Origin of the sequence: Dactylosporangium aurantiacum (assembly GCF_000716715.1) — a bacterium.
Taxonomy (GTDB): Bacteria; Actinomycetota; Actinomycetes; order Mycobacteriales; family Micromonosporaceae; genus Dactylosporangium; species Dactylosporangium aurantiacum.
Genome location: NZ_JNYJ01000045.1, coordinates 1 through 57,137, shown reverse-complemented (window position 1 = coordinate 57,137; position 57,137 = coordinate 1). Strand labels below are relative to the sequence as shown.

49 protein-coding genes and 1 pseudogene (1 of these 50 running past the window's edge) are annotated in these 57,137 nt (G+C 73.5%); 29 read left to right on the top strand and 21 right to left on the bottom strand.

Going from position 1 to position 57,137, the window contains the following annotated elements; translation table 11 throughout:
- The 3 genes in view from OP18_RS39315 to OP18_RS39305 are tightly spaced (at most 27 nt apart) and all read right to left on the bottom strand, a layout consistent with a single transcriptional unit that may run on beyond the window.
- Positions 1 to 1,107 carry the 5' portion of a sugar ABC transporter ATP-binding protein gene (locus OP18_RS39315; RefSeq protein ID WP_033364273.1) on the bottom strand. It extends 399 nt beyond the left edge of the window, so 1,107 of the gene's 1,506 nt are visible here — the first part of the coding sequence; it begins with the start codon at positions 1,105 to 1,107; the stop codon falls past the left edge of the window.
- The gene (locus OP18_RS39310) at positions 1,107 to 2,150 is read right to left on the bottom strand and encodes a sugar ABC transporter substrate-binding protein (protein ID WP_033364272.1); all 1,044 of its coding nucleotides are present in this window, start codon (positions 2,148 to 2,150) and stop codon (positions 1,107 to 1,109) included. The genes OP18_RS39315 and OP18_RS39310 overlap by 1 nt, the downstream gene beginning before the upstream one ends.
- A gap of 27 nt (positions 2,151 to 2,177) precedes the next feature.
- Positions 2,178 to 3,533 carry an enolase C-terminal domain-like protein gene (locus tag OP18_RS39305; protein ID WP_033364271.1) on the bottom strand — a complete coding sequence of 452 codons (1,356 nt, stop codon included), beginning with the start codon at positions 3,531 to 3,533 and terminating at the stop codon, positions 2,178 to 2,180.
- Between the two features lie 404 nt (positions 3,534 to 3,937).
- Between OP18_RS39305 and OP18_RS39300 the strand changes: the two genes are divergently transcribed.
- Both OP18_RS39300 and OP18_RS39295 read left to right on the top strand, forming a co-directional pair.
- On the top strand, positions 3,938 to 4,426 hold the full coding sequence (locus tag OP18_RS39300; RefSeq protein ID WP_033364270.1) for a hypothetical protein: 489 nt from the start codon (positions 3,938 to 3,940) through the stop codon (positions 4,424 to 4,426).
- Positions 4,427 to 4,526: 100 nt separating this feature from the next.
- Positions 4,527 to 6,083, top strand: coding sequence for a penicillin-binding transpeptidase domain-containing protein (locus OP18_RS39295; protein ID WP_052387994.1), 1,557 nt, complete (start codon positions 4,527 to 4,529; stop codon positions 6,081 to 6,083).
- 20 nt (positions 6,084 to 6,103) lie between these two features.
- Here the strand turns inward: OP18_RS39295 and OP18_RS39290 are convergent, their stop codons facing one another.
- The 5 genes from OP18_RS39290 to OP18_RS39270 form a co-directional block, all read right to left on the bottom strand.
- Positions 6,104 to 6,715: a hypothetical protein gene (locus OP18_RS39290; RefSeq protein ID WP_156090107.1), complete on the bottom strand. Its 612-nt coding sequence runs from the start codon at positions 6,713 to 6,715 to the stop codon at positions 6,104 to 6,106.
- Positions 6,716 to 6,861: 146 nt separating this feature from the next.
- On the bottom strand, positions 6,862 to 8,280 hold the full coding sequence (locus tag OP18_RS39285) for a glycoside hydrolase family 99 protein (RefSeq protein WP_211273814.1): 1,419 nt from the start codon (positions 8,278 to 8,280) through the stop codon (positions 6,862 to 6,864).
- A 62-nt stretch (positions 8,281 to 8,342) separates the two neighbouring features.
- Positions 8,343 to 11,480 carry a fascin domain-containing protein gene (locus tag OP18_RS39280; RefSeq protein ID WP_052387993.1) on the bottom strand — a complete coding sequence of 1,046 codons (3,138 nt, stop codon included), beginning with the start codon at positions 11,478 to 11,480 and terminating at the stop codon, positions 8,343 to 8,345.
- Positions 11,481 to 11,701: 221 nt separating this feature from the next.
- Positions 11,702 to 12,184 (bottom strand): SRPBCC domain-containing protein, encoded by a 483-nt coding sequence (locus OP18_RS39275; protein ID WP_033364268.1) that lies wholly within the window; start codon positions 12,182 to 12,184, stop codon positions 11,702 to 11,704.
- Positions 12,181 to 12,504, bottom strand: coding sequence for an ArsR/SmtB family transcription factor (locus OP18_RS39270; RefSeq protein WP_033364267.1), 324 nt, complete (start codon positions 12,502 to 12,504; stop codon positions 12,181 to 12,183). Before OP18_RS39270 ends, OP18_RS39275 begins: the two co-directional genes overlap by 4 nt.
- 221 nt (positions 12,505 to 12,725) lie before the next feature.
- On the opposite strand from OP18_RS39270, the gene OP18_RS39265 reads away from it, so the two are divergent.
- Positions 12,726 to 14,192, top strand: a complete 1,467-nt coding sequence (locus OP18_RS39265; protein WP_033364266.1) for a glutamate synthase subunit beta — start codon at positions 12,726 to 12,728, stop codon at positions 14,190 to 14,192.
- An 18-nt stretch (positions 14,193 to 14,210) separates the two neighbouring features.
- On the opposite strand, the gene OP18_RS39260 is transcribed toward OP18_RS39265, so the two are convergent.
- On the bottom strand, positions 14,211 to 14,843 hold the full coding sequence (locus tag OP18_RS39260) for a response regulator (protein ID WP_033364265.1): 633 nt from the start codon (positions 14,841 to 14,843) through the stop codon (positions 14,211 to 14,213).
- Positions 14,840 to 15,964 carry a sensor histidine kinase gene (locus tag OP18_RS39255; protein WP_033364264.1) on the bottom strand — a complete coding sequence of 375 codons (1,125 nt, stop codon included), beginning with the start codon at positions 15,962 to 15,964 and terminating at the stop codon, positions 14,840 to 14,842. The genes OP18_RS39260 and OP18_RS39255 overlap by 4 nt, the downstream gene beginning before the upstream one ends.
- A 111-nt stretch (positions 15,965 to 16,075) precedes the next feature.
- Between OP18_RS39255 and OP18_RS39250 the strand changes: the two genes are divergently transcribed.
- From OP18_RS39250 to ptsP, 9 genes are read left to right on the top strand one after another with little or no spacing between them, the layout of a single operon-like run.
- On the top strand, positions 16,076 to 16,624 hold the full coding sequence (locus tag OP18_RS39250; protein WP_033364287.1) for a hypothetical protein: 549 nt from the start codon (positions 16,076 to 16,078) through the stop codon (positions 16,622 to 16,624).
- 9 nt (positions 16,625 to 16,633) lie between these two features.
- Complete coding sequence (locus OP18_RS39245; protein ID WP_033364263.1) at positions 16,634 to 17,395, top strand: DeoR/GlpR family DNA-binding transcription regulator; 762 nt, start codon at positions 16,634 to 16,636, stop codon at positions 17,393 to 17,395.
- A 55-nt stretch (positions 17,396 to 17,450) separates the two neighbouring features.
- A complete protein-coding gene (gene pfkB, locus OP18_RS39240; RefSeq protein ID WP_033364262.1) occupies positions 17,451 to 18,404 on the top strand; it encodes a 1-phosphofructokinase in 954 nt (317 codons plus the stop codon).
- Between the two features lie 11 nt (positions 18,405 to 18,415).
- A complete protein-coding gene (gene mtlA / locus OP18_RS39235; protein WP_033364261.1) occupies positions 18,416 to 19,537 on the top strand; it encodes a mannitol-specific PTS transporter subunit IIC in 1,122 nt (373 codons plus the stop codon).
- 6 nt (positions 19,538 to 19,543) lie between these two features.
- Complete coding sequence (locus OP18_RS61230; RefSeq protein WP_033364260.1) at positions 19,544 to 19,852, top strand: PTS sugar transporter subunit IIBC family protein; 309 nt, start codon at positions 19,544 to 19,546, stop codon at positions 19,850 to 19,852.
- On the top strand, positions 19,845 to 20,279 hold the full coding sequence (locus OP18_RS39225; RefSeq protein ID WP_033364259.1) for a PTS mannitol transporter subunit IIA: 435 nt from the start codon (positions 19,845 to 19,847) through the stop codon (positions 20,277 to 20,279). The genes OP18_RS61230 and OP18_RS39225 overlap by 8 nt, the downstream gene beginning before the upstream one ends.
- On the top strand, positions 20,276 to 21,316 hold the full coding sequence (locus tag OP18_RS39220; protein WP_033364258.1) for a zinc-dependent dehydrogenase: 1,041 nt from the start codon (positions 20,276 to 20,278) through the stop codon (positions 21,314 to 21,316). The genes OP18_RS39225 and OP18_RS39220 overlap by 4 nt, the downstream gene beginning before the upstream one ends.
- 9 nt (positions 21,317 to 21,325) lie before the next feature.
- Positions 21,326 to 21,601, top strand: a complete 276-nt coding sequence (locus OP18_RS39215) for an HPr family phosphocarrier protein (RefSeq protein WP_033364257.1) — start codon at positions 21,326 to 21,328, stop codon at positions 21,599 to 21,601.
- Complete coding sequence (gene ptsP / locus OP18_RS39210; RefSeq protein WP_033364256.1) at positions 21,594 to 23,231, top strand: phosphoenolpyruvate--protein phosphotransferase; 1,638 nt, start codon at positions 21,594 to 21,596, stop codon at positions 23,229 to 23,231. The genes OP18_RS39215 and ptsP overlap by 8 nt, the downstream gene beginning before the upstream one ends.
- Before the next feature lie 76 nt (positions 23,232 to 23,307).
- On the opposite strand, the gene OP18_RS39205 is transcribed toward ptsP, so the two are convergent.
- Entirely contained in the window at positions 23,308 to 24,270 is a 963-nt protein-coding gene (locus OP18_RS39205; RefSeq protein ID WP_033364255.1) for a CHASE3 domain-containing protein, read from the bottom strand.
- 247 nt (positions 24,271 to 24,517) lie between these two features.
- Here OP18_RS39205 and OP18_RS39200 point away from each other — a divergent pair, with 247 nt between their 5' ends.
- Both OP18_RS39200 and OP18_RS39195 read left to right on the top strand, forming a co-directional pair.
- Positions 24,518 to 24,904 carry a hypothetical protein gene (locus tag OP18_RS39200; protein WP_156090106.1) on the top strand — a complete coding sequence of 129 codons (387 nt, stop codon included), beginning with the start codon at positions 24,518 to 24,520 and terminating at the stop codon, positions 24,902 to 24,904.
- Between the two features lie 38 nt (positions 24,905 to 24,942).
- Positions 24,943 to 28,272, top strand: coding sequence for an ATP-binding protein (locus OP18_RS39195; protein ID WP_281179561.1), 3,330 nt, complete (start codon positions 24,943 to 24,945; stop codon positions 28,270 to 28,272).
- Between the two features lie 43 nt (positions 28,273 to 28,315).
- Here OP18_RS39195 and OP18_RS39190 read toward each other — a convergent pair whose 3' ends face one another.
- Entirely contained in the window at positions 28,316 to 31,243 is a 2,928-nt protein-coding gene (locus OP18_RS39190; RefSeq protein ID WP_033364252.1) for a glycoside hydrolase family 48 protein, read from the bottom strand.
- 350 nt (positions 31,244 to 31,593) lie between these two features.
- Here OP18_RS39190 and OP18_RS39185 point away from each other — a divergent pair, with 350 nt between their 5' ends.
- Both OP18_RS39185 and OP18_RS61225 read left to right on the top strand, forming a co-directional pair.
- On the top strand, positions 31,594 to 32,049 hold the full coding sequence (locus tag OP18_RS39185) for an SPW repeat protein (RefSeq protein ID WP_033364251.1): 456 nt from the start codon (positions 31,594 to 31,596) through the stop codon (positions 32,047 to 32,049).
- A 94-nt stretch (positions 32,050 to 32,143) separates the two neighbouring features.
- Positions 32,144 to 33,133: pseudogene (locus OP18_RS61225) on the top strand (acyltransferase family protein); the annotation flags it as partial.
- Between the two features lie 105 nt (positions 33,134 to 33,238).
- Here OP18_RS61225 and OP18_RS56000 read toward each other — a convergent pair.
- Positions 33,239 to 33,754 (bottom strand): DinB family protein, encoded by a 516-nt coding sequence (locus OP18_RS56000; protein ID WP_033364250.1) that lies wholly within the window; start codon positions 33,752 to 33,754, stop codon positions 33,239 to 33,241.
- Between the two features lie 42 nt (positions 33,755 to 33,796).
- A complete protein-coding gene (locus tag OP18_RS39170) occupies positions 33,797 to 34,159 on the bottom strand; it encodes a group I truncated hemoglobin (RefSeq protein ID WP_245635681.1) in 363 nt (120 codons plus the stop codon).
- Positions 34,160 to 34,275: 116 nt separating this feature from the next.
- Here OP18_RS39170 and pgm point away from each other — a divergent pair, with 116 nt between their 5' ends.
- The gene (gene pgm, locus OP18_RS39165; protein WP_033364249.1) at positions 34,276 to 35,907 is read left to right on the top strand and encodes a phosphoglucomutase (alpha-D-glucose-1,6-bisphosphate-dependent); all 1,632 of its coding nucleotides are present in this window, start codon (positions 34,276 to 34,278) and stop codon (positions 35,905 to 35,907) included.
- Positions 35,908 to 35,973: 66 nt separating this feature from the next.
- On the opposite strand, the gene OP18_RS39160 is transcribed toward pgm, so the two are convergent.
- Both OP18_RS39160 and OP18_RS39155 read right to left on the bottom strand, forming a co-directional pair.
- A complete protein-coding gene (locus OP18_RS39160; RefSeq protein ID WP_211273813.1) occupies positions 35,974 to 36,618 on the bottom strand; it encodes an adenylate kinase in 645 nt (214 codons plus the stop codon).
- Positions 36,619 to 36,787: 169 nt separating this feature from the next.
- Positions 36,788 to 37,165 carry an FKBP-type peptidyl-prolyl cis-trans isomerase gene (locus tag OP18_RS39155; RefSeq protein ID WP_033364248.1) on the bottom strand — a complete coding sequence of 126 codons (378 nt, stop codon included), beginning with the start codon at positions 37,163 to 37,165 and terminating at the stop codon, positions 36,788 to 36,790.
- 137 nt (positions 37,166 to 37,302) lie between these two features.
- Here OP18_RS39155 and OP18_RS39150 point away from each other — a divergent pair, with 137 nt between their 5' ends.
- Genes OP18_RS39150 through OP18_RS39140 form a run of 3 tightly spaced genes read left to right on the top strand, consistent with a single transcriptional unit; the run spans position 37,303 to position 39,140 of the window.
- A complete protein-coding gene (locus OP18_RS39150) occupies positions 37,303 to 37,875 on the top strand; it encodes a hypothetical protein (RefSeq protein WP_033364247.1) in 573 nt (190 codons plus the stop codon).
- A gap of 56 nt (positions 37,876 to 37,931) precedes the next feature.
- Positions 37,932 to 38,525 carry a hypothetical protein gene (locus tag OP18_RS39145; protein ID WP_033364246.1) on the top strand — a complete coding sequence of 198 codons (594 nt, stop codon included), beginning with the start codon at positions 37,932 to 37,934 and terminating at the stop codon, positions 38,523 to 38,525.
- A gap of 33 nt (positions 38,526 to 38,558) precedes the next feature.
- Positions 38,559 to 39,140 (top strand): hypothetical protein, encoded by a 582-nt coding sequence (locus tag OP18_RS39140; RefSeq protein ID WP_156090105.1) that lies wholly within the window; start codon positions 38,559 to 38,561, stop codon positions 39,138 to 39,140.
- On the opposite strand, the gene OP18_RS39135 is transcribed toward OP18_RS39140, so the two are convergent.
- Entirely contained in the window at positions 39,141 to 39,788 is a 648-nt protein-coding gene (locus OP18_RS39135; RefSeq protein ID WP_033364244.1) for a type 1 glutamine amidotransferase domain-containing protein, read from the bottom strand.
- A 71-nt stretch (positions 39,789 to 39,859) separates the two neighbouring features.
- On the opposite strand from OP18_RS39135, the gene OP18_RS39130 reads away from it, so the two are divergent.
- The 7 genes from OP18_RS39130 (at position 39,860) to OP18_RS39110 (ending at position 47,879) form a co-directional block, all read left to right on the top strand.
- Complete coding sequence (locus OP18_RS39130; protein ID WP_063745711.1) at positions 39,860 to 40,780, top strand: LysR family transcriptional regulator; 921 nt, start codon at positions 39,860 to 39,862, stop codon at positions 40,778 to 40,780.
- Positions 40,781 to 40,798: 18 nt separating this feature from the next.
- Positions 40,799 to 42,196 carry a sigma 54-interacting transcriptional regulator gene (locus OP18_RS39125; RefSeq protein WP_033364243.1) on the top strand — a complete coding sequence of 466 codons (1,398 nt, stop codon included), beginning with the start codon at positions 40,799 to 40,801 and terminating at the stop codon, positions 42,194 to 42,196.
- A 4-nt stretch (positions 42,197 to 42,200) separates the two neighbouring features.
- Positions 42,201 to 44,153: a vWA domain-containing protein gene (locus OP18_RS39120; protein WP_033364242.1), complete on the top strand. Its 1,953-nt coding sequence runs from the start codon at positions 42,201 to 42,203 to the stop codon at positions 44,151 to 44,153.
- 76 nt (positions 44,154 to 44,229) lie between these two features.
- On the top strand, positions 44,230 to 44,385 hold the full coding sequence (locus OP18_RS59265; protein WP_169788986.1) for a DUF6131 family protein: 156 nt from the start codon (positions 44,230 to 44,232) through the stop codon (positions 44,383 to 44,385).
- A gap of 351 nt (positions 44,386 to 44,736) precedes the next feature.
- Complete coding sequence (locus tag OP18_RS58035) at positions 44,737 to 45,243, top strand: hypothetical protein (protein WP_156090104.1); 507 nt, start codon at positions 44,737 to 44,739, stop codon at positions 45,241 to 45,243.
- 269 nt (positions 45,244 to 45,512) lie between these two features.
- Positions 45,513 to 47,045, top strand: a complete 1,533-nt coding sequence (locus tag OP18_RS39115) for a hypothetical protein (RefSeq protein WP_033364241.1) — start codon at positions 45,513 to 45,515, stop codon at positions 47,043 to 47,045.
- 357 nt (positions 47,046 to 47,402) lie between these two features.
- Positions 47,403 to 47,879, top strand: coding sequence for a peptidase inhibitor family I36 protein (locus OP18_RS39110; protein WP_033364240.1), 477 nt, complete (start codon positions 47,403 to 47,405; stop codon positions 47,877 to 47,879).
- Between the two features lie 13 nt (positions 47,880 to 47,892).
- On the opposite strand, the gene OP18_RS39105 is transcribed toward OP18_RS39110, so the two are convergent.
- A complete protein-coding gene (locus tag OP18_RS39105; RefSeq protein WP_033364239.1) occupies positions 47,893 to 49,716 on the bottom strand; it encodes a tetratricopeptide repeat protein in 1,824 nt (607 codons plus the stop codon).
- A gap of 85 nt (positions 49,717 to 49,801) precedes the next feature.
- Here OP18_RS39105 and OP18_RS53685 point away from each other — a divergent pair, with 85 nt between their 5' ends.
- Entirely contained in the window at positions 49,802 to 51,217 is a 1,416-nt protein-coding gene (locus tag OP18_RS53685; protein ID WP_156090103.1) for a hypothetical protein, read from the top strand.
- A gap of 10 nt (positions 51,218 to 51,227) precedes the next feature.
- Here OP18_RS53685 and OP18_RS39095 read toward each other — a convergent pair whose 3' ends face one another.
- Genes OP18_RS39095 through OP18_RS39085 form a run of 3 tightly spaced genes read right to left on the bottom strand, consistent with a single transcriptional unit; the run spans position 51,228 to position 53,744 of the window.
- Positions 51,228 to 51,734 carry an NUDIX hydrolase gene (locus tag OP18_RS39095; protein ID WP_033364238.1) on the bottom strand — a complete coding sequence of 169 codons (507 nt, stop codon included), beginning with the start codon at positions 51,732 to 51,734 and terminating at the stop codon, positions 51,228 to 51,230.
- Positions 51,721 to 52,122: a pyridoxamine 5'-phosphate oxidase family protein gene (locus tag OP18_RS39090; RefSeq protein WP_033364237.1), complete on the bottom strand. Its 402-nt coding sequence runs from the start codon at positions 52,120 to 52,122 to the stop codon at positions 51,721 to 51,723. The genes OP18_RS39095 and OP18_RS39090 overlap by 14 nt, the downstream gene beginning before the upstream one ends.
- Entirely contained in the window at positions 52,119 to 53,744 is a 1,626-nt protein-coding gene (locus OP18_RS39085) for an ABC-F family ATP-binding cassette domain-containing protein (protein ID WP_033364236.1), read from the bottom strand. The genes OP18_RS39090 and OP18_RS39085 overlap by 4 nt, the downstream gene beginning before the upstream one ends.
- A gap of 117 nt (positions 53,745 to 53,861) precedes the next feature.
- Here OP18_RS39085 and OP18_RS39080 point away from each other — a divergent pair, with 117 nt between their 5' ends.
- Positions 53,862 to 56,063: an MDR family MFS transporter gene (locus OP18_RS39080; protein WP_211273812.1), complete on the top strand. Its 2,202-nt coding sequence runs from the start codon at positions 53,862 to 53,864 to the stop codon at positions 56,061 to 56,063.
- Positions 56,064 to 57,137: the final 1,074 nt, after the last annotated feature.

Genomic DNA, 57,137 nt, shown 5'->3' with positions numbered 1-57,137 from the left:
CGGGCCGAACGACGCGGCGATCGGCAGGGTGGCGTTCTCGGCCACCGACAGCAGCGGGACGAGCCCTTCGCGGTGCCGGTCCTGCGGCACCAGGCCGATCCCCGCGGCGAGCGCGGCCGGCACGCTGCCCGGCGGCACCGGCCTGCCGGCCACCGTGACCGTCCCGGCGGTGGCCCGCCGCAGCCCGCCGACCGTCTCGGCCAGGGCGACCTTGCCGCTGCTGCCGGAGCCGGTGACCCCGACGATCTCGCCGGCGCGCACGTCGACGTCGATCGAGGTGTACGAGTCCCGCAGCGTCAACCCGGACAGCCGCAGCGCGACCGGGGTGCCCGCGGCGACCGGTGGCCGCGGCTCGACGGCGGTGAGGCCCACCGCCTCGCCCGTCATCGCGGCGACCAGCGCGTCGTGGTCGACGTCGGCGACCGGCGCGGTCAGCACGTGCCGCGCGTCGCGCAGCACGGTCACCGTGTCGCAGACCGCGTACACCTCCTGCAGGTGGTGCGAGATGAACAGCATCGTCACCCCGGTCGCGGACAGCGCCCGCAGCCGGCCGAAGAGCCGGTCGATCGCGGTCGCGTCGAGCCGGGCGGTCGGCTCGTCGAGGATGATGAAGCGGGCGCCCTGCGACAGCGCCCGCGCGATCTCCACCAGCTGCCGCTGCTCGACGCCGAGGTCACCGGCGCGGGCCGCCGGGTCGACGTCGACGGCGTACTCCTCCAGCAGCCGCGCCGCCCGCCGGCGCAGCGCGCCCCAGCGCACCAGGTCGCCCTGGCGGTTGAGGAACAGGTTCTCCGCCACCGACAGGTCCGGGATGATGGTGGACCGCTGGAACACACACGCGACGCGGCTGCGCCACGCGGCCCGGTCCGACACCGGCGGCGCCGGGCGGCCGTCGAAGGCCACCGCGCCGGAGTCCGGGCCCTGCAACCCGGTCAGCAGCGACACCAGCGTCGACTTGCCGGCGCCGTTGCGGCCCACGAGGGCGTGGGTGCTGCCGGGCGCGATCGCCAGCGACACGTCGTGCAGCGCCGTGGTGGCGCCGAAGCGTTTGCTCGTGTGGACGGCCTCCACCGCCGGGGCGGTGGAGGCGCCGGTCGCGTCGGTCATCACTTGCCGATCTGGTTGCCCCACAACGTCGAGTCGTCGACGTTGTCCTTGGTGACGAGCGGGGCGGGCAGCTGGTCCTCGAGGAGCCCGTCGCGGACCTGGACGATGGTGCTGCCGTGGTCGGTCTTGCCGGGCTGGAACGTCCTGCCGTCCACCGCGGCCTTGGCGTAGAACAGCGCGTACTTGGCGTACAAATCGGCCGGCTGCGACACGGTGGCGTCGATCTCGCCCTTGCGGATCGCGTCGAACTCCTGCGGGATGCCGTCGTTGGACACGACGAAGATGTGCTTCGGGTCGCTCGGCGGGACCAGCAGGTTCTTGGTGCGCAGCAGCTGCAGCGTCGGGGCCAGGAACACGCCGCCGGCCTGCATGTAGATGCCGTTGATGTCGGGGTGCTGGGCGAGGCGGGTCTGCAGCGCGGCCGAGGCCTTGGCACCCTCCCAGTCCGTCGGCTCGGCGAAGACGGTGATGCCGGGGAACTTGCTGCTCATGCACTCGGCGAAGGCCTCGGAGCGGTCCCGGCCGTTCACGCTGGACAGGGCGCCCTGGAACTCGATCACCTTGCCCTTGCCGCCGAGCTTCGCGCCGAGGAACTCGCACGCCTTCTGCCCGTACGCGCGGTTGTCGGCGCGGACCACCATGTACACGTTGCCCTTGTCTGGGCGGGTGTCGACGGCGACGACGGGGATCTTCCTCTGCTCCAGCTGCGCCAGCGTGGTCGCGATCGCGCCGGTGTCCTGCGGCGCCATCACGATCGCCTTCGCGCCCTGGCTGGTCAGCGCCTGCGTGTTCGCCACCAGCTTCGCGATGTCGTTCTGCGAGTTCGTCGGCGTCATCAGGTTCAGCCCGCTGTCCTTGGCGAACCGCGGGATGTACTTCGCGTAGGAGTTCCAGAAGTCGGAGTCGGCGCGGGGCAGGTCGACCGCGATCGGGGCACCCTGCGCGCCGCCGGACGCGGCGGTGCCCGGGGCGGTGCCGGAGTCGCAGGCGGCGAGGGACACGACCAGGGCGGTGGCCAGCAGGGCCGGTCGTAACAGGTTCATGGCGGGATCCTCAAGGGGTGTGGGTGTTCAGCGGCTCGGGGACGCGCCGGCGGCGTCGGCGCCGGCACGCCAGACGGGGCCGTCCGGAAACGCGTAGCGCGCCCGGCTCTCCGCCCGCATGGTGGAGCTGAACCCTGGTGCGAGCGGCGCCAGGTAGTGCCCCCGGTGCATGCGCACCGGGTCGGTGAAGTGCTCGTGCAGATGGTCGACGTACTCGATGGCCCGGTCGTGCATCGAACCGGACACCGCGACGTAGTCGAACATCGACAGGTGCTGCACGAGCTCGCACAGCCCGACGCCACCGGCGTGCGGGCAGACGGGGACGCCGAACTTCGCCGCCAGCAGCAGGATCGCGACGTTCTCGTTGACCCCGGCGACGCGGGCGGCGTCGAGCTGGACGAACGAGACGGCGTTGAGCTGCAGCAGCTGCTTGAACACGACCCGGTTCTGGACGTGCTCACCGGTGGCGACCGGGATCGGCGCGATCCGCCGGGCGATCGCCGCGTGCCCGACCACGTCGTCGGGCGAGGTGGGCTCCTCCACCCACCACGGGTCGAACGGCGCGAGCGCCTCGACCCACTCGACCGCGGTGCCGACGTCCCACCGCTGGTTGGCGTCGATCGCGATCCGTACGCCCGGGCCGCACACCTGCCGGGCGATCCGCATGCGGCGCAGGTCGTCGTCGAGATCGGCGCCGACCTTGAGCTTGATGTGCGTGAACCCGGCCGCCAGGGCCTCCCGGCAGAGCCGTTCGAGCTTGGCGTCGTCGTAGCCGAGCCAGCCGGGTGACGTGGCGTACGCGGGGTAGCCGCCGGCCAGCAGCGCCTGCACCCGCTCCTGCCGCCCCCGCTCGCCGCGGCGCAGCAGCCGCAGCGCCTCCTGCGGCGTCAGGGCGTCGCTGAGGTAGCGGAAGTCGACCAGGTCGACCAGCTCCTCCGGCGACATGGCCGACAGCAGCTGCCACAGGGGCAGGCCGGCCCGCTTGGCCTTGAGGTCCCACAGCGCGTTGACGACCGCCGAGATCGCCATGTGCATGACACCCTTCTCCGGCCCGAGCCAGCGCAGCTGCGAGTCGTAGACCAGCTCCCGGTACAGCCCGCCGAGGTCGTCGAGCACCTCCTTCATCAGACGTCCGACGAGATACGGCCGAAGCGCCTCGATCGCCGCGGTCTGCACGTCGTTGCCCCGGCCGATGGTGAACGCGAACCCGTGCCCCTCGGTGGACTCGCCGCCCGCCTCGCCGCCGCCGACGGCGTCGGTTCGTAGGACCACATAGGCGGCCGAGTAGTCGGGGTCGGCGTTCATCGCGTCGGAGCCGTCGAACTCCCGTGAGGTCGGGAACCGCACGTCGTAGGTGTCCAGCGACACGAAGCGGTGGGTCACGGCCCCTCCCTCGATCGGTACCACTGCCGGCTGAGACATCCGATGTTTAGCAGGCGTGGGCGGCGGGAGGCAAGGGGCAAAATCTTGGACGCTGTCGCTTTTGTTCGAAGCGACAGAAGTTCGGAACCCTTCTTGACGAAGAGATACCTCCGATGTTCACTCGGTGTCGAGGGTTGTCCATGGTTCGATGAGCGGACCCACCGCTCGCAGACCTGCGGACGACACCCTGTGACGCGACGCCGACGCGGAGCAGGGTAGGCATCAGCCCTGGAGGGGCCCCTCCAGGGCTGATGCTGTGCTGACCCGAACGCCACGCCTCCCACCCGGCGCGGCGGCCGTTCGTTACCCGGGGTGTGCCGCCTGGACGGACAGCGGCCGCCGGCGCCGTGGCGGACAATGCGGGCATGGTGCGTGCGTACGTCGCTCCGCCGTCCAACCGGGGCCTGATCGCGGCGGTGGCCGCGACGACCGTGGCCGGCGCCGCGTCGCTGCTGGTCGCCTGGCGCAGCGACGTGGAGGACCGGCGAATGCGTGACGCCCCGCCCTGCGCGCAGGGGCAGGAGCTCACCAGGGCGCGGTGCCGGGCCGTGCTCGACGCGACGCTCACCGAGCTCACGAGCGACCATGCGACCTTGGATCTCGCCGGGCGGCAGCTGACCATGAGCACCGTCATCTCCCGCGACGTCCCGCCGGCCGGTGGCCGTGCGGTGCGGGTGACCCTGTATCGCGGCGAACCGGTCCGGATCGAGGCGGCCGGCCTCACGGTGACCTCCGACGACACGCCGAAGGACAACACGCTCGTCTTCGGCTTCCTGGGACTGTTCTTCCTCGTCGCCGGCCCCGTCGGCGCCGGCGTCACCCTCGCGCGCCGCCCCCGCGCCGCGGCGGCCTGAGGCGCCGCATGGCGGGCTGCCGGGCGCGCCTACGGGTCAGCGGGCGGTGACGGCAGTCGATAGCATCCAACCCCTGTCGGGCAGCTGCAACGGGGGGATCATGACGGGCGCGTCGACGAGCGAATCGATCATCGAGTCGGCACGCGGGCCGGCCACCGGCGGGCGGCGCACACTGGTGGTGGCGGCGGTCGTTGTGCTGGCCGCCGCGGCGGGCGTCGTGCCGTGGCGGTCCAGGGGCGAGGACCCGCCCAGGCGGCCCGCGCCGGCCACGGCACTGCCGTCGGAGCTGTACGCGGCCGACGGCACGACCCTGATCGCCCGGTTCGACACCGACGAGCCACAGGACAGCTGCCTGCGCGCATCGGTCAACGACTGGGGCTACTTCTGCGACTACTTCGTCACCTGGTGGCGGGGGCAGGAAGCCTTCGGGACCGACCCGGCCCAGCGGCTCGAGCGGCTGCGGCACGGCGGGTACCGCGTCAACGGCTCGCTCGACCCGCGGCTGCAGGCCGGCGCCAAGCAGCGGGTCGACGCGACCGTGCCGGTCAGCGACCCGAACGTGTTCAGCCTCGCGGCGATCGAACCAGGCACCGGCCTGGTCAGGACGATGGCCGCCAACCGCAACTTCCGCCGCCCCGCGGCCGCGAGCCGGGCGACAGGCCCGACCGGGGACCAGGGCGACGTCCTGCCGGCGTGGCGGCCCGCCGGACCCGACGTGGTGGACCCGCTCGTCTCCGGCAGCGCGGAGACGCCCGGCGGCGCGGCCGGCGCGCCGTTCATGATGTTCACCCTGGCCGCGGCGCTTGACGGCGGCCTCACGCTGGACCACGAGATCGACACGAAGCGGGTGTACCAGTCGAAGTACCGCATCGACCCGCAGAACCCGGTGGCGTGCGACGGCGGGTACTGGTGCCCGGCCAACACCGGCGACCCGGCGTACCTGTCCGGGCGCCGAACGATGTGGGACGCGTTCGGCCACTCGGTGGTGACCTACTTCGTGGCCCTGCAGGAGCGCCTCGGCGCGGAGCGGTCGGTCGCCATGGCGCAGCGCCTGGGCATCGTCTTCCGCAGCCCGCAGGACCAGAGGCTGAGCGAACCGGCGGACAGCCGGTCATGGGGCGCGTTCACGGTCGGCGTGTCGGCGACCACCGCCCTGGACCTGGCCAACGCGTACGCCACGCTGGCCGCCGACGGCACCCGCTGCGACCCGCTGCCCGTCACCCGCGTCACCGACGCCGCCGGCCGGCCGATCGACGGCGTCGGGCCGCGTTGCGAGCAGGCGCTCCGCACGCAGGTTGCCCGCGCCGCGATCGACGCCGCTCGGTGCCCGGTCGGCGACCGCTCCGCGTTCGGCGACCGCTGCGGCGCCGGCACCGTCGCGACCACGACGGTCCACGACACCGTCGGCCGCCCGGTGGCCGGGCAGTCCGGCCTGACGAGCGACCGACGCGGCTTCTCGGTGGTGGTCGCCGCCCCGCAGCTGGCCACCGCGGGCCTGATCGCCTCCCCGCCGGCGTTCGACCCCGGCGCGGCCCAGCTCGACGCCGGCGTGCCCGAGCACGCCGTCGGGGTGGTCGCCGGGGTCGCGCACGACGGCCTTGCCCCGCTGCCGGCCCGCGACTTCACCGCCCCGCCGCGCGAGCTCGCCTTCGCCTGACGCCGCCCGCTACGACCCGGTCACCGGTCGTCGCCGGGGCCGGACGGCTCGCGCAGCAGCGGGTGGGCGGCGGTCGCGGCGGCGACCAGGTACACCACCAGGGCGGCGGTCGTCCAGCCGGCCAGCGCGGACCCGTGCACCTCGAACGTCGACGCCACGTTCGGGGCGAACGCGGCGAGCGCCGCGAGCGTCTCGAAGCGCAGCACCGCGACCGCGGTCAGCGCGCCCATGGCGACCGCGCACGCGACCGTCCACAGGTACGGCGGCAGGCGCCGCACGACGCCGGCGACCGCCAGCAGACCGATCGCGACGACGCAGGCGTTGGCGAAGCCGTCCAGCAGGCCCGGGACGGCGTGGGACAGCGCCTCGCGCGCCGAGGTCAGCTCGCCGCCCTCGTACAGCTGCCGCATGGACGCCTCGCCGCGGGCCGCGAGCCGGCCGTCGGGGTGGAGGTCCACGTCCAGCCGCCGCGCCGGGTCGGCGGTGTAGTCGCCGCGCGCGGTGCTCAGCCCGCTGATCGTGACGGTCGCCCAGGCGCCGGTGGTCAGGCCCACGAGCGCCACCGCCGCGCCCGCCGCCGCCACCGCGGCCAGCACCCGGCCCGCCCGGGCACGCCACACCGAATCGGCCACGATACCCCCATATACGTGGAGCGGACCCGGCCTGCGCCGGGTCCAGATCGATACACGATCCCCGATGGGACCCGGTCGGTCAAGCGACCGGCAGCACGCCGGAACCGGCGCGCCAGGGCGACCCCGGCGCGCCGGATCCGACGGCGTCACGGGGTGACGAGGTCGAACTTCTCCCACTGGCCGACGGCGGTGCGGTTGGCGATGAGCGGCGCGGCGCCCGCGTTCTCCGCGCACACGTAGCGGCCGTTGACGTCCGCCCGCAGGCTGAACGAGCCGTCGCCGTTGTCGAGCAGCTGGAAACTCTCCCACGCGCCCGCGGCGGCCCGGTTGGCGACCAGCGCCGCGGCACCCGCGTTCTCCGCGCACACGAACATGCCGTTGGCGGCGGCCCGCAGCGCGACGGCGCCGCCGCCGAGCGGCACCTGCTCGAAGCGTTCCGCGGTGCCCCAGGCGGTGGCGCTCGCGACGAGGGTGCCGGTGGCGGCGCTGACGAACCGGCCGTTGGCGCGCGAACGCAGGCCGATGCCGGCGGGCGGGGTGGGCACGAACCGGTCGACCCAGTACCTGGTGCGGGTCAGGTACGCCGTCTCCGCGGCCGCGCCGGTGAGCCCGTACGCGCCGGAGTAGGTCAGGTACCCCTGGCCGGCCGGTGGCGTGGAGGAGGCGGGTTCGATGGAGGAACCTTCGTGCCACTCGTTGAACGACGTGATCGACACCCAGGTGGGCAGGCCGCCCTGGGTGAGGGCGTTGTTCCAGGCGCGGTCGTAGGCGGCGCCGTTGTCGCGGCCGAGCGTCGGGGTGGTGTTGCCCGGCACGGCCCGGTCGTCGATGTAGCCGGGCGCCACCGACGGCGCCCAGACCAGGCCGTTGGCGCGGCAGTAGGCGTTGGCGTCCGCCCAGCCGGGGGCGGTGGCCGCGGCGATGCCGTCGTAGGTGTACATGCCGCCGAAGTTCGCGACCTTGCTGGTGTCGGTGGTCTGCGCCAGCACGATCGACGTGGCGCGCACCTGCGCCAGGGCGGACCAGTCGGCGATGCGCAGGCTCTCGAACACGTAGTACGCGCCGCGGTTGCCGTGCTGGGCGTCGCGGTAGAAGGCGGCGTGCGGGCCGTACCGGGCGATGAGGTAGTTGATGTCGGCGACGGTCGAGGCGGCGGTGCGGCCCGGGTACGGCTCCAGGTGCCAGGCGACCTTGAGGCCGTGCCGGGCGGCGGCGTCGAGGATCCCGGGGACCAGGGTGTCCTCGTAGGAGCCCTGCCCCCACCAGCTGGTGACGACGACGCCGGCGCCGGCCTGCGCGATCCACGTCATGTGCTGCTCGAGCACGGCCGGGTCGCCGGAGTTGTACGCGCCGCGGACCGGGTAGTAGTTGGCGCCGATGTCGGTCGGCGGGGTGTGCCCGCCCTGGTCCCAGTGCCGGTACGTGCCGTACCAGGGGTAGTAGAAGACGTGGACGTTCGATGCGGGGCCGGCGGCCGCGGCCGCGTCGCGCAGCGCGAACGGCACGACGGACAGGCCCAGCGCCGTGGCGGAGGCGCCGAGCAACCCGCGTCGGGTGAGTCTCATGCGGTGAGATGTCCTTCCGGAAGGCGCCGGGTGGGGCTGGCGGGCCCCACCCGGCGGGGAACCTACGCCGTGGTGAGGATGAACTTCTCCCACGGGCCGATCGCGTCGCGGTTGGCGATGAGGGCGGCGGCACCGGCGCTCTCCGCGACGACGTACCTGCTGTTGACGGTGGCCTGCAGGCTGACGGTGCCGTCCGGGTTGCGGATCAGCTTGAACGTCTCCCAGCCGCCGATCGCGGCGCGGTTGGCCACGAGCGGGTTGGCGCCGGCGTTCTCCGCGCACACGTACTGGCCGTTGAACCTGGCTTTCAGCGCGACGTTGCCGCCGCCGAGGTCGACGACCTCGAACTGCTCGGCGGTGCCGGCGGCGGTCTGGTTCGCGATGAGCGGGCCGGCGCCGGCGGTCACGTACCGGCTGTTGACCTGCGCCATGAGCGTCGAGCCGCCGGCCGGGGGTGTGCCGCCGGTGATGACGCGCAGCGCGTCGACCATGCCGACCGACGTCGTCTTGTTCACGATGCGGATCGTGTGGCTGCCGTTGGCCAGGCCGGTCTTGGTGTACACCACCTGCTGCACCTGGCGGGCGCCGGCGACGTTGAGGTTCACGTTGGCCTGGAAGGCGTTGTCGATGTACACGTCGACGTTGCCCATGTCGCTGAAGCGCTCGGACAGCAGCTCCACGCCGGTGCCGGTGAAGGTGTAGCTGGCGGCGGCGTTGACGGTGGTGGAGTGGTGGGTGTCGTCGTTGTAGTCGCCGTAGCCGCGGCCGGTGGTGTGGAACCAGTTCGCGTCGTAGGTGAGCGCGGTGTCGTTGACCAGTCCCGGGGTGCCGGGTCCGCCGGTGCCGAGCGTGGAGGCGGTGCCGGACAGCGACTTCACGCCGGTGTTGGCGGTGCCGGACAGCGAGGTCGACGTGTACGACGTCAGCGGCTTGGCGGTGCGCTCGACGACGTACACGGTGTTGGCGGCGGTGGCGAAGGTGACCTCGCCGGCGGTCGTGGTGGTGAGGGTCGCGTTGTCGGAGGCGCGGCGGACCCGGATCTCGGCGGTGCCCCACGGGTTCACCACCCGGGCCTGCTTGCCGTAGAGGCTCTTGAGGCCCACGTACTTGGTCTCGTTGCCCTCCCGCTCGGAGCTGACCAGGAAGCCGTCCTTGGCCAGCAGCGTGAACCGGCCGACGAAGTTCGTGTCGTTGGGCGCGGCAGGGAAGACCCGGATCTTGTCGTTGTAGGACTGCAGCAGCGTCTCGTTCATCGCGGCGAGGTGCACGCCGAGGTACTCGAAGACGCCGTTGGTGTTGTTGGTCATGCCGTTGGGGTAGTTCTGGTAGCGCTGCAGCATCAGCTTCATGCCCTGCAGCGCCTGGTCGCCGAGGCCGAGCCGGGCGGCCTGCACCGCGTCGTTGGCCCACACGTTGCTGTACGGGTTGGGCCGGGTGTTCCAGCTGTTCAGCGCGGTCTGGTAGTCGGCGGCGCCGATGCCGGTCAGGTCGTAGGGCCAGATCAGCTCCGCGGTGACGTTCTCACCGTTGCGCTGCTGGGCCGGCGCCGGCGGGTCGTGCGGCAGCCACGCGCCGTTGCTGGTCTTGTACGGCTCGATGCGGTCCAGCACGTTCTGCCATCCGGCGCGCAGGCCGGCGTCGAGGCCGAGCTGGTTGCTGACCTGGATGGTGAGCGGGAACAGCAGCCGCACCGCGGCCAGGTCGGTGATGGCGTTCTTGACGTCCCAGTACGTCTCGTGCGCGTTGGACGTCGCCATGGAGTAGCGGCCAGTGCCGGCGTCGTAGCTGAGCTTCGACTGGTAGAACTTCACCGCCTCGCGCATGTACGGGTACGCGGTGTTCTGCAGGTAGGCCAGGTCGTTCGTGTACCGGTACTGCAGGTACATGTTGTACGCGGCCTCGGTGCCGGTGGAGTAGATGTCGTTGACGTAGTCGCTGTTGACGGTGCCGCGGGCGTTGCCGTCCCAGCCCATCGTCTCCGGCACCCACAGCCCGTCGATGCCGTACCTGGTCTGCGTGTAGGCCTTCAACGCGGTGAGGTTGCGGCTGTAGAGGCGGTTCTCGGTGGCGAACAGGTCGGCGTGGTTGGACGCGAGGAACGAGTTGTACACGTCGCGCTGGTTCCAGTACCAGTAGCCGTTGCTCCACTTGGTGCGGTCCTCGGTCGCCCGGAACACGCCGTTGATGAAGTGGAACGGGTAGTTGCCGTAGCCGCCGGCGGCGATCATGTACGTCGCCAGGTAGTAGACGTTCTCGAGATAGTCACCGGTACCGGCGGCGCCGCTGTACTGCACGAACGACTTCGCCCAGAACGCGTGCCACCAGTCGCGGTAGGCGTTGAGGTTGTTCAGGTAGCCGGTGCTCTTCGCCGCGCTGAGCTGGTTGCGGGCCTGGGTGACGGAGTTGGCGCCGGGGGAGTTGACCCGGCTCGCGGCGGTGAACCAGATCGTGTAGCCGGCGCTCGGGGTGATGCTCAAGCGGACCCGTGTGCCGTTGACGACCTGCGTGCTGTACGCGGCGCCCTCGACGGTGGCGGCCAGGGTGTAGCCGAAGTTGTTCGGGTCGCTCTGGCCGCGGCTGAGCCCGGCGGCGCTCGCGTCGGCGAACGTGCTCACCTGCTTCCAGGTGTCCAGGTTGGGCACGTCGGCGCTGTTGGTGACCGTCGCCGGGTCCCACATGCTCAGGTCCAGCGTGGTGGTGCCCAGGCCGGTGCGGGAGTCCTCGACGTGCACGCCCATGACCTCGGAGCCGGGCACCCCCATGATCGTGACCGTGCGGTTGGTGTCGTACCGGGTGGTCAGCGTGCCGTCGTACAGCGACAGCCGCTGCTGGTAGCTGCTCACGCCGGTGTCCAGACCAGGGCTGGTGTTGAGGTTCACCAGGCCCGCCGCGAACGCGGACTGCGGCGACAGGTCGACGCCGGAGACCTGCATGGTGAGGCCGTTGGCGTTCCAGACCATCGCGCCGGTCTTGCCGTTGCCGACGGTGAGCCCGTGCAGCGGGTTGGTCTGCGGGCTGTTGGCGACGATGTCGTGCCTGCCCAGGTAGCCGGCGTAGTTGACGTCGAGCGCGCCGGTGCCGGGATTGAACACCTCGTCGGTCGTCGACGCGGTGGCGTTCGGGCCGTGGATCAGGGTGACGAACGTGCCCAACAGGACGGTGGCGGCCGCCAGGAGGGCGAGTCGGCGGGGCTTGCCCACGGAAACTCTCCTTCGATCCGGGTGCGGGGAGCCTCGCGCCGTCGAGACCCTTCCATGTGACAAGCAGTTAACATTGGACGTCTGCCTTCGTCAATGCCTGCAGTGTCCGAGAGTACCCGTGATCATGTGTGCCTCGCTGGCAGATACATGGGATGTCTCGTGGATCGCCGGATGTCCGACGTGGGCGGGTGCCGGCCCGTGGGCCGGCACCCGCCCACCGTTCAGCCCGCCATCGCGCTGCCGGTCTCCAGCAGCGACTTGAGGTCGCTGAGGATCCACGGCCAGCCGCCGCCGGCGCCCATGTCCTCCAGCTCCCCGGACAGCAGCTGCGCCAGGCCGGCCTCGTCGCCGATCTCGTGGGTCACGGTCAGCGCGGTGATGCCGTCCTTGCCCTCCTTCAGCTCGTACGTGAGCCGGGTGAAGCCCTCGGGCACGTGGTCGGGGTCCATCAGCATCCGCCAGGTCTGCACCAGCCGGAACGGCGGGGCGACCTCGACGATCTCGCCGTCGACGCCGAGCTCCGGGGCGCCGGCGGCGATCATGCCGGCGTTCGACATGCCGCGGAACGCGCCGCCCGGGCGCAGCTCCATGTGGTTCTCGCCGCGGTAGCCGTAGCGCGACGTCCACTCCGGGGTGGTGATCGCGTCCCAGATCCGCTGCGGGCTCGCCTTGATGTGAATCCTGTAGACCTGCGTACTGCTCATTGCTCGTCCCCTTCGAGTTCGGCCTTCAGTTCCAGCAGTGCGGTGGCGTGGTGCTCGGTGTACTTGTCGATCCACCGGTCGTGCACCTGGCGGATCGGGATCGGGTTGAGGAAGTGCAATTTCTCCCGCCCCATCCGGCGGGTCACGACCAGTCCGGCCTCTTCGAGGACCTTCAGGTGCTTCATGACTCCGAAGCGCGACATCTCCAGCTCCGACTCCAGCTCCGTCAGCGTGCGGCCGTCACGCGAGAAGAGCAGGTCGAGCAGGAACCGGCGGGTGGGATCGGCCAGGGCCTTGAAGACGCGGTCGTCGTCATCCACTACTCGAAGTTATGTGACCAATAGGTCACATGTCAAGCCCGCCAGGGCCCGGCCATAGCAGGGTGTGGCGCATTGGGCAGCGCCGACCCCTTGTGGCGGGTACGGGCGTAACGGCTAAGGTGCCTTCCGCGGCCGTGCGCGGTCGCACGCACCAACCGGGCCAATGCTGTCCCACCGAATGTTTTCCGTTCGCACCGCCAGGCAACGGTGGAGGGACAGCTGTGCCAGACCCGACTGGCTTTCTGAAGTACGGTCGTCAACTCCCGCTGCTGCGGCCGGTGCCCGAGCGGGTCACCGACTGGCGCGACGTGTACCAGCGCGCCGACCCGCAGCTGATCCACGAGCAGGCCAGTCGCTGCATGAACTGCGGCGTGCCGTACTGCCACAACGGCTGCCCGCTGGGCAACCTCATCCCGGACTGGAACGACCTGGTCCGCACCGGGGAGTGGGCGCGCGCCGCCGACACGCTGCACGCGACCAACAACTTCCCCGAGGTCACGGGCCGGCTCTGCCCAGCACCGTGCGAGGCGGCCTGCGTCCTGGGCATCGGCGACGACCCGGTCACGATCAAGCAGGTCGAGGTCGAGATCATCAACCACGTCACCGACGACGGGCCGCTGCCGCCCTTCCCGGTGGCGCCGCCGTCGGGCCACAGCGTGGGCGTCGTCGGCTCCGGCCCGGCCGGTCTCGCGGCGGCGCAGCAGCTGGCCCGCGCCGGGCACGCGGTCACCGTGTACGAACGCGGTGACGCCCCCGGCGGCCTGCTGCGCTACGGCATCCCGGACTTCAAGTTCGAGAAGCACCACATCGACCGGCGGCTCGCGCAGATGTCGGCGGAGGGCGTGACCTTCGTCACCGGCTGCGAGGTCGGCGTGGACGTCTCGCTGGCCGACCTGCGCCAGCGGCACGACGCCGTGGTGCTCGCCTGCGGTGCGCTGGACCCGCGCGACGTGCCGGACACCCCCGGCCGCGAGCTCAGCGGCATCCACCAGGCGATGGAGTACCTCGAGGGCGCCAACAAGGTCGTCGCCGGCACGCTGGACGCCCCGCCGATCACCGCCGCCGGACGGCACGTCATCGTGGTCGGCGGCGGTGACACGGCCGCGGACTGCCTCGGCACCGCGCACCGGCAGGGTGCCGTCAGCGTGCAGCTGGTCGAGGTCGCCCCGCTGCCGCCGCCGCAGCGCGACGCGTCCCGCAACCCGTGGCCGACCTGGCCGATCATGCTGCGCAGCGGCTCGGCCCACGAGGAGGGCGGGGAGCGCAACTACGGCTGCGCGATCCGCCGGTTCATCGGCGACGAGCAGGGGCGGCTGCGCGCCGTCGAGCTGGTGGACGTCGTGCTGGGCCCCGGGTTCACGCTGACCGAGGTCGAGGGCACCGACCGCGAGATCCCGGCCGACCTGGCCCTGCTGGCGATCGGCTTCGCCGGCACCCAGCCCGGCCCGCACCTGGAGCAGGCCGAGCTGACCCGCAACCGGCGCGGCACGCTGGACACCGACGCCGGGTGGCAGACGTCGGCCCCGGGGGTCTTCGTGGCCGGCGACGCCCGCCGCGGCCCGTCGCTCATCGTCTGGGCGATCGCCGAGGGCCGCTCCGCGGCCGCGGCGGTCCACCAGTACCTGGGCGGCGGCGGCCGGCTCCCGGCCCCGATCACCCCGTCGTCGGCGCCGCTGACCGCGCACTGACGGCCGCCGCCCAGGGCCTCAGCCTCCGCCGAGGCCCTGGGCGGCGATGGCGGCCTGGACCCGGCTGCGCAGGCCGAGCTTCGCGAGGACCCGGCTCACGTGCGTCTTCGTGGTGGCCTCGGCGATGCCGAGCCGGGCGGCGATCTCGGCGTTGGACAGCCCGTCGCCGAGGCAGCGCAGCACCTCGCGCTCGCGGTCGGTGAGGCCGTCCAGGTCGACCGGCGGGACCGGCGGCCCGGCGAACGTGGCGATGACCCGCCGGGTCACCGCGGGCGCCATGACGCCGTCGCCGCGGGCCACCGCGCGCACCGCGGCGAGCAGGTCGGCGGCCTCGGCGTCCTTGAGCAGGAACCCGGCCGCGCCGGCGCGCAGCGCGCCGAACACGTACTCGTCCAGGTCGAACGTGGTCAGGATCAGCACCCCGGGCACGCCCAGGGCGACGAGCTCGCGGGTGGCCGCGATGCCGTCGAGGCGGGGCATGCGCACGTCCAGCACGACGACGTCGGGGCGCAGCTCGCGGGCCAGCTCGAGGGCCCGCAGCCCGTCCGCGGCCTCGCCCACCACCTCGACGTCGGGCGCGGCGCCCAGGATGAGCACCAGGCCGGCGCGCACCGCGTCCTGGTCGTCCACCACCAGCACCCGCACGGTCATACGCGCACCTCGCGGGGGAGGCGGGCGGTGACCAGCCAGTCGCCGCCGCGCGGGCCGGCGTCGAGCGAGCCGCCGAGCAGCTCGGCCCGCTCCCGCATGCCGATGACGCCGGCGCCGGCCCCGTCGGCCCGCGGCGGCCGGCCGGCGAGCGGGGAGGCGACGCTGATGTCCACCGCCGCCGGCTGGTACGCGACGGACACCGTGACCGGGCCGCCGTCGCCGTGTTTCAGGGCGTTCGTCAGCGACTCCTGCACGATGCGGTAGGCGGCCAGGTCCACCGACGTCGGCAGGTCGGCGGGCTCACCGCGTACCGACACCGCCACGGCGAGACCGGAGCGCCGGGCGCGCCCAGCGAGGTCCTCGAGGTCGGCCAGCCCGGCGGTGACGTCCTCGGCGGCCGACCCGCCGCCAGGGTCGCGCAGGAACCTGACGAGCTGGCGCATCTCGGCCAGGCCGCGCACGCTGTTCTCGCGGATGACCCGCAGCGCGTCGCGGGTGCCGTCGGGGCCGAGGTCGGCGCTGAGCGCCGCGGTGGCGTGGATGGCCACGGCGCTGAGGTGGTTGGCGATGACGTCGTGCAGCTCGCGGGCCATCCGGGCGCGCTCGCCGGCGACGGCGTTGGCCCGGTCGAGCTCGGCGAGGCGGACCAGCTGCCGGGCGACCCGCGCCTGTTCCCGGTGGTGGCGCACGTGCGTGCCGGTGAGCACCGGCACGACGGTGACCAGCGCGAGCAGGATCGCCAGCCCGAGGGCCTGCACGTCGCGGTACACGACGAGGGCCACGACCGCGGTCACCACCGAGCCGACGACGGAGCACGCCAGCAGCGCCCGGGCGAGGGACTGCCGGCCGTGCACGCAGGCGTCGTAGAGCACCTGCGTGTAGACCAGCGGCGTGGCCAGGGACGGCCCGACCACCACGTCGGCGGTGACGGCGGCGGTGCCGATCAGCACCGAGGCGAGGGGCGCGGTACGGCGCAGCAGCAGCGCCGCGCAGCACACGACCAGCGGCGGCACCAGCCACCCGACGCCGGCCCTGGCGTGGTACTGCCCGGCGGCGAACATGAGCAGCCCCAGGCCGAGCCCGGCCCCGGCGAGCGCGAGGTCGACGGCGCGTCCCTTCATGCCGCCGATTCCACCATCCCGGACGCGGCGGGCGGTATGCGACGAAGGATGTACGCGCGGGCCGTCGCCACGGCCGACGCGGCCGGCCGGGTCGCACGCGACGCTCTGGACATGGTCATCGGATTCATCATCGGTTGTGAGATCGCGTTCTGGGTCGTGCTCGCCGTGGGGCTGCTGCTGCGGTACCCGCTGCGCCGCCCGCGGGCCGGTGCGGTGGTGCTCGCCGCGGTGCCCGTGGTCGACCTGGTGCTGCTCGTCGCCTGCGCGGCGGACCTGGCCGGCGGCGCCACGGCCGGGTCGCGGCACGCCCTCGCCGCGCTGTACCTGGGGTTCTCCGTCGCGTTCGGGCCGTCCATGGTGCGCTGGGCCGACGCGCGGTTCGCGTACCGCTTCGCCGGTGGCCCGAAACCGGAGAAGCCCGCAGACAAACGGGCACACGAGTGGCGGCTGTTCCGGCTGGCGGCGGTCGCGTGGGCGATCACCTGCGCGCTGCTCGGCGCCGGGATCTGGTGGATCGGGGACCCGGCGCGCACCCTCGCGCTCAAGGCCGGCGCCGGCCAGGTCACGTTCGTGCTGGTCGTCTGGTTCGTGGTGGGGCCACTCTTGACTTCCAACAAAAGCGGGCGTAAACAAAGCACAAGCAAAACGAAACGGCGGTGAAACCACACGATGTACGCCGAAGAACGGCAGCAGGAGATCCTCCGGATCGCCCGCGCGCAGGGCCGGGTCGAGGTCGCCGGCCTCGCCGACGAGCTCAACGTGACGTCGGAGACCATCCGCCGGGACCTCACCATGCTGGAACGGGCCGGGGTCCTGCGCCGGGTGCACGGCGGGGCGATCCCGGTCGAGCGGATCGGGTTCGAGCCCGCCCTGGCGGCCCGCGACGCGGTCCTCATCGAGGAGAAGGAGCGCATCGCCAAGGTCGCGCTCGCCGAGGTGCCCGACGAGGGCGCGATCATCCTCGACGCCGGCACCACCACCGCCCGCCTGGCGCAGCTGCTGCCCGCCGACCGCGAGCTGACCGTCGTGGTCAACTCCCCGGTCATCGCCACCACCCTCGGGATCCGCGCCAACCTCAACGTGCTGCTGCTCGGCGGCCGGGTCCGCGGCAAGACCCTCGCCACCGTCGACGACTGGTCGCTGCGCCCGCTGGCCGACCTGTACGTCGACGTGGCGTTCGTTGGCACCAACGGCATCTCCGTCGAGCGCGGCCTGACCACCCCCGACCCGGCCGAGGCCGCCGTCAAGCGGGCGATGATCCGCGCCGCCCGGCGCACGGTCCTGCTCGCCGACCACACCAAGCTCGGCAACGACTACCTGGCCCGCTTCGGCGAGCTCGCCGACCTGGACCTGCTCATCACCGACACGGTCGCCGACAGCGACCTCGTCGGCGACCTGGAGGCCGCCGGCGTGCGGGTGACCCGCGCATGACCCGCCCGGCGGCCCGCCGTGCGGGCACGGCCACGGGCGCGGGGGTGACCCGCGCATGATCGTCACCGTCACCTTGAACCCGAGCCTCGACCGCGCCGTCGAGGTCGAGGCGCTGACCAGGGGCGAGGTCATCCGCGCCACCGCCGCCCACCTCGACCCGGGCGGCAAGGGCGTCAACGTCTCCCGGGCGCTGCTGGCCAACGGGGTGCCGTCCGTGGCGGTCCTGCCGTGCGGCGGCGACGAGGGCGGCCAGCTCGTCCGCCTGCTCAAGGCCGAAGGGGTCGAGGTCCTCGCGGTCCCGATCACCGGCCGGACCCGCTCCAACATCACCCTCGCCGAGCCCGACGGCACCGTCACCAAGGTCAACGAGCCCGGCCCGGCCATGTTCCGGGCCGAGTTCGACGAGATCACCGACCGGGTCCTGACCCGCGCCGGCAGCGCCGACTGGGTCGTGCTGTGCGGCAGTGTCCCGCCGGGGCTGCCCGACGACGCGTACGCCCAGCTGTGCCGGCGCCTGCGCGCCGCCGGCATCCGGGTCGCCGTCGACACCAGCGGCCCCGCCCTGCGCGAGGCCGCCCTGGCCGGGGCGACCCTGCTCAAGCCCAACCGGGACGAGCTCGCCGAGGTCGTCGGCGTGCCCCTGACCGCCCTCGGCGACGTCGTCGACGCCTGCCAGCAGCTGCGGTCGTGGGGTGCCGGCACGGTGGTGGCGAGCCTCGGCGCCGACGGCGCGGTCCTCGTCGACGCCGACGGGGTCGTCACCGGCACCTGCCCGGTGGCCCGCCCGCGCAGCACCGTCGGCGCCGGCGACGCCCTGCTCGCCGGGTTCCTCGCCGCCGGTGCCCGCGGCGCGGCGGCGCTCGCCGAGGGCCTCGCCTGGGGCGCCGCCGCGGTCAGCCTGCCCGGCAGCCGCATGCCCGGCCCCGCCGACCTGATCCGTCACCACGTCGCCATCCACCCCCGACCGGACCAGCTCCGCCCCCTGCTGCGCTCCGGCCCGCCCTCCTGAAGGAGAACCCCGTGTCGACCTACACCCCGCAGGTCCAAGGCGGTGGCCTCAAGGCCTCCGTGCAACGCGTGGGCGGCTACCTGGCCGCCATGGTCATGCCCAACATCGGCGCCTTCATCGCCTGGGGGCTGATCACCGCCCTGTTCATCCCGACCGGCTGGCTGCCCAACGAGAAGCTCGCCGGGCTGGTCGGCCCGATGATCAGCGTGCTGCTGCCCGTCCTCATCGGGTACACCGGCGGCCGGCTCGTGCACGGCCAGCGCGGCGCGGTCGTCGGCGCCGTCGCCACCATGGGCCTCGTCATCGGCGCCGACGTGCCGATGTTCCTCGGCGCCATGCTCATCGGCCCGCTCACCGCGTACCTCCTCAAGCTCTTCGACGGCCTGGTGGAGAACCGGATCCGTCCCGGCTTCGAGATGCTGGTCGACAACTTCAGCGCCGGCATCGTCGGCGGCGCCATGGCCATCGGCGGCGTCTACGGCATCGGCCCGGTCGTGGAGTGGCTCACCAAGCGGGCCGGCTCCGGCGTCGACTGGCTGGTCGACAAGGACCTGCTGCCGCTGACCTCGGTGCTGGTCGAGCCGGCGAAGGTGCTGTTCCTCAACAACGCCATCAACCACGGCGTGCTCGGCCCGCTCGGCGTCGCCGAGGCCGCCGAAAAGGGCAAGTCCATCCTGTTCATGATCGAGTCGAACCCCGGCCCCGGCCTCGGCCTGCTGCTGGCGTTCATGCTCTTCGGCCCCCGCGCGCTGCGCCCCAGCGTCCCGGCCGCGATCATCGTGCAGTTCCTCGGCGGCATCCACGAGATCTACTTCCCGTACGTGCTGATGAAGCCCAAGCTGATCCTCGCCATGATCGCCGGTGGCGCGGCCGGCGTCGGCACCTTCATGATCACCGGCGCCGGGCTCGTCGCGACCCCGGCACCCGGCAGCATCTTCGCCTACATGGCGGTCACCCCGAAGGGCGGCTACTTCGTCGTGCTGCTCGGCATCGCCATCTCCGCGGCGGTCACCTTCGCCGTCGCCTCGGTGCTGCTGGGCTTCGGCCGCGGCGAGCCACCGGCCACCGAGGACGCCGACGGGGACACCGCCGAGGCCGACACCGCACCCACCCCGGCCCGCCAGGAGGTCTGAGCGCTCATGCCCACCATCAACGGCACCGAGATCAAGAAGGTCGTCGTCGCGTGCGACGCCGGCATGGGCAGCAGCGTCATGCTCGCCAGCACCCTGCGGCGGCAGCTGTCGAAGAGCGCCGTCACCGTCGAGCACACCCCGGTGAACCAGATCCCGTCCGACGCGGACGTCGTCATCTGCCACCAGGGCCTCGCCGCCCGGGCCCGGGTCAGCGCCCCCGACAAGGTGATCGTGCCCATCCAGGTGTTCATCGGCGACCCCGCGGTGACGAAGGTGGTCAACGCCGTCCAGCGCGGCGGTGAGCTCAGTGGCTGACCTGCTGACCGGCGACGCGATCCGGCTCCACGAGCGGGCCGGATCGCGGGACGAGGCGATCCGCCGCTGCGGCGAGGTGCTCGTCGAGGTCGGCGCCGTCGCCCCGGCGTACGTGGACGCGATGCTCGCCCGCGAGCGGAGCATCTCCACCTACGTCGGGGAGGGCGTCGCCATCCCGCACGGCACCCTCAACAGCAAGGAGTCCGTGCGCCGCGACGCCCTCGCGGTGCTGCGCTTCCCCGACGGCGTCGACTGGGACGGCTCCGACGTGCGCGTCTGCGTCGCCATCGCCGCCGCCGGGGACGGCCACGTCGACATCCTCGCCTCCCTCGCCGAGATCCTGATGGACCCCGACCAGGCGGCGCGGCTGCGAGCCGCCACCGACCCCGCCGACGTGCTGGACCTGCTCATCCTGGAGAAGACGTGAAAGTACTGACGTTCCACGCCCCCGGCGACGTGCGCATCGAGGACGCCCCGGAGCCGGCGCCGGGCCCCGCCGACGTGAAGATCCGCGTCCGGGCCTGCTCCACCTGCGGCACCGACGTGAAGATCTTCAACCACGGTCACCACCACATCGTGCCGCCCCGGGTCATGGGCCACGAGATCGCCGGCGAGATCGTCGAGGTCGGCACCGACGTCGCCGGCTGGGCCGCCGGCGACCGGGTCCAGGTGATCGCCGCGATCCCGTGCGGGCGCTGCGGCGAGTGCACCCGCGGCCGGATGACCGTCTGCCCCAACCAGGTGTCGATGGGGTACCACTTCGACGGCGGCTTCGCCGAGTACATGATCGTGCCGCACAACGTGCTGGACGTCGACGGCCTCAACCGCATCCCCGACGGCGTCAGCTACGCCGAGGCGTCCGTCGCCGAGCCCCTCGCCTGCGTCCTCAACGGCCAGAACCTGGCCCGCGTCGGCGACGGCGACGACGTGGTCGTAATCGGCTCCGGCCCGATCGGCTGCCTGCACGTGCGGCTCGCCCGGGCCCGCGGCGCCGCCCGCGTGTTCCTCGTCGACCTCAACCGCGAGCGCCTCGACCTCGCCGCCGGCCTGGTCAACCCCGACGCCGCGATCTGCGGCGCGGAGACCGACGTCGTCGACGCCGTCATGAAGCTCACCGAGGGCCGCGGCGCCGACGTCGTCATCACCGCCGCCGCGTCCGGCGCGGCGCAGGAGCAGGCGCTGCAGATGACCGCCCGGCAGGGCAGAATCAGCTTCTTCGGCGGCCTGCCGAAGGACAAGCCGGTGGTGTCCGTCGACGCCAACGTCGTGCACTACCGGGAGCTCACCATCGTCGGCGCCAACGGCTCCAGCCCGGCCCACAACAAGGAGGCGCTGCGGCTGATCGCATCCGGCGCCGTCCCCGTCGCGGACCTCATCACCCACCGCCTGCCCCTCGCCGACGTCCGCGACGCCTTCGGCATCGTGGCCCGCGGCGAGGCGATCAAGGTCACCATCGAACCGTAGGAGGTCGCGATGCCCACCCGGACCGTCGCCGTCGGCTCCGCCAGCGGCCTGCACGCGCGCCCCGCCGCGCTGTTCGTCGCCGCGGCCGCCGAGCAGCCGGTGCAGGTCACCATCCGTACCGGCGAGAAGAAGCCGGTGCCGGCCCGCAGCATGCTGTCCGTGCTGTCGCTCGGCGCGAAGAAGGGCACCGAGGTGACCCTGGAGGCCGACGGCGACGGTGCCCAGGACGCCGTCGACACCCTCGCCGCGCTCCTGGAGCGGGACCTGGACGCCGAAGATGCCTGAGTCCGAGCTGCGGGGGATCGGGGTCAGCCCGGGACGGGCCGCCGGGCCGGTGTACCGGCTGGCCCCGCCGCCCCCGCTGCCGCCCGCGCCGCCGGTCATCGACATCGCCGCGGAGCGCTCCCGCGCCCGGGCGGCCGTCACCACCGTCACCGCCGAGCTGACCCGCCGCGCCGACGCGGCCGCGGACGCCACCGCCGCGGAGGTCCTGCGCGCCCAGGTGCTCATGGCCGCCGACGAGACGCTCCTGGAGGCCGTCGACACGGCGGTCGACGGCGGCGCCGACGCGCCGCACGCGATCACCGCCGCCCTCGCCGAGCACCGTGCGGCGTTCGAGGCGGCCGGGGGATACCTCGCCGAGCGGGTCAGCGACCTCGACGACCTGCGCGACCGGCTGGTCGCGGCGTGCCTGGGCCTGCCGATGCCCGGGGTGCCGTCGCCCGGCCACCCGTTCGTCCTCGTCGCCCGGGACCTGGCCCCGGCCGACACGGCCGGCCTCGACCCCGCCGTCGTGCTGGGCCTGATCACCGAGGAGGGCGGGCCGACCAGCCACACCGCCATCCTGGCCCGGACCCTCGGCATCCCCGCCGTGGTGCGCTGCGCCGCCGTCATGGACGTCGCGGACGGCGTACGGGTGAGCCTCGACGGCTCGTCCGGCACGGTGCGCACCGGCATCTCCGACGCGTCGGTGCAATCGGTCAACGAGGCGCAGCGGGCGTTGCTGGACCGCCGCGCCGCCTCCTCCGGCCCCGGCGCCACCGCCGACGGCCACCCGGTGGCGCTGCTGGCCAACATCGGCTCGGCCCGCGACCTGCCGGCCGACGTCGAGGGCGTCGGCCTGTTCCGCACCGAGCTGCTGTACCTCGACCGCACCGAGCCGCCGTCGTTCGAGGAGCAGGTGACCGCGTACGGGCAGGTCTTCGCCGCCCTGCCCGGCCGCAAGGTCGTCGTGCGCACCCTCGACGCCGGCGCCGACAAGCCACTGCCGTTCCTGCGCCTGGCCGGCGAGCCGAACCCCGCCCTCGGCATCCGCGGCCTGCGCGTCGCCCGCGCCATGCCGTCGGTCCTGGACACCCAGCTGTCGGCGATCGCCGCCGCGGCCGCCTCCGCCGAGGCCGACGTGTGGGTGATGGCACCCATGGTGGCGACCGCCGCCGAGGCCGCCGCGTTCGCCGCCGCCTGCCGCGAGCACGGCCTGCGCACCGCCGGCGTCATGATCGAGGTCCCGGCCGCCGCGCTGCGCGCCCCGACCGTCCTGCGCGACGTCGACTTCCTCAGCATCGGCACCAACGACCTGAGCCAGTACACCTTCGCCGCCGACCGCATGTGCGGTGACCTCGCCGAGCTGCTCGACCCCTGGCAGCCCGCCCTCATCTCGCTGATCGCCGCGTGCGCGGCCGCGGGCCGCGAGGCCGGCAAGCCGGTCGGCGCCTGCGGCGAGGCGGCCGCCGACCCCGACTTCGCCCTCGTGCTCGTCGGGCTGGGGATCAGCAGCCTGTCGATGGCGGCCCGCAGCATCCCGGCCGTCCGCGAGGCGCTGTCGGCGCACACGTACGACGAGTGCGTCCAGTTCGCCAAGGCCGCCCTTGCCGCCGACACCCCGACGACCGCCAGGGCCGCCGTGCGCCCGTGACCTGGCCGCTCCGGCCCGCCGCCCGGCCACCCCGCCCGCCGTCACGCCGTCCGCGGCCCGGCCACCCCGCCCGCCGTCACGCCACCCGCGGCCCGGACGCCGGGCCGGCGACGGCGGTGGCCACCGCCCCGGCGACCCTGCCGGAGCCGTCGGTCAGCGGGCGCGCGTCGACCAGCACCCGCGCGTCCACCGGCACCGGCGGGCCGGCGCCCGCCCGCGCCGGGGCGAGCGGCACCTCCTGACCGACGACGACCTCGCCGCCCAGCGCCCGCTCGACCGGATGCCCGCCGGCGTCGCCGAACGGGTCCAGGCCCGCGAACCGCACCCCGTTGCGGTGCACGACGCGCCCGCCGGCGTCGCACACGAGCACGGCACACCCGAGGCCGTCGATGATCTGCTCGACCGCCCGCGCCTCCGCCGCCAGCAGCCGGGCCGCGGACCGGTACACCCGCACCGCCACCAGCACCGAGAGCAGCGCCAGCAGGGCCAGGGCGGCCTCGAGGACGGTGCCGGCGGTGCGGTGGGCCGCGGTCGCCGCCGTCTGCGCCCGGTCGACCGCGCCGGCCACGGCGGCGTTCGCGGCGCGCACCTCGTCGAACAGCTCCCGGCCGCGGGCGCTGCGGTCCGCCTCGAGGCCCGGGTGCCCCGGCGGCAGGGCGCTGATCGGCAGTGCCACCTGCGCCAGCCACCGCTGCGCCGCCTGGTCCTGGTCGCGGACGAGGACCCTGGTGTGGTCGTCGGGGGCCGCGCGCAGCGCCGCGTCACGGGCGGCGGGGTAGTCCGACGCGCCGGCGTGGAACGGCCCCAGGAACGCCGGGTCGCCCGTCAGCTGGTAGCCGCGTACGCCGGTCTCGACGTCGGTGAGGTCCTGCAGCAGCCGCTGGTTTGCGCGCTGCGTGTCGGCGATGCGGCGCAGCTGACCGTCGTGCGCGTCGGCGAGGGAGTGGCCGGCGAGGAAGCGGGCCGCGGCCACGCCCAGCAGCACGACGACGAGCCAGGCGAACTGCCGGCGCAGTGCGGCCGCGATCGGTTTCGGCACGCGTGTCACCCCTGCCGCGTCGCCCCCAGGCCCGTTCCACGCTATCGCCCGGGCCGCCGCGGCGCCGGGAAAGCGGCGATTACCGCGGACGGCCCTTCCAGACCGGCGGCTTGCCCAGGCAGTGTGACCAACTCGTCACGCGTCACGCCGGCGACCGTCCCAAGCGACACGTGGCGTACCGCACAGTCGCGGTGCGGCCGGGCGGCGCGGCAAGTCGTTTGCAAGTCGGGCCGGGTTTGCTGGGGCGGTGGCAGAAGACATGCGGCTGGTACGGCGGGTGCCGGCCGGGCGGCGCGCCGTGACCCGGCACGCGCTCGGCGTCTCCGTCGTCGACGAGTTCCTGTTCGACGGGCTCGAGTGGTGGGAGCTCATCGACCCGGCGGACGGGGACGAACAGCCGGCGGCCGCGCTCGCTGCCGTCCGACCGGGGGAAACCATCGTCCGACTGGTCGGACTCGTGGCACCGGGCGGACGCACCGACCTCGCCGTTCAGGTGCTGATCTCGTTGGTGGACGCCCTGCGGGCCGGTCCGGCACGTACGCTCGTCGCGGCGCCTCTGGCGCACGGCGCGGAACTGCTGGAGAAGGCGGGCTTCGGGCCGTTCGGCGACGGGTCGTACGCCGTGGAGCTGTAGCGCGCTCCGCGGCCGAAGGGGAGTTCCGGGAGTTTCGCATCCTGCAGATTCGGATCCTGGGCCCGCTCGAAGTCGTCGGGGAGGGCGGCCCGGTCGACACCGGCACCCCGAAGCAGCGCGCCGTGCTGGCGATGCTGACGATGCAGCCCGGCCGGACCGTGTCGGTGCAGCGGCTGATCGACGAGCTGTGGGCCGACGAGCCGCCGGAGCGGGCGATCGCCTCCCTGCAGGCGTACGTCTCCCGCCTCCGCCGCGCCCTGGAGCCCGGCCGCACGGCCCGCGACCGCTCGACCGTGCTCGTCAGCCGCGCGCCCGGGTACCAGCTGATGGTGCCGGCCGGCGCGGTCGACGCCGCCCGGTTCGCCGCGGCGGTCGAGCAGGCGCGCACCGGCACCGACCCGGCCGAGGCGCTGCGGGTGCTCACCGACGCGCTGCAGCTGTGGCGCGCCGACCCGCTGCCCGAGCTGGGCGACTCGGCCCTCGCCCGCGCCGAGCGGGGCCGCCTGCAGGAGCTGCGGCTCATCGCCGTCGAGGAGCGGTCCGAGGCCCTGCTGCGCCTGGGCCGGGCCGCCGAGGTGGCGTACCTGAGCGAGAGCGCGCTCGCCGAGGCCCCGTACCGGGAGCGGCTGTGGGGGCAGCTGATGCTCGCCCTGTACCGCTCGGGACGGCAGGCCGAGGCCCTGGCGGCGTACGGCCGGGCCCGCGCGGGACTCGTCGACGAGCTGGGCATCGAGCCCGGCCCGGCGCTGCAGCAGCTGGAGCAGGACATCCTGCGCCAGGCCCCGCACCTGACGGCCCCCGGCGGGCCGGGACCGGGTCACGGACCGGCGGGTGGGCAGCCACCGGGCGCGACGATCCGCCCCGCCGTCACCGACATTTCCGAAATGTCCGGCGAAGGAGCGGCAGCGCGGGGAACCGGCGGCGGAACGGTCGGCGGCGCAGTCAACGGAGGGGTCACCGGCGGCGCGGTCAGCGGAGGGGCCGGCGGCGCGGTCAGCGGAGGGGCCGGCGGCGCGGTCAGCGGCGGGGGCGCCCAGGACCACGAAGACAGCGGCCTCGTCGGCCGGGACCGTGAGCTGCGCACCGTCGATGAGCTCCTCCAGGCCACCAGCACCGGCCGCGGCCGGCTGCTGCTCGTCTCCGGCAGCCCTGGCATCGGCAAGTCGGCCCTGCTCACCGAGCTCGCCGCGCGGGCCGCCGCCAGGAACACCCTCGTCGGCACCGGCACCGGGGTCGACGGGGAGGCGCCGCCGGTGTTCCTGCCCTGGGCGCAGATCCTGCGGGCCATCGCCGGCACCCCCGACGCGGCGGAGGCCCTCGCGGTCGCGTTCGCGCCGTACGGCAACCTGCCCGCCGTGCTGGACCCGACGCTGTCGGAGGCGCTGCCCCTGCCGGCCGCCGAGCGCCTCGCCGACCCGGAGCTGGCCAGGTCACGGCTCTACCAGGGCATCGTCGACGGGCTGTCCCGGCTCGCCACCCAGCGGCCGCTGGTGCTCGTCGTCGACGACGCGCACTGGCTGGACGCGCCGTCCACGGTGCTGCTCACCATGTTCGCCAAGGCGGTGCGGCGCGGCAGGGTGCTGCTCGCGGTCGGGTACCGGGAGGCCGAGCTGGCCCCGGACGCGCCCCTCGCGGGCGCGCTCGGCGAACTGCTCGCCGACCCGTCGGCGGTGCGGCTGCCGCTGCAGGGCCTCGGCGCGGACGGGATCGCCGCCCTCGCCCGCGAGGTGACCGGCGACGACGTGCCGGAGCAGACGGTGGCGATGCTGCTGGACCGCACCGGCGGCAACCCGTTCTTCGTGGTGGAGCTGCTGCGGGTCCTGGTCGCCGAGCACACCCTGGCGCCGGAGCACGTGCCGGTGCGGGTGCAGGAAGTGGTCCGCCGCCGGCTGGCGAAGCTGCCCGGCCAGGTCAACGCAGTCATCGCCGTCGCGTCGGTGCTGGGGCGCGACGTGTCGGTGCCGGTGCTGCGCGAGGTCGTGCAGATCGACGAGCTGGCGCTGTTCGACACGCTCGACACCGCCGTGGTCAGCGGGATCCTGACCGCGACCGACGACCCGGGGCTGCTGCGGTTCTCCCACGACCTGGTGCGGCAGACCGCGTACCTGGACCAGGGGCCGCTGCGGCGGGCCAGGCTGCACGCCAGGGCGGCGCAGGCGCTGCGGGACACCGGGCTGGCCACGGTGCCGGAGCTGGCCGCGCACCTGCGGGCCGCGCTGCCGGTGCTGTCGCCGTTCGACGTGGTGCCGGCGCTGGTCGAGGCGGCCGGCGAGGCGTACGAGCAGACCGCCCACGAGCAGGCCTCGGCGCTGCTGGAGGAGGCGGTCGGCGTGCTGCACCGCGCGCCGGCGGGCGAGCGGCGCGACGTCGCGGAGCTGGACCTGCGGATCCGGCTGGCGTACATGCACCAGGCGACCGACGGCTACCTGGCGCCGTTCGTGGCCGCCCAGTACGCGGCGATGGAGCCGCTGCTGGTCCGGCTGCGTGGCCGGCCGGTGCTGGACATCCTGCCGGCGCTGTGGGGGTACGCGTCGTTCCACACCGCGTCGGGTGACGTGGCGCGGGCGGTCGCGATGGCCCGCTCGGCGAGCGAGCACGGCAGCACCGACCCGTGGGCGTCGATCGTCGCGGAGGTGCACGAGGGCGCGGCCGCGCTCGCGGTGCTGGACCTGCTCAAGGCCCGCGACTGCTTCGTCACGGCGCTGGCCGCGCTGCCCGGCGGTGACCTGCCGGACTTCCCGATCGCGAACTGGGACCCGGTGATCGGCGCACAGGCGCCCGCGGCGATGGTGTGCGGCATGCTCGGCGACCACGACACGGCCGCCCGGCACCTGCGGGCGGCGCGGGAGCGGGCGACGCGGGTCGGCGAGCCGTTCCTGGAGATGTACGTCAGCCACTACGCCGCGTCGGTGGCCGCCGACCGGTACGACGCGCCGGCGACCGCGACGGCGGCCCGGGCCACGCTGCGGTTCGCTGAGCGGGGCGGGCACCTGGAGTACCAGGCGATGTCGGCGATCCTGCTCGGCTGGGCCGAGGTGCGCGCCGGCGACGAGCGCGGGCTGGACCGCATCGTGCGGGGGCGCACCCACCTGGGCGAGGCGATGCGCCGGTTCGGCCGGCTGGAGGCGCTGCACGCCGACGCCTGCCTCACGCTGGGCCGGGTCGAGGAGGCGGCGGCGATCGCCACGAAGGCGCTCGACGGTGGCCTGCCGGGGCAGACCGGGTTCGCCGAGCCGGACCTGCGCCGGGTCCACGCCCTGGCGACCGGTGCGGTGGACGAGGCCGAGGAGGCCGTGCGGGTCGCCCGGAAGCTGCACTACGCCGGCGCGGAGGCCCGCGCCGAGGCGGCGGTCGAAACGCTGGCGTAGCGGCCGCCGCCCAGGCGGCGGCCGCTACCACTCACTTACTCGATCAACCGCCGATCAGCAGGCCGTAGTCGGCCATCGCCATGGCGATGTCGGACTGCGCCCAGAACCGGTGGAAGGTGAACGTCGGCGCGGGGCCGGTCCCGTTCAGGTAGGCCTGCACGGCCGGCCAGTTCGGGTCGTTCTTGTAGAAGGAACGGGTGTCCAGGAAGGACTTGCCGGCGGCGATCACGTCACCGTTGGGCATGACGCCGTTGAACGTGGCCGGGATGTACAGCCCCTGCTGGTTGGTCGAGGACCAGATGTCGTCGAAGCGGTTGTAGTCGTTGCGGGTCTCCGGGATGCCGACGCCCTTGCTGTCGGTGTGCAGCCAGATGCCGTCGAGCAGCTTCTTCGCCGTGGTCTTCGCCGCCGCGTTGTCGGCCTTCGCGCCGTAGTACGTCAGCAGGCGGGCGTAGGCGGCGGCGATGCCGACGTCGGTGCCGGAGCTGACGACCGAGACGTGCAGGTTGGTGTTGGCGGCCGGGCTGGCCGGGTTCCAGGTGGCCGGGGCGCCGGTCCACTGCAGGGTGTCCGGGATCTTGAAATCGCCGTTCGCGGTGAACGTCGTGTTCGCGATGGCCCAGGCGACCCACTTGTCGAGCATGGTCTTGGCCTTGGCGTCACCGGTCGCGTAGTAGTACTCCGCGACCCGCTCCACCGACCACGCCTGGAAGCCGAACCACTGGTTGGACGGCGGGTCGTGGTAGACCGGCTTCTCGTCGTAGAACATGCCGTAGAAGGTCGGCGTGCCGGCCGGCGGCGCCGAGTAGTTGCCGTTGTAGCTGTTCGTCGCACCACCGGCGAACGCGCCCTCGGCGGACTGCAGCCACTGGTAGAACTCGAGCTGCCGGCCGAGGCTGGTCTGCCAGTCGCCCTTCGCCGTGGGGGAGCGCGGCGCGAAGCCGCTGACGTTGGACAGCACGTAGGCCGCGAGCGGGTTCTGGTAGCCCTGGTGGTTGTGGCTGGAGCCGATGCGCCACGACCACTGGCCGCCCGCGTCGCCGCCCCACGCGTAGTACCAGTTCAGCAGGTACGCCGCGGAGTCCTTGCCGGTGCCGGCCGCGCAGGCCGTCGAGGTGCAGCCCGGCTTCTTGAAGTACTTGTCGTACATCGCGTAGCGCAGGTAGTCACCCATCTTCGCGGCCTTCGCCACGACCGCCGCCACGTCGGCGGCCTTGCCCTGCGCGGTCGCCCACTGGTTCGCCCAGTACGCGGCCTGGATGGCGCGCGCGTCGGCGTCGGGGGCGTTGGTGTAGCGCCACTGCTTGGCCGGGGTGCCGTCGATGAACAGCGGCAGGAAGCCGCCGTTGGCCTTGGCACCGAAGCGGAAGTCCTCACAGGACGGGTGGGCGACGGTCTCCCACACCGACTCCTGCGGGCCGCGCTGGTAGGTGTTGATGTACGACACCGTCGAGCCGGCCTGCGGGGTGCACGAGCTGAAGCCGTACGTGTTGTCCACGTCCAGCAGCCAGTGCATGCCGTAGACGTCGGTGTTGCCGTAGGTGGAGGTCAGCTCCTGGTACAGCGGGTCGACACCCACCTTCACCGACGAGTCGAGGTGGCCGCCCTGCTGCGGGTACAGGCTGGGCTGCCCGGCCTCGGGCGCGTAGTCGGCCGGGTCGTTGGCGTTGTAGCCACCGGTCGGCTGGTTCGCGTGGGTCGGGATGATGTACTTCTCCATCGTGTCCCAGGCCTTGTTGAACGGGGCCCAGTCCTGCTTCACGCGGCCGTACTGCGCCTCCAGCCACAGCCAGAAGCTGAACGCCTCGGACGTCGTCTCGTGACCCCAGTCCGGTGCCTCGACGACGAGCGTCTCGACCGAGTGGTAGGGCACGCCCTCCGGGGAGAAGTACCCGTTGCTGTGCAGCTTCTGGTACTGCTCGAGGAAGCGCTGCACGTAGACGCCGCCGGCGACGTCGTCATCGCTCTCGTTCGCCGGCACCGCCGCCGAGGCCCAGCCGCTGGCGGTCAGGTTGATCGTGGCGGCGCCGTTGGTGGTGTCCGTGTCCTGGGCGGCGGCGACGGTCACGACCTGCGCCACGTTCCAGTTCGAGGCGGTGAACGTCAGCGAGGCGGGGCTCGCCGTGATGTCGGTGTCGCCGGTACGGGCGACCGCCACCGTCACGTTCGCCGTGGGTGCCTGGTTGAGCTTGACCGACAGCGCGGTCGAGCCGCCCTCCGGCACCGTCAGCGGCGACGGCGTGGCCACGATCGACGGCCCGACGAACGGGTCGACGAAGACCGGCACCGCCGTGGACGTGGTCACCGCGCCCTTGCTGTCGTAGGCCTTGGCCTGCAGCTGGTACGCGGCGGTCTGGCTCGGCACGCCCGTCCACGTGTAGTTGTACGGGGAGGTCGTGTCGGTGCCCAGCAGCAGGCCGTCGTGGTAGAACTCGACCTTGGCGATCGAGTCACCGGCGTCGGGGTCCGAGGCGGTGGCGGTGATCGGGATCGACGCCGGCGCCGTGTAGCGGGTGTTGGCGGCCGGCGCGGTGATGGCCACCGACGGCGACTGGTTCGGCCCGGTGCAGGCGACGCCGTTGAGCGAGAAGCTCGTCGGGTCCACGTTCGTGCCGCTGTAGCTGGCGTTGAAGCCCGGGTTGACGGTCCCGTTGCTCGGCAGGCTGCCGTTCCAGGGCGCGTTGCGGATCGTGACCTGGCTGCCGGACTGGGTGAAGTCGCCGTTCCAGCTCTGCTGCAGCCGCTGGTTGCCGGCGAACGTCCAGCTGACGTTCCAGCTGGACAGCGGGTCGCCGAGGTTCTTCACGATCAGGTCGCCGGTGAAACCGTTCGACCATTGGCTGCGGACTGAATAGGTGACCGAACAGCCGGTGGCGGCGTGTGCGATCCCGGCCGGCAGGGCGAACAGCGAGCCGGCGGCCAGCAGGCCGACGGACGCCGTTCGTAGCCAGCGGTGTTTCCGGGTGGTCATGGTGTGGGGTGCTCCTCGTGAAAGTTTCTGGGCGGGGAAAGGGCACGCCACAGCGCGACGGCGTTGGTGCTCAAGCCAGTCGCTGCGTGTGCCCCGTCGGCTCCCAGACGCGAGGTGGCGCTGATTCTGGCATGGGAGCGCTCCCGGGACAAGCGCCCGAATTTGACCTATGGTCGCGACGGCTATCGATCCACCTGGAGGTGATGCCCACCCTTTTCGCGGCTCCCATCGCGAACCAAGGGTGCGGCGGACGGCGTCTGCAGCGCCGCCGCCGCGCCCACCCGTTTTGTGTTAGTTCTCCGTCATACGGGTTAGAGGATCTTTCTCCGACGAAGGGAAAGGGGATCGTCATGACCCGTCCGATCGCGGACCTCGACCAGCACCCGGACATCCTCGAGCTGCGAGCCCGCTACGACCGCGCGGCGGAGACGCCGACCGCGCACGTCACCGACGGCGGGCTGATGCTCGCCGGGCTCTACCTCGCGCTGTCACCGTGGATCATCGGGTTCGCAGGCATCGAGAGCGACCTCGCGGTCAACAACTTCATCTGCGGGGCGGTCGTCGTCGCGCTCGCCGCCGGGTTCACCGTCGCCTACGGCCGCACGCACGGCCTGACCTGGGTGCCGGTGGTGATCGGCGTGTGGACGTTCGTCGCGCCATGGGTGATCGAGGGTGCGCGCCCGAGCGGTGGCGCCATCGCCAACAACATCGTCATCAGTCTGGTCGTCATCGCGTTGGGCCTGCTGACGATGCGCCTGCTGGGGATGCGCGACGCCCGCGGTGGTGAGCGTCGCGACAACCGGTAACCACCCGGATTCCCAACGTCACCACTGGTCACATCGGGGTGAATTCTTCCCGGGGAGCCATGCGCCGCACCGGAAGACTGGCTAGACATCAGACGTGAACCGTGACAGCCGGCTGCCGGCCCTCACCGGCCTGCGCTGGGCGGCGGCGCTCATCGTGTTCGGCCAGCACACCCTGGAGCTGTTCTACGACCCGGATCTGGTCGCGCCGCGACCGGTCCGGGCCGTGGTGTGGGGCCTGCTGGTCAACGGCGGCGCGATCGGGGTGTCGTTCTTCTTCGTGCTGTCCGGCTTCGTGCTGACCTGGTCGACGCGGGACCCCGCCCGTCCCGGGCCGGCCCGGGCCTTCTGGTGGCGGCGGTTCAGCAAGATCTACCCGGCGACGCTGGTCACCACGCTCGCCGCCCTGCTCGTCGTGGGCGGCGCCGGCCCGGTCCAGCTCGCGGCGCACCTCACCCTCACCCAGACCTGGTTCCCGCACGCGACGGTGTTCGGCGCCCTCAACCCGGTCAGCTGGTCGCTGTCCTGCGAGGCGTTCTTCTACCTGTGCTTCCCGCTGCTGCTGCGGGCGCTGCACCGGCTGCGCCCCGGCGGCCTGTGGGCCGTCGCCGCCGCCCTGACCGGTTCCGTCCTGGCGACCGGGGTCCTGCTCACCCTGGCCGGGCGGCCGCTGGCGCTGTGGCTCGGGTACATGTTCCCGCCGGTCCGCATGGCCGAGTTCACTCTCGGTGTCGTGCTCGCGCTGCTCGTGCGCGCCGGCGCGTGGCGCGGCCCCGGCCTGCGCTGGTCGTTCGTCCTCGTCGGCACCGGCGCCGCCGCCGCGCTCACGGTGCCCTACCCGCTCAACCAGCACGCCCTGACCCTCGTGCCGGTCGCGTTCGTCGTCGCCGCGGCCGCCCGGGCCGACCTGGACGGCGTGCCGACCGTGTGGACCCGGCCGCTGCTGCGCTACCTCGGCGAGGTATCCTTCGCCTTCTACCTCGTGCACTACCTGACGTACCTGAGCTACGAACGGCTCGGGCTGCTGCCGCACCACGCCGACCCGCTGGTCGCCGCGCTGACCACGGTCTCGGTGTTCTCGATCAGCCTGCTGGCGGCGATGGCCGTCTACCACCTCGTCGAGCTGCCCGCCCTGCGGGCGCTGCGCCGCCGGCCCGCCGGTGACCCGCCGGGCTCGGCCGGTCTGCCCGGCTCAGCCGGTCTGCCCGTCGATGGCCTGCCGAAGCAGGTCGGCGTGGCCGTTGTGCCGGGCGTACTCCTGGATGAGGTGCAGGTGGACGGCCCGCAGCGACATCGGCCCCCGCTGGGGGTCGTCGAACGCGTCGTCCAGCTGCGCGGCGGCGACCACGAGCCGTGAGGACTGCCACTGCGCCAGCAGCGCGGCATGGTCGGCCTCCGCGGTGGCCGGGTCGGCCTCGTCGAAGGCGGCGTCCTTCGCGTCGTCCCGCCGGTACAGCCACGGCACCGCCGTGCCGCGGAAGCGGTGGTGGAACCACTCCCGCTCCACGTCGGTGACGTGCCGCAGCAGACCCAGCAGCGACAGCGTCGACGGGGGACAGGCCCGCAGGGCGAGCTGCTCGCCGGTCAGGCCGGTGCACTTGCCGACGAGCACGGCCCGCTGCCAGTCGAGGAACCCGGCCAGCAGGGTCCGCTCGTCGGCGACCAGCGAACCTCCGAACGGTGGCGCCGCCGGCGCGATCCACGTCATGTGTGGATCATGCCACGCGCCGCCGGACCGCGGTGCGGCGCCTCAGGCGACGATGTCGGCCCGGACGGCGGCGAGGGTGTCCTCGACGGCGGCGATCACGTCGCGCGGCGCGTGCGCCAGGAACAGCGCGGCGAGGGCCAGGTCGACCACGCGGGTGTAGTGGGCGTCGGTGATGCCGAGGCCGCGGTGCGACTCGCCGAGCTCCCGGCCGGTGTACTCCTGGGGGCCGCCCAGCACCTGCGCCAGCAGCGCGGCCATGTGCCGCTTCAGCGACTCGACGGTGACCGTGGCGAAGTACGGCGACAGTTCCTCGTCGAGCAGGATCCAGGTGTACAGCTGGTCGACCACGAGCTTGATGGCCGGGCCGCCACCGACCCGGGAGTACATGGACACCGCGGTGGTCATCATCGCCTCGCTGGGGTGAGGGGGACATCGACGCGCGGCAGTGTAATGGCGGATTGTTTCCGGTGATGACGACAGTCGTGTCGCAGCGCCCACGCGGACATGGCAACGTATGCGGTATGTCCGTCCATCCCCGTGCAGGGCAACCGGCGCAGCGCGCCGACCTCGTCGATGTCCCGCGACTCATCACCAGCTACTACGCCGAGCACCCGGACGTGAGCGACCCCGCCCAGCAGGTCGCGTTCGGCACGTCCGGGCACCGCGGGTCCAGCCTGCGCCGCTCGTTCAACGAGGACCACATCGTCGCGGTGAGCCAGGCCATCTGCGAGTACCGGGCGCGGCAGGGGTACACCGGACCGCTCTTCGTCGGCAGGGACACCCACGCCCTGTCGGAACCGGCGACGGTCAGCGCCCTGGAGGTGTTCGCCGCCAACGGCGTCCAGGTGCTCATCGACAGCCGCGACGGCTACACGCCGACCCCGGCGCTGTCCCACGCCATCCTCACCCACCGGCACCTCGGCGCCGACGGGGTCGTGGTCACCCCGTCGCACAACCCGCCGGAGGACGGCGGCTTCAAGTACAACCCGCCGCACGGCGGGCCCGCCGACACCGACGTGACGAAGTGGATCCAGGACCGCGCCAACGCGCTGCTGGCCGGCGGGCTCAAGGAGGTCCGCCGCATCCCGTACGCGCGGGCCCGCACGGCCGACACCACGGGCCGCTACGACTTCCTCGCCGCCTACGTCGACGACCTGCCGTCCGCGATCGACCTGCCCGCCATCGCCGCCGCCGGGGTCCGCATCGGCGCCGACCCGCTCGGCGGTGCCAGCGTCGCCTACTGGGGCGCCATCGCCGAGCGGCACCGCCTGGACCTGGCGGTGGTCAACCCCGACGTCGACCCGACGTTCGGGTTCATGACCCTCGACTGGGACGGCAAGATCCGCATGGACTGCTCGTCGCCGAACGCGATGGCGTCGCTCATCGGCAAGCGCGGCGACTACCAGGTGGCGACGGGCAACGACGCCGACGCCGACCGGCACGGCATCGTCACCCCCGACGCCGGGCTGATGAACCCCAACCACTTCCTGGCCGTGGCGATCCAGTACCTGTTCACGGCCCGCGACGGCTGGCCGCAGGGCGCCGCGATCGGCAAGACGCTGGTCTCCTCGTCGATGATCGACCGGGTCGCCGCCGACCTCGGCCGCACCCTCGTCGAGGTCCCGGTCGGCTTCAAGTGGTTCGTGCCCGGCCTGCTGGACGGCTCGGTCGGCTTCGGCGGCGAGGAGAGCGCCGGCGCGTCGTTCCTGCGCCGCGACGGCAAGGTGTGGACCACGGACAAGGACGGCCTGCTGCTGTGCCTGCTGGCCGCGGAGATCATCGCCACGACCGGCCGCTCACCCAGCGAGCACTACGCCGACCTGGTCGCCCGGCACGGCGCCCCGGCGTACGCGCGCGTCGACGTCGCCTCGACCCGCGAGGAGAAGGCGGTGCTGGGCAAGCTCTCGCCGGAGCAGGTGACCGCCACCGAGCTGGCCGGCGAGCCGATCACCGCGAAGCTCACCGCGGCCCCGGGCAACGGCGCCGCCATCGGCGGGCTGAAGGTGGTCACCGCGTCGGGCTGGTTCGCCGCCCGGCCGTCCGGCACCGAGGACGTGTACAAGGTCTACGCCGAGTCGTTCCAGGGCCCGGAGCACCTCGAGCGCATCCAGCAGGAAGCGCGCGGCGTGGTCTCGGCGGCGCTGGCCGGCTGAGCGGACGACGAAGGCCCGGCCGGAACCCGGCCGGGCCTTCGTCGTGGCAGCTGTCGGGCAGGGTGGTCAGGCGACCGCGCGGTCCGGCGCGGTGGCGGTGCGGGCCGCGGCCGGGCGCTGCTTGAACGCGCGCTGCAGCTGCACCACGATCGACCAGGTCACCTCGCCGACCGGCCGGGCGCCGTTGACCTGGATGAGCAGCTCCCGCTGCTGGTAGTACTCCAGCAGCGGGCGGGTCTTCTCCTCGTACACCTTGATCCGGTGCTTGATCACGTCGACGGTGTCGTCGGCGCCGCGGGCCCGCGCCAGCATGCGGCGGATCAGCTCGTCCTCCGGTACGTCCAGGTGGACCGCGATCTGCACGCCGACGCCGAGGTTCCCGGCGGTGCGGTAGGCCGCTTCGGCCTGCTCGACCGTGCGGGGGAAGCCGTCCAGCACGTAGCCGCCGGCGGCGTTCGCCGCGAGGACCGGCTTGCGGAGCATGTCCATGATGATCGCGTCGGGGACCAGCTCACCCTTGTTGACCAGCTGCTCGACCGTGCGGCCGATCGTCGTGCCCTCGGCGATGTTCCTGCGCAGCAGGTCGCCGCTGGCGATGTGGGTGATGCCGAACTGCTGCGCGATGAGCTGCGCCTGGGTGCCCTTGCCGGCACCGGGTGCGCCGATCATGAGGATCCGCTTCGCGCGCGGTGCCGCCGACTGCATTGTCATCTGCACACCCCTTTATGGCGTTGTGACATGTGAAAAAGAGTGCCGGCCGACGCCGATGGTCCAGCATCCCATCTCGATGTCCGAGGTGGGCTGCGTGTCAGCTGTGAATTACCGCATTGCCGTCCATGGGTCCGGTAGGGAATACCGGCCCCGTGGACGGTGAACGGGTCTACCGGGTGCCGAGCAGGTCCACCACGAAGACGAGGGTCTCGTTGGGCTTGATGAGCCCGCCGCCGGCGCCCCGGCTGCCGTAGCCCAGGTGCGGCGGGATGACCAGCTTGCGCCGGCCGCCGACCTTCATGCCCGCCACGCCCTGGTCCCAGCCGGCGATGACCTGGCCCTGGCCGAGACCGAAGTCGAAGGTGCCGCCACGGTTCCACGAGGCGTCGAACTCCTTGCCCGTCGACAGCGACACACCCACGTAGTGGACGCTGACCTGCTGACCGGGGCGCGCCTCGGCGCCGTCACCGACGGTGATGTCCTCGATCACGAGGTCGGCCGGCGGCGGGCCGTCGGGCAGGGTGACGTCGGGCTTGCTGAGCGCCATGCGAAAACTCCTCGGCGGATGGGACCTGCTGAACGGACGTGTCGCGTCCATCCTGCCGTACGCCCCGACGCGTGGCGCGCGACCACCCCGCAAACAGCCCTTGGATGAGGCGGCGGGCGCGTCGTACATTGAAGTCGATGACGGACGGCAAGCGCCCCTGCGCGCCGGTGCGGCAAGCGTACTGGCTGGTCATCGGCGCACTCGCGCTGGCCGCGACGCAGGCGGTCGCGGCCGTGGTCCTGCTCGTCCGGTTCGGCGCCGTCCACCGGGCGCACGGGCCGTGGTCAGTCGCCGAGCAGGCCCAGGTCGACAGCGTCCACGCCCGGCTGGCCATCGCCGCGGTCCTCGGCGCCGGGATCGCCCTGCTGCTCGCCGGCGCGGCGCTCGCCGTCCCGCGCCGCACCACCCGGACCCGCACCGCCGTCGCCGGCGCCGCCGGGTTCGCCGCGACCGCGCTGCTGCTCGGCGTCACCCTCGCCGCCGACAACGCGGTCCTCGCCGCCGGCGCCGCGGAGCTCGCCGACCTCGAGCGGCTGCTGCCCGTGTGGTTCGCGGCGCTGTCGTCGAGCGTCGTCACCGGCGTCGTCGTGCTGCTCGGCGCCGCGCTGCTGCGGATGGGCCGCGACCCCGCCGTCGAGTACTACCAGCACCAGCGCCAGCCCGCCGGCTGGCGCGGGTTCACCTCCTGGGACGACATCGTCAACCGATGATCACGGTTCGGTGACCGGGCCCACCCGGCCCGGCTGCGGTGCCTATCCTCACGGCGATGAACGACGTCACGCGGCTCGACCCGCCACCCGCCGCCGTCCGCCAGGCGTTCTGGCTGGCCGCCGTCGCGTGTCTGCTCGTCCTCGCCAAGACCGTCGCCGGCGCGACGCTCCTGGCCGGCTTCGACGCCACCTACCAGGCCATCAAGCCGTCGAACCCGTTCGACGTCGGCGACGAGGTCGCCGCGAGCATCGAGCTGCGGCTCACCGTGGCCGTGCTGGTCGGCACCCTCCTGACGGTCATGCTCGGCCTCGCCGCGGCCGCCGTCGCCCGGCGCGCCGACACCAGCCGCACCCTCGTCGGAGCCCTGGCCCTCCTCACCGGTGTCGCGCTCGTCCTAGGCGTGGTGTTCAGCCCCGAGAACGCGGTCACCCCGGATGACGCCGCCTCCCTCGCCTGGCTCGAGACGCTGATCCCGGCCTGGTTCCAGACGCTGTCCGCCGTCGCGGTGTTCGGGGTGGTGGCGCTGTTCGGCATCGCGTTCGTCCGGATGGGCCGGCCGGCGGCGGCCGGGTACTACCAGGACTACGACCCGGGCGCCCGGTGGGGTGGCTACGGGTCCTGGCTGGAACTCCTGCGCCGCGGCCGATGAGCGCTCACCCCGGCGCCGCTTATGCTGAACGGGATGGCCGCCGACCGCGTCTCGCGCCGCCGCCCCGCCGCCCCGGTGCGGCGGGCGTTCTGGCTGGTCGTGGCCGCGATCGCCCTGCTCGCCGCGCAGACGCTCGCCGCGGCGGTGCTGCTCGCCCGGTTCGGCGGGGCCTACGCGGCGCACGGGCCGTGGAGCGTCCGCGAGCAGGAGCAGATCGACAGCATGCACATCCGGCTGGCGCTCACCGTCGTGCTGAGCGCCGGGATGGCCGTGCTGCTGGTCGGGGTCGCGACGGCCGTCCCGCGCCGGCACATCGGCACCCGGCTGCTCGTCGGGTCCGCGGCCCTGCTCACCGGGGTGGTGCTGCTGCTCGGCGTGGTCGTCAACCCCGACAACGCGCTGCTCGCCTACGGCGCGGCCGAGGAGGCCCACCTCTACCAGGTGCTGCCGCTGTGGTTCAGCGTGCTGTCCTCGACCGCGGTCACCGGCGTGCTGGCCGCGCTGATCGCAGCGTTCGTGCTGCTCGGCCGGGACGCCGCGCACGACTACTACCACTACCAGGACCCCGACAACGCCTGGACCGGCTTCAGCGACTGGTCGGCCAGCACCCGCTGACTACCGGCCGAGGGCGTCCAGCATCGCCTCCGCCACGCCGGTGGCGCTGGCCGGGTTCTGGCCGGTGACCAGGCGGCCGTCGCGGACCACCCACGGCTGCCACGGGGCGGCGCCGGTGTGCCGGGCCCCGAGCGCCACCAGGCGCTGCTGCAGCGAGAACGGCACGACCCCGCTCAGGCCGACCGCGGCCTCCTCCTCGTCGGTGAAGCCGGCGACGTCCCGGCCCGCCACGAGGTGCCCGCCGTCGCCGAGCGTGACGCCGACCAGTCCGGCGGGGCCGTGGCAGACCGCGCCGATGACGCCGCCGTGCTCGTACACCTGCCGCACCAGCGACCGCAAGGCCACGCTGGCCGGGAAGTCCCACATGGTGCCGTGGCCGCCGGCCAGGAACACCGCGTCGAAGCGGGCCGGGTCGACGTCGGCGACGGCCGGCGTGTCGTGGCCGAGGAACGCCAGGAACTCCTCGTGGCCGGCGGTGTCACCGTCGCGGGGCGGGTCCCCGCCGAGGACCGACGCCACCGTCACGGTGTGCCCGGCCTTGGTGAACACCTCCCACGGGTGGGCGGCCTCCGACACGTAGAAGCCGGTGCTGCGGCCGGTGTCGCCGAGGGCCGCGTGGCTGGTCAGGACGATCAGGATGCTGGTCATGCCGGCCAGCCTGGCGCACCGGGTGCCATCGGCACCAATAGGCATGCGATGGCCGTACCATAGAAGATCCTATGGCGATCCCGCTCGACCTGCTGCGGACCTTCCTCGCCGTGCACCGCGAGGGCTCCGTCACCGGCGCGGCCCGCCGGCTCGCCCTGTCACAGCCCACCGTCACCGCCCAGCTGCAGGCGCTCGAGGCGGCGCTCGGCCGGCCGCTGTTCGTGCGGCAGCCGCGCGGCGTCACGCCCACCCCGGCCGCGGACCTGCTCGCCCGGCAGGTCGCCGGGCCGCTGGACGACCTCGCCGGCGTCGCCGAGCGGCCCGAGGAGGGCACCGTGCGCCTCGGCGGGGCCGTCGAGTTCCTCACCGACCTGGCCCTGCCGGCCCTCGCCGGGCTGGTCGCGGCCGGCCTGAAGCTGCGGGTCACGCTCGGGCTCTCCGACGACCTCGCCGACGCGCTCAGCGCCGGCACGCTGGACCTCGCCGTGCTCACCAGCCGCCCCCGCCGCCGGCAGCTCGGCGCGGAGCCGCTCTACGACGAGGAGTTCGTGCTCGTCGCCGCCCGGCGCTGCGACCCGGCCGGCACGCCGCTGATCAGCTACGCCGAGGAGCTGCCCATCATCCGCCGGTACTGGCGCAGCGTCTTCGACCAGCGGCAGCAGCGCACCGCCGACGTCGTGGTGCCGAACCTGCACGCGGTCCGCGCGCTGGTGCTCGCCGGTGCCGGGTGCAGCGTCCTGCCCGAGTACCTGGTGCGCGCCGATCTCGACGCCGGCCGGCTGGTCCTGCTGCACGACCCGCCGGTGCCGCCGCTCAACACGTTGTTCCTCGCCCACCGGGCCGGTCCGGTGGCGCCGGCCGTGGCCGCGGTCCGCGCCGCGCTGCTGGCCAGGTTCCGCGGCGGTGGGCCCGCGGATCCGGGCGTCCGCGGCGGCGGCCACCCGGATCCGGGCGGGCATCCGGATCCGGAGGTTTCGCCACTGGAAACGTAGGCGCGCTAGGTTCGAGCGGTGACCCAGCCTTTGGACCTGCCCCGCACCGTGGGCGAGCTGCGATCGAGCGGCCACCGGTTCCGCACCGTCAAACAGGAGCTGCGCGACAACCTCCTGGCCAAGCTGCGCTCCGGCGAGCCGCGCTTCCCCGGCATCGTCGGCTACGAAGACACCGTCCTGCCCGAGCTCGAGCGGGCCATCCTGGCCGGCCACGACCTGGTCCTGCTCGGCGAGCGCGGCCAGGGCAAGACCCGCGTCATCCGCGGTCTCGTGTCGCTGCTGGACGAATGGACGCCGGTGATCGCCGGTTCCGAGCTCAACGAGCACCCGTACGAGCCGATCACCCCCGCGTCGCGGCGGCAGGCGGCCGAGGCCGGCGACGCGCTGCCGGTGGACTGGCTGCACCGTTCCCAGCGGTACGGCGAGAAGCTCGCCACCCCGGACACCTCCGTCGGCGACCTCATCGGCGACGTCGACCCGATCCGGGTCGCGCAGGGCCGCACCCTCGGCGACCCGGAGACGATCCACTTCGGACTCGTCCCGCGTACCAACCGCGGCATCTTCGCCGTCAACGAGCTGCCCGACCTCGCCGAGCGCATCCAGGTGTCGCTGCTCAACGTCCTGGAGGAGCGCGACATCCAGGTCCGCGGCTACCAGCTGCGCCTGCCGCTGGACGTGCTGCTGGTGGCCAGCGCCAACCCCGAGGACTACACCAACCGCGGCCGGATCATCACGCCGCTCAAGGACCGCTTCGGCGCCGAGATCCGCACCCACTACCCGCTGGACCTGGAGCTGGAGACGGACCTGATCCAGCAGGAGGCGCAGCTCGTCGCGCAGGTCCCCGGCCACGTCCTGGAGATCCTCGCCCGGTTCACCCGCGCGGTGCGCGAGTCGCCGGCCGTCGACGCCCGCTCCGGCGTGTCCGCCCGCTTCGCCATCGCCGCCGCCGAGACCGTGGCCGCGTCCGCGCTGCGCCGCGGCGGGCTGCTCGGCGACGACAACCCGGTCGCCCGGGTCGGCGACACCGTCTCGGTCACCAGCACCCTGCGCGGCAAGGTCGAGTTCGACAGCGGCGAGGAGGGCCGGGAGATCGAGATCCTCGCCCACCTGCTGCGCACCGCGACCGCCGACACGTTCCGGGCCCGGCTCGCCGGGCTGGACCTGTCCGGCTTCACCGACCTCGTCGCCGAGGGCCAGGTCATCGAGACCGGCGAGCTGGCCGGCGCCGACGACATCCTGCGCCAGGTCGGCACCGTGCCCGGCCTGGCCAAGGTGCTGGAGCGCCTCGGCCTGGGCGACGCGCCGAGCCGCGGCGAGGCCGCCGCCGGCATCGAATTCGTGCTGGAGGGCCTGCACCTCACCAGAAGGCTGTCCAAGGATCTCACCGAGGACGGCCGCACCGTCTACGGAGGCTGAGCACGTGCGCCACAACAGGTTCCGCTACGGGGCGTGGCGGGGCGGGCCCGACCCGCTCGCCCCGCCGTACGACGTGCGCGCCGCCGTCGACCAGGTCGGCGCCGAGGTCCTCGACGGCGGCAGCCTCCGCGAGGCGCTGCGCAACCTGCTGCGCAACGGCCCCGACGGTGGCCGCGGCCTCGACGACCTGCTGGCCAGGGCCCGCCGGCTGCGGCGCGAGGCGATGCGCCGCGGCGATCTCGACGGTGCCGTGACCCGCGCGCAGCAGCTGCTCGACCAAGCCGTCGCGACCGAGCGCGACGCCCTCGCGCAGGTCGACTCCGACGACGCCCGCTTCGCCGAGGCGCAGCTGGCCAACCTGCCCCGCTCGACCTCGCGGGCGGTGTCGGAGCTGTCCTCGTACGAGTGGACCTCGGCGGAGGCCCGCGCGCTGTACGAGCAGATCCTCGACCAGCTGCGCAACGACGTGCTCGGCCAGCGGTTCCAGGGGATGAAGGAGGCCCTGCAGGACCCGGCGACGCAGGAACGCATGCGCGAGATGCTGCAGGACCTCAACGCCCTGCTCGGCAAGCACGCCCGCGGCGAGAACACCGACGACGCGTTCGCGCAGTTCATGGCCCGGCACGGCGAGTTCTTCCCCGAGCAGCCCGGCTCCGTAGACGAGCTCGTCGACGCGCTCGCCCGCCGGGCCGCGGCCGGGGAGCGGCTGCTGCGCTCGCTGAGCCCGCAGCAGCGCGCGGAGCTGCAGTCGCTGATGGAGCAGTCCCTCGGCAGCCTCGCCGGGGAGATGGCCGCGCTCACCGACAACCTGCGCGCGCTGCGCCCCGACCTCAACTGGGGCCGCGGCGAGCGGGTGCGCGGCGAGCGCGACCTGGGCTACGGCGAGGCGGCCGGCGCCCTGGAGGAGATCGGCGACCTCGACGACCTGCTCGACCAGCTCGGCCAGGAGCACCCCGGCGCCACCCTCGACGACGTGGACGTCGAGGCGGTCGAGCGGCAGCTCGGCCGGTCCGCCGCGGACGACCTGCGCCGGCTGCGGGAGCTGGAGCGGCAGCTGCGCCGGCAGGGGTGGGTCACCCGCGGCGCCGACGGGCTCACGCTCAGCCCGAAGGCGCTGCGCCGGCTGGGCGGCACCGCCCTGCGCACCGTCTTCGCCGACCTGTCCGCCGGCCGCAAAGGCCAGCACGACCTGCGCGACGCCGGCGCCGCGGGTGAGCTGACCGGCGCGTCCCGGCGCTGGCAGTACGGCGACGAACAGCCGATCGACGTGGTGCGCACCATCGGCAACGCGGTGCGTCGCCAGGCCACCGGCGGCACCGCGGTGCTGCCCATCCGGCTGGACGTCGAGGACTTCGAGATCGCCGAGACCGAACGGCGGGTGTCCGCCGCCGTGGCGCTCTGCGTCGACCTGTCCTTCTCGATGATGGCGGACGGCCGCTGGGGCCCGATGAAGCAGGCCGCGCTGGCGCTGTCACATCTCGTGGCGACCCGGTTCCCGCAGGACGCCCTGCAGATCATCGGGTTCGGCCGGTACGCGACGAAACTGTCCGTCGAGGAGCTGGCCGCCGTCGAGCCGGACTACGTGCAGGGCACGAACCTGCAGCACGCCCTGATGCTCGCGGGCCGGCACCTGCGCCGGCACCCGGGCTCCGACCCCGTGGTCCTCGTCGTCACCGATGGCGAGCCGACCGCGCACCTGCTCGACGACGGCACCTCGTACTTCCACTGGCCGTCCACCCGCGAGACGGTGACCTCGACCGTGCACGAGGTCGACCAGCTCACCCGGTACGGCGCCGTGCTCAACCTGTTCATGCTCGGGGAGGACCCGGGCCTGCGCCGGTTCGTGGACGCGGTGGCCCGCCGCAGCGGTGGGCGCGTCTTCACGCCCGACGCCGACGACCTTGGCCGATACGTGGTGTCCGACTACATCCGGGCGCGCCGGGGGCGCCGGGGGTGACCCGTGTTTCAGAAGCGGCGGGGGAGGGGTACCTGAAGAACGTCCAAGCAACGCCCCTCCTCCCCGGGAGCTGAACATGATCATCCTTGGCCTGATCCTCTTCCTGCTCGGGCTTTTCCTGCACGTCGGCATCCTGGAGACGATCGGCATCGTGCTGCTGATCGTGGGCGCGGTGCTGTGGATCCTGGGCGCCGTCGGCCGCCCGCTCGCCGGGCGCCGTCATTACTGGTAGCTCGTCCCGCGCTTCTCGCACTGGCCGGCGGTTCTCCCGCCGGCCAGCGGCGTTTCCGGGCCATGACGCTATGCGCTGTGGCCATAAGCCGCTATGATGGCATGAGCGCCCAGGGTGCTCGTATTTATAAATCGCGTCGATCGCGCGATACTCCGGAATGCCTGCCGCGATGCGGCCCGGACCTGCGCATCCGTCAATGTTTCGTTCGGGCGCAAAAGGCCCGGGCGGCGGCGGATGATATGCGGAATTCTTTGACATTCGATCGCTTGCGGCCTACGGACCGTCACCTCGATCATCGCTGGGTCAATCGTGCGGCACACCGCACGGACCAGCTGATCGAGGAGTGTTTGGATGGACGATCGCAATGACGCGACGCCAGCGGGCGATCACCCGGATGACGGCGATACCGGGTCGCGCCGGTGGCACGCCGCCGCCGACGCGGTGACCGTGCTCGCCGTGCTCGCCGCGGTCTTCGGACTGGCGGCGATGGCCCTCGCGCGGGGCGTCGGCCCCGCACAGATCGGCGCAATGGTGCTGGTCGTGGCCACCGCCGCCGGGCGCCTGGTCCACCGGATCCGGTCCCGCCGGGCGGCGAGGCAGTGGGGGCCTCCCGCTGCAACGGAAGGCCCCCGTCCCCAGACCGCTGAACCCTTGAGAAGGCCGGACCGGGAGCACGTCGGCCCGCGTGACCACAGCGTTACCGAATGCGGCGACGTTACCGCATCGTTGTCTGCCCGACCAAGGCCCTCAGGCGCGGTTCCGCCAGAGGGGAAGCCAGTGACACACGCCGATGCGGCAGGTGTCGATGGGCCGGTCGGCGCCGGTCACTCCGCCGCCCGGTCACCCGCCGGAGAATGACCGGTCCGGACCGCCGGACGGCGGGCCTCGCCGATCTGTCAACATTGCGGCCCGCACATGACTGGCGGACTTCTGGACCCTGGTGGCAATATGCCGCCTGTCGGAATGCACAGCAGACGGCTGCAACCGTCCGTTCCGGCGTGTATCACCACCGCACAGACCGCTGAACCCGGTGAGGAGGCGCCCTGCGGCAGCCACGAGCAGGGCGCCTCCTCGAACCACGTCACCACCCTGGCCGCCAGCACCGGACCTGAAAGCGAGCCGGAACGATGCCAGACCAGCGCCCGCCGGTCCCACCGCGGCGGCCGGGCCGGCCGGTCGACCCTGTCCTCGGGTACGGCCCCGCCGCCGAGGTCGCCCGGCGGCTGCGCACGGTGCGCGCCGCCGCCGGCGACCCCAGCTACCAGAAGATGGCGACCCGCGTCCGCAGCAACGCCACGACCATGTCGCAGACCGACCGGGGCGACCGGCTGCCGCTGCTGGTCAACCTCGTGAACTACCTCGTGGCCTGCGACGCGGACACCGCGACCGTCGAAGCGTGGCGCCGCGACCACCCCGAATACGAGCGCCGGGCCGCCGCGTTCCGGCCCGACCTCACCGACGTCCACAGCCGCTGCGACCTGTACGGCGCTCTCGCGGACCTGCTCCGCGACGCGGGGGTGACCGCGGCCGAGCTGAGCCGGCGCAAGGTCCATGCCGAGCAGCACGGCGCGCCCGATGCGCTGCCCGTGCCGGTGCCGGGCGACGCGGCACTGTCGGCCGACCCGCGCACCACCCCGCCGACCGATCACGGCCTGCTCTGGTCGGTCTACCTCGCCGGTGGCACCGGCCCGGACGTGCGGCACTGGGCGCAGTGCCTCGAACGGCTCGGCCCGCCGGAGACGCCGGAGCCCGGGCCGGCGCCCGGCCCGCACGCGATGCCACCCGAGCCTCCGGCCGTCGTCCCGGCACCGGCTGCCGCCCCGCAGCGCCGCGGTCCACGGTGGCGCACCGCCCGCGTCGCCGTCGCGGCGGGGCTGCTGGTGCTGCTGCTCACCGGCGTCGCCTACGCGGCGGGTGCCGTCGCCGAGCGGGCCGGCGACCGCGCCGCGCACCCGTCGCCGGGGCGGTCCGGCGACGGCGGCGTCCCGACCTCGTCGCCGCCGGTCAACGCGACGGGCGGCGCCCCCGCCGTCGCCGAGCTCGACGCCATCATCGAGGCGACCGCCCGCACCGACGTGCCGACCGGCAACTGGGCGCACGTCGACTTCGCGCTGACCGTGTACGGCCCCGCCCCCGACTACCGCCGCGTGGTCAACGAGGTGACCGAGCAGCTCGACTGGTCGATGGGCGCGCAGGGCCGGCGGGTCGTGCACGGCACCGACGTCGCGCCGTCGCCGGAGACGCTGCCGCCCGGGCCGCCGCGCGGTGCGGCCGGGCCGCCGAGCGCCGACCCCGATGAGCTGCGCCGGGTGCTGGAGCTGCGGCGGCGCCCGGGAGGAGCGTCGGTGCTGATCCTCGGCGTGGCGGACCTCTGCGACTCGTACCCGCTGACCGCGGCGCAGCGCGTCGCGGTGCTGCGGATGCTGCGCGCCGCACCGGACCTCGCCTACCAGGGCAAGGCCACCGTGGACGAGCTGCGCGCGCCCGGCAAGGCGTTCAGCGCGGACGGTCCGGACGGCACCCGCGAGGTGCTGGTCCTCGACCCCGCCACCGGGAGGCTGCTGGAGCACCAGAGCCTGTCCGGCGGACCGGGCGGCAGTTTCGTGCAGACCAGGCGGGTCGTGTACCTGCGCTCGTACTGGGACGACCTGCCCGACTGAGCACGTTGCAACTTGCAGATTCGGCCGGCGCCGCCGCGGCCGGTCATCAGGTCGTCACCGTGCGTCAGTGTGGCGGTGGCCGTCGACCACTGCCGCGCAGGTCCGGGTGCACACCCGCCGACGTTACGGTCCGTACGACCGGTTTATAAATCGCAATGAATTCGGCGGACGTGATGAGCTGCCCTGACGCCCCAGGGCATTCACTCATGGCACAGTCTGCACGCGGCCATGGTGACCACGCTGCGTCGCGAATACGGTCGCCGCGACGGCGTGCACCACGAACGGTCCGGGGGGATCCGCGGGTGACACGCGGTCATCGCACCGTGTCCCGGTCCGCTGAAACGTGGGGGTTCAGCCGTGTTCCGTGCCCTGACTTTCGCCAGTCTCGTCCTGCTCGGCATCGCCACCGTCGCCGCACCGGCGGCGGCCGCGCCCGTGTCCGCCGCGGCCGCGGCGTATCTCGCCGCACATCCTGGCGGCAAGCTCGTCGGCGCCAACGACATCAGCTACGACGACGGCCGGTTCGTCGTCACCATCACTCCGCCCGAACACACGACCGCCTACGTCGACTGCCCGAGGGGCTGGTTCTGCTTCTACGACCGTCCCGACTTCGGGTACCCCCGCGGCAAGCTGTCGTCCTGCTACGGGCAGAGCCTCAGCACGTACGGCTGGCAGGACCGGGTCGAGTCCGCCTACTACAACCTCGACCGCGGCTACGTCTGGTTCTTCGACTACGGCGCGCCGCTGTTCAGCATCGGTGCCGGCTTCCCGTCCCGCGACTACCTCGGCAGCGCCATGAACCGTGCCACCGACGTGTACCGCTTCGCCTGCTGACCAGGGCCGCCGCCTACCGCCGGCGGCGGAACAGCCGGCCGAACCTCGACGGGGCGGCCGGCTTCGCCGCGGCCGGGGCCCGGTCCGCGGCGGCGGCCACCTCGTCGGCGAGCGCCAGCACGTCCGGGATCATGTCCGGCACCACGTGCACCAACGCCGCCAGGGAGTCGCGGACCGTCACCGCCCTGGTCCGCGACGCCTGGACCGCGGCCAGGAACCGCCGGCCGACGGTGTCGCGGACCTCGACCCGGCACGCCGGGTCCAGCCACGCCGCGACCGTCAGCGCGAACAGCGCGGCCTCCGTCGTCCAGTCCTCCACGCCCCACGCGATGTCGGTGAGCAGCCGCCGCTGGGTCGTGGTGTCGCCGGGGTCGGCGGGGTTGCGCAGCTCGCCGCAGTGCAGCAGGCCGAGGCACGCGAACACCTGCGCCGAGCGCTCCCACCAGCCGTCCGGCAGCTCCGCGAACCGGTCGGGCCGGGCCGGTGGGTGCACCAGCAGCGACAGCAGCTGCTCGGCCGGCAGCTCACCGAGCGGCAGCGCGTGGTCGTACGCGGCGACCGGGTGCGGCCACACCGGCCCGGCCAGACCGGCGAGCAGCGCCTGGCTGGCCGGGGTCGCCGGCTCGACCGTCGGGTAGGCGGTGGTGCCGTCGTACCGCCACAGCACCCGCACCGGGTGCAACGGTCGCACCAGGTCCTGCGGGGCGGGCCCGGCCACGTCGAGCGTGACGCGGGGCAGCTCCCGGCGCAGCAGGGCGAGGGCGCTGGGCACCTCGAGGGCCGACAGCGACACCCCGCCGTCCATCGTGGCCCGCTGGTCGGCCGGGACCCGGTGCAGCACGTTGACGCACGCCTCGGTCGGGCCGGTGACCCGGCCGAGCCAGGCCCGCCGCTCGCAGGCCTGCGCCAGGTCGGTGTGCTCGTGGCTGACCACGGGGTGCTCGCGCATGAAGTCGACCAGCGCGACCAGGTGCCGCACGTCGCCGTCGCGGCGGAACCGCAGCCGCTGCGCGGTGTGCACCGCGCAGTCGTAGTCGGCCTGGCTGCGCATGCCCTCCTCCAGCAGCGCGATCGCCTCGTCGACGCGGCCGGAGTCGGCGAGCCAGTTGGCCATGTCGGCGCACAGGTCCATCTCTTGCGGCGCGGCGCGCCACGCGGCCCGCATGACCTTCAGCGCGGCGTCGAGCCGGCCGTCGGCGCGCAGGGCGTACGCGTACCAGACGGACGTCAGCTTGTCAGGGTTCAGGCGGTGCCCCCGGGCGCCCCACCGCACCGCCTCCGCGGTGTCGCCGAACCTGCGGCCGAGCCCGGCGGCGGCGCCGTGCAGCAGCGCGTGGTCCGGGTGGGCGCGCAGCGACCGGCGGGCGAGGTCCAGGTACACCTCGTTGGCCTTCGCGACCGCCGCCGGCGCCGGGTCGCCGAGGCGCTGCATGACCCCGACGAACAGCCGGGCCAGCTCGTCCGGGTCCAGCCCGGCGGGGTCCACGGCACGCACCCAGCTGACGTCGGCCCACGGCTGCTCGGGGTCGAACCCGGTCGCCTGGGCCAGCATCTGCAGCGACCCGAGCGGGTCGGTGGGCGCCGTCACGTGTGCCCGCGCCACGACCGTGCCGATGAACGCCGGCTCCCGCAGCGGGAACAGCTCCGCGACCCGCCCGCCGGCCCGCGCGGTCAGCGCCGCGAGCAGCTCGTGGACCTCCGGCAGGCCGGGCGCCCAGGCGATCGCGCCGGCCAGGTGGTCGGCGGCGTGCTCCAGGTCGTCCTCGGCGAGCGCCACCCGCGCGAGGGACAGCTCACCGTGCGCCTGCGCCACCGGGTCTTCGACATCGTCGGCCACCCGCGGAGAGTAGAGCACGCCGAGGGGGTGACGTCGCCCGGCGTGTGGGCAGCGCCGCCCGTCGATGCACGGTAGCGTCGCCGGCATGACCGACGCCAAGCCCCTGCGTGAGCTCGCACCGCACCTGGTCTGGGAGGCGGTGCTGCTGCTCGCCGCCGCGGGCGTCGTCGCCGGCCTGTACAACGTCAACGCCGCCGTGTTCACGCGCGGGCAGGTGTGGGCCGGCATCGCGATCCTCGGCTTCGCCGCGTGCGGCCTGGCCCTGTCGCTGCGCACCGCCACCCCGAACCTGGCGATCGCGCCGGTCGCGGTGCTCGCGGGCTGGGTGTTCGTCACGCGGGTCAACGACGGCGCGTCGGTCGCCGTGGCGTTCCTGCTCGCCGTCCTCGCCGCCGCCGGCGTCGGCCTGGTCCTCGCGCTGATCGTCGGGCTCACCGCGTTGCCCGCCTGGGCGGTCACGCTCGGCGGCGGGTTCATCGTGTCCGCGGCGGTGCTCGACGCGACCGGTGCCCGCATCGAGCCGCTGACCCGTGCCGCCCGCACGACGACCGGCTTCGGGGTGTGGGCGGCGGTGTTCGCCGTCGTGTCGATCGGCGGGGCGGTGCTGTTCGCGGTTCCGGCGGTACGCCGGCTGCTGACGGCCAACCGCCCGGTGGCCGGCGGTGACGACCCGGCCCGGTGGCGCCCGGCGAAGCTGGTCGGCGCACTGGTCGGGGTCACCGGCTCCGCGGTCCTCGCCGGCGTGTCGGGCGTCCTGTCGGCCCGGCTCACCGGCGGCGCGATGTTCACCGACTCCGGCCAGCTGCCGTACGCGCTGGCCGCCGTCCTGCTGGGCGGGGTCAGTGTCTTCGGCCGGCGGGCCGGCGTGTTCGGTGTGGTGCTCGCCGTGGTGGTCATCGACGGAGTCCGCCGCTGGCAGGCGCTGGAGGGCGTGGGTGCCGCGCCGGCGCTGCTGACCACGGGGATCCTGGCGGTGGTCGGGCTGCTGGTGGTGTGGCTGCTGGAGCTGGTCGGGCGCCGGGTCGCGCCGCTGTCCGCGGTCGCGTTCCCGGGTGCGGCTCCCGGTCCGCTGCCGGTCGCGGGTGGGTTCGTGCCGGCCGGGGCGGGCGCGCCCGGGTTCGTGCCGGCCGGTGCGTCGTCGCCGGTGCCGCCGGGCTCGCCGGCCGGGTTGCCCGCACAGCCGGCCGGGCCCGCCTCCGCGCCGCCCGGGACCTACCCGCCCGGCACCTTCGCGCCGCCCCCGCCGCCGATGTCGGGCGGTCCGGTGTTCGGGCAGCCGACGTACCCGACCCCGCAGGCGGGCGCACCCGGGTACCCACCGCTGCCGCCGCCACCTGCGGGCGGCCAGCCGGCGATCCCGCAGCCGTGGACGGTCCCCGGCACGGGCGCCGCGCCGCAGGTCCCGTCGCAGCCGGTGTCGCCGCCGGTCAGCGGCCCACCGAGCACCGACCCGCCCGGCTACCCGCCGGCGCCGCCGCCGAGCTGGCCGCCGCGGCAGTGACCCGCGGGCCTCACATCGACGGCTCGGTCAGCGCCGGGTGCCGCGACCCGGCGGGGGCGAACCACGCCTCCTTCGCGTCGCGTAGCGCCATCTCGACCCGCAGCCGCGAGTAGGGCTCCATGTCCGGCAGGTCCGCCGGGTCGAACCAGGCGACGTCCAGGGACTCGTCGTCGCCGACCCGGGCCTCGCCGCCGACCGCCCGGCACAGGAACGTGACGTTCAGGTACTCGCACCGGTCTCCGTTGGGGTAGTGCACGGGGTGCGAGGCGACGCCGAGGAGCCGCTCGACCACCACGTCGACGCCGGCCTCCTCGCGGACCTCCCGTACGACCGTGTCCGCCGGCTGCTCGCCGGGCTCGACCATGCCGGCCAGCACCGCCCACCGGCCGGTGTCGCTGCGCTGCCCGAGCAGCAGCCGCCCACGCTCGTCGACCACGATCGCGCTGACGCCGGGCAGGAGCAGCAGGTCGTGGCCGACGTGCGCGCGCATGACCCGGACGTAGTCAGGAATGCCCATCCGGTGACCGTACCGGCACCACCGGGCGCACGGTGCCCAGCACCCTCGTGACCGTGATGACGATGACGACCCGCGCCGGGTTCGGGCGGGGGACCCGGTACCGCTGCGCGTACCGGCGCTCCGCGTCGGCGACGGCCGCCGGGTCGTCCTCGACCACGGCGGTGCCCTCGAGGGTCGTCCAGCGGCGCCCGTCGACCTGGCAGACCGCCACCCTCGGGTTGCCGCGCACGTTGCGGACCTTCTGCGACGTGCCCGACGTGATGACCCGGGCGGTGCCGGTGGCCGGGTCGTACGTGACCCCGACCGGCGCGACGTGCGGGGTGCCGTCGGCGCGGACCGTGGTGATCGTGCACAGGTGCCGCTCGGTCCAGAACTCCTCGTCGCTCAACGGACGGTGACCTTTCCCTCGTGCACGTCCACGTGGCGGGTCGTGCGGACCGCCTCCAGCATCCGCCGGTCGTGGGTGACCAGCAGCAGGGTGCCCGGGTACCCCTCCAGCGCCGACTCAAGCTGCTCGATCGCGGGCAGATCCAGGTGGTTCGTCGGCTCGTCGAGCACCAGCAGGTTGACCCCGCGCCCCTGCAGCAGCGCCAGCGCCGCCCGGGTCCGCTCGCCCGGCGACAGGCTCGCGGCCGTGCGCAGCACGTGGTGCGCCTTCAGGCCGAACTTGGCCAGCAGCGTGCGGACCTCCGCCGGCTGCAGGTGCGGGGTCGCCGCGCAGAACGCGTCCAGCAGCGGCACCTCACCGAGGAACAGCCCGCGGGCCTGGTCGACCTCGCCGACGACGACGCCCGGCCCGAGGGCCGCGGTGCCGCTGTCCAGGGGAATGCGCTTGAGCAGCGCGCCGAGCAGCGTCGACTTGCCCGAGCCGTTCGCGCCCGTGATCGCGATCCGGTCGGCCCAGTCGACCTGCAGGTCCACCGGCCCGAGCGTGAACGAGCCGCGGGTCACCACCGCCCGGTTCAGCGTCGCCACGATCGCGCCCGCCCGGGGCGCCGCGGCGATCTCCATCCGCAGCTGCCACTCCTTGCGCGGCTCCTCCACGACCTCCAGCCGCTCGATCAGCCGGTCGGTCTGGCGGGCCTTGGACGCCTGCTTCTCCGTCGACTCGATCTTCTTGCCCTTGCCGATCTTGTCGTTGTCGGACTGCTTGCGCCGCGCGTTCTTGACGCCTTTCTCCATCCACGCGCGCTGCATCCGCGCCCGCGCCTCGAGGTCGGACTTCGTCTCGGCGTAGTCCTCGTACGCCTCCCGGGCCCGCCGCTTCGCGATCGCCTTCTCCTCCAGGTACGACGCGTAACCGCCGCCGAAGAAGTTCACCTGCTGCTGGGCGAGGTCCAGCTCCAGCACGCCCGTCGCGGTGCGGGCCAGGAACTCCCGGTCGTGGCTGACGATCACCGCGCCGGCCTTGAGCCCCTGCACGAACCGTTCGAGGCGCTCCAGGCCGTCGAGGTCCAGGTCGTTGGTCGGCTCGTCGAGCAGGAACACGTCGTACCGGGACAGCAGCAGCGACGCCATGCCCGCCCGGGCGGCCTGCCCGCCCGACAGCGCGGTCATCGGCAGCTCCAGGTCCACGGCGAGGCCCAGGTCGGCGGCCACGGCGGCGGCGCGTTCCTCGAGGTCGGCGCCGCCCAGGGCGAGCCACCGCTCCAGCGCGTCGGAGTACCCGTCGGGGTCCTGCTCGATGCGCTCCACCGCCGCGTCCATGCGCGCCTGCGCGTCGGCGACCCCGGTGCGGCGGGCCAGGAACCGCAGCAGCGACTCGCCCTCGCGGCGGTCCGGCTCCTGCGGCAGGTACCCGATGATCGCGGTGGGCGGGTTGAGCGCGAAGCCGCCCGCCTCCGTCGGCAGCAGCCCCGCCAGGGTGCGCAGCAGCGTGGACTTGCCCGCCCCGTTGGCCCCGACCAGGCCGATCACGTCGCCCGGCGCGACGACCAGGTCCAGTCCGGAGAACAACGCCCGGTCGCCGTGACCGGCCGCGAGCTCCTTCACCACGAGCGTGGCGCTCACCAGTACCTCCGCAGTTGTTGTCGTACCCCGCGCATATTGTGTCTGAGCGCGCCGACCGGGGTAGCGCGGAGTAGCGTGATTTCCGAAACGCGATCGGCTCGTAACGGGAGAGACGCCTTGAGCACAACGACCGCCGACGACACGGCCCTGACCCACCGCCAGATCCTCACGATCCTCGGCGGGCTGATGATGGCGATGTTCCTGGCCGCCCTCGACCAGACCATCGTGTCCACGGCCATGCGCACCATCGCCGACGACCTGGGCGGGTTCTCCATCCAGGCGTGGGCGACCACGGCGTTCCTCATCACCTCGACGATCGCGACGCCGCTGTATGGCAAGCTGTCCGACATCTACGGCCGTAAGCCGTTCATCCTGTTCGCGATCGGCATCTTCATCCTCGGCTCGGTGCTGTGCGGCCTGGCCGGCTCGGTGTATCAGCTCGCCGCGTTCCGCGCCGTGCAGGGCATCGGCGCCGGCGGCCTGTTCTCCCTCGCGTTCGCCATCATCGGCGACGTCGTGCCGCCCCGCGAGCGCGCCAAGTACCAGGGCTACTTCCTTGCCGTGTTCGGCACCTCCAGCGTCCTGGGCCCCGTCCTCGGCGGCTTCTTCGCCGGCGCCGACTCGATCCTCGGCGTCACCGGCTGGCGGTGGATCTTCTACATCAACGTGCCGATCGCGCTCGCCGCGTTCCTCGTCGTCATGCGGGTGCTGCACATCCCGCACCGCCGCCAGGACCACCGCATCGACTGGCCGGGCGCGCTGGCGCTCGTCGTCTGCCTGGTGCCGCTGCTGACCGTCGCCGAGCAGGGCCGCGAGTGGGGCTGGGGCTCCGGCCGCTCCCTGCTGTGCTACGGCATCGGTGCCGTCGGCCTGGTGCTGTTCCTCATCGCCGAGTGGTCCTACAAGGACGAGGCGCTGCTGCCGTTGCGCCTGTTCCGGGGACGCACCTTCTCCGTCGCCTCGACCAGCAGCTTCATCCTCGGCATCGCGATGTTCGGCGGTCTGCTCACGCTGCCGCTCTACCTGCAGATCGTGAAGGGCGCCACCCCCACCGAGGCCGGCCTGATGCTGCTGCCGCTGGTCCTGGGCATCATGACCGGCTCGATCGTGTCCGGCCAGGTGATCGCCCGCACCGGCAAGTACCGCAAGTTCCCCATCATCGGCTCGCTGCTCATGGTCGCCGCGCTCGCGCTGTTCTCCCGCATCGGCGCCGACACCCCGCTGTGGCAGACCATGCTGGTCATGGCCCTGATGGGCCTCGGCCTCGGCGGCAACATGCAGCCGGTCATCACCGCCGCCCAGAACGCGGCCAACCCGCGCGAGATCGGCGTCGCCACCTCCACGGTGACGTTCTTCCGCTCCATGGGCGGCACGGTCGGCGCCGCCGTCTTCCTCTCCGTGCTGTTCAGCCTGCTGCCGGAGAAGATCAAGGCCGCCTTCACCGCGGCCCAGTCGACCCCCGAGTTCCAGGCCGCCGCCCGTGCCCACCCGGAGCAGCTGCAGGGCATCCAGCGCGCCGGCACGTCGGGCAGCGCCAGCGCCTTCAACGACACCTCGTTCGTCAACGACCTCACCGCCGCCCTCGCCCACCCCTTCAAGGTCGGCTTCTCCGACTCGATGAGCGTGGTGTTCATGGTCGCGGCGGCCATCATGGTCGTCGGCTTCTGCGTCATCCTGTTCCTGCCCGAGATCCCGCTGCGCTCCCTGTCCGCCGCGCAGCAGCGCGCCCAGGAGGACGCCCGGTCCGCCTCCTCTTCCGCCGGTGCTGCTCCTGCCTCCGCCGCCGCGCCTGCCGCGGGCTCCTCGCCGGCCGCCGCGTCCCCGGACGGCGGCCCGTCCCCGGCGGGCGCTGCTGCCGCGGGCGGTGTTGCCGCGGGCGGTGTTGCCGCGGGTGGTGCTGCCACGGGCGGTCCGTCTTCGGGCGGGCTGGGCGCGGGCGCTTCGCCCGTTGGCGCGTCGGCAGCCGGCGCACGGCCCGCAGGCAGCAATACGGCCAGCAGCGCCAACGGCGGCTCGACCCCGCTCGGCGACTCCGGCACTCCCGGCAACGGCTCGGGCGCACCCACCAGCACCTTCACCACCGCCACCGGCGCCGACGGCCTCCCGACCCCTGACGGCGACGGATTCCGCAGCACCGGCGGTAACGGCTTCGGCGGCACCGACGGCCACGGCCACGCTCCGGCCGGCGCGGGCGCCCACGCCGCGGACGGTGTCGCCGAGTCGCGCCCTGATCACGCCCCGCACCACGCCGCCGGCGCTCACGAGGGGGACGGCGTGGCCGCGCCCCACGATGACGTGCAGCCTCGACACTCCCGCTGACCCGTTCCCGCCTCTGCCGCAGTGCCCCTGACGCTCCTGGTCGCGCTCTGACCCGCCCGCGACCGGCGGGGCGCTGCGCTCCGGCTGGAACGCGCTCGCAGCGGGCCTGGTATGCCTGGCGGCCTGGTATGCCTGGCGGCCTGGTATGCCTGGCGGCCTGGTATGCCTGGCGGCCTGGTAAGCCTGGCGGCCTGGTAAGCCTGGCGGCCTGGTAAGCCTGGCGGCCTGGTAAGCCTGGCGGGCCTGGCGAACGGGCGGGCCTCGGCTGAGCGGTCGCGGCACGTCGGCGGGCGGCTCGAGGCGGCTACTGGGTCGGCTGGGTGCTGTCGTGTGGGGTCCGTGCCGCGGCTCTGGCCGGGCGCATTCACGCCGAGGCCAGCGGGGGTGTGGCCGTGTGGCGTCCGTGCCGCGGGCTCTGGCTCGGTGCTTCCACGCCGAGGCCTGCGGGGGTGCGGCCGGGTGGACGTTGGTGCCCCTGCCGCGGCTGGGGGTGTGCGCGGTTGGTCCGGCTGAGGGCGCGGCAGCTCGGCTGCCCGCGCTGCGGAAGGTGATGTCGGGCCGCGCAGCCGGTTGCCGCTTCCGGCCTGTATGTCGGGCCGCGCAGCCGGTTGCCGCGTCCGGCGTGGTCGACGGCGTGGCCGTCGCACGAGACGATCCGCGCCGTCGTGCTGCCCGCTGGTCCGACCCGGCGTCGGCTGCGGCGGACCTGCTGGGCGTCGCGGCGTGGGTCGCGTGGCGTCCGCATTGTGCCGGTGTGTCGCCGGGGCGCGCCTTCGACACAGGGCCACGGCTTGTCCGCGTGCCCGCCCGGCCCGCGGGGAGCTGGCCGCTCCACCCCAGCCGCGGGCCTGCTGAGCGTGGTTGCCAGGCCTGGCTGGCTCCCGGACGCGATGGTCAGCTGTCGGCGCAACGTGGTGGATCGGTGGGGGGCAGGAGCCTGTTGCGTTTTCGGTATGTGTGGATAGTTCCGCTTTTGCGGTACTCGATCGATCATTGGGTATGGCGAAGCAGTTCCGTCCGGTGGATCGTGACCAGCAGTTCCTGTTGCCGGTGGACATGCGGGACTGGCTGCCG

Coding starts and splice junctions, on each gene's coding strand:
- OP18_RS39255 (WP_033364264.1), bottom strand. CDS start 15,964: ATGAAGGGACGCGCCGTCGACCTCGCGCTCGCCGGGGCCGGGCTCGGC.
- OP18_RS39115 (WP_033364241.1), top strand. CDS start 45,513: ATGCCAGACCAGCGCCCGCCGGTCCCACCGCGGCGGCCGGGCCGGCCG.
- OP18_RS39155 (WP_033364248.1), bottom strand. CDS start 37,165: ATGGCGCTCAGCAAGCCCGACGTCACCCTGCCCGACGGCCCGCCGCCG.
- OP18_RS39250 (WP_033364287.1), top strand. CDS start 16,076: ATGGTCATCGGATTCATCATCGGTTGTGAGATCGCGTTCTGGGTCGTG.
- OP18_RS39190 (WP_033364252.1), bottom strand. CDS start 31,243: ATGACCACCCGGAAACACCGCTGGCTACGAACGGCGTCCGTCGGCCTG.
- OP18_RS39150 (WP_033364247.1), top strand. CDS start 37,303: ATGACGGACGGCAAGCGCCCCTGCGCGCCGGTGCGGCAAGCGTACTGG.
- ptsP (WP_033364256.1), top strand. CDS start 21,594: ATGCCTGAGTCCGAGCTGCGGGGGATCGGGGTCAGCCCGGGACGGGCC.
- OP18_RS39260 (WP_033364265.1), bottom strand. CDS start 14,843: ATGACCGTGCGGGTGCTGGTGGTGGACGACCAGGACGCGGTGCGCGCC.
- OP18_RS39140 (WP_156090105.1), top strand. CDS start 38,559: ATGGCCGCCGACCGCGTCTCGCGCCGCCGCCCCGCCGCCCCGGTGCGG.
- OP18_RS56000 (WP_033364250.1), bottom strand. CDS start 33,754: ATGACGTGGATCGCGCCGGCGGCGCCACCGTTCGGAGGTTCGCTGGTC.
- OP18_RS39145 (WP_033364246.1), top strand. CDS start 37,932: ATGAACGACGTCACGCGGCTCGACCCGCCACCCGCCGCCGTCCGCCAG.
- OP18_RS39215 (WP_033364257.1), top strand. CDS start 21,326: ATGCCCACCCGGACCGTCGCCGTCGGCTCCGCCAGCGGCCTGCACGCG.
- OP18_RS39285 (WP_211273814.1), bottom strand. CDS start 8,280: ATGAGACTCACCCGACGCGGGTTGCTCGGCGCCTCCGCCACGGCGCTG.
- OP18_RS39295 (WP_052387994.1), top strand. CDS start 4,527: ATGACGGGCGCGTCGACGAGCGAATCGATCATCGAGTCGGCACGCGGG.
- OP18_RS39185 (WP_033364251.1), top strand. CDS start 31,594: ATGACCCGTCCGATCGCGGACCTCGACCAGCACCCGGACATCCTCGAG.
- OP18_RS39245 (WP_033364263.1), top strand. CDS start 16,634: ATGTACGCCGAAGAACGGCAGCAGGAGATCCTCCGGATCGCCCGCGCG.
- OP18_RS39135 (WP_033364244.1), bottom strand. CDS start 39,788: ATGACCAGCATCCTGATCGTCCTGACCAGCCACGCGGCCCTCGGCGAC.
- OP18_RS59265 (WP_169788986.1), top strand. CDS start 44,230: ATGATCATCCTTGGCCTGATCCTCTTCCTGCTCGGGCTTTTCCTGCAC.
- OP18_RS39095 (WP_033364238.1), bottom strand. CDS start 51,734: ATGGGCATTCCTGACTACGTCCGGGTCATGCGCGCGCACGTCGGCCAC.
- OP18_RS39170 (WP_245635681.1), bottom strand. CDS start 34,159: ATGACCACCGCGGTGTCCATGTACTCCCGGGTCGGTGGCGGCCCGGCC.
- OP18_RS53685 (WP_156090103.1), top strand. CDS start 49,802: ATGACCGACGCCAAGCCCCTGCGTGAGCTCGCACCGCACCTGGTCTGG.
- OP18_RS39130 (WP_063745711.1), top strand. CDS start 39,860: ATGGCGATCCCGCTCGACCTGCTGCGGACCTTCCTCGCCGTGCACCGC.
- OP18_RS39310 (WP_033364272.1), bottom strand. CDS start 2,150: ATGAACCTGTTACGACCGGCCCTGCTGGCCACCGCCCTGGTCGTGTCC.
- OP18_RS61230 (WP_033364260.1), top strand. CDS start 19,544: ATGCCCACCATCAACGGCACCGAGATCAAGAAGGTCGTCGTCGCGTGC.
- pgm (WP_033364249.1), top strand. CDS start 34,276: ATGTCCGTCCATCCCCGTGCAGGGCAACCGGCGCAGCGCGCCGACCTC.
- OP18_RS58035 (WP_156090104.1), top strand. CDS start 44,737: ATGGACGATCGCAATGACGCGACGCCAGCGGGCGATCACCCGGATGAC.
- OP18_RS39275 (WP_033364268.1), bottom strand. CDS start 12,184: ATGAGCAGTACGCAGGTCTACAGGATTCACATCAAGGCGAGCCCGCAG.
- OP18_RS39160 (WP_211273813.1), bottom strand. CDS start 36,618: ATGACAATGCAGTCGGCGGCACCGCGCGCGAAGCGGATCCTCATGATC.
- pfkB (WP_033364262.1), top strand. CDS start 17,451: ATGATCGTCACCGTCACCTTGAACCCGAGCCTCGACCGCGCCGTCGAG.
- OP18_RS39300 (WP_033364270.1), top strand. CDS start 3,938: ATGGTGCGTGCGTACGTCGCTCCGCCGTCCAACCGGGGCCTGATCGCG.